A 57,671-nucleotide genomic window follows, 5' to 3' on the forward strand; every position below is an offset into this window, starting at 1 on the left:
TTCGGTAGACCAGAGTCTCGGAAGATCTTCATTAACTATGAAGAAGATACCTGGAAGGCTGTGGCTCTCTTTCGTGCCACCAGTGATCGCTACGTGCAAGAGTTTTGGTTCAAAGATCTGGTTGCAGAGCTTCAGCAGACGAGTCCAGAATTTCGGGAGTGGTGGGTAGAGCATGGTATTCGCTCGACATGTATAGGACCACTGGAATTGAATCATCCTGTGCTTGGACTGATGAACTTCTACACAAGTACCTTCCAGGTCGTTGATGCCCCCGATCTACAGATGCGTGTTTTTACCTCGGCAGAAGCAGAGACAACCAGGAAATTGGCGGAATCTGTGGAGTGGCAGGGCTTGCCAACTACTTGATCGTGCAGATCGCTCGTGTTCTTTGTCGCAAGCTGTCACAATGGTCAGATAGCAGGGTCTAACCTTTCAGGAGGTATCATGTATCTGTACCCGAACGCAAACTCTTTCTGTATGACCGAGGACACCATGCATAATCCATTTAGCGAAACGACAGCATTTGAGATATCTGATGAGGAGTTAGTCACGAAAGCCCAGAATGGGGACTGGCAATCGTTTGAAGAACTGATCCGGCGGCATCAGACCTGGATCTTTAATATTGCTGTACGAATGGTCGGGAGGCGCGAGGATGCGGAAGATATAACTCAGTCTGACCCAGTGGTATCGCAACATTTATAAGTTGTAATAATAATCTTTCTCGTTTCGTAGTGGAGCGATAAATTGCTCCACTACGAAACGAGAAAGATTACAGGATTACTTGGTCATCTTATTGCTTAAAGTAGTGCCCCTGATCGAGGTCCTCCAGAAGCGAAGATCGTACGGGATGCCACCCCAGGCGTTGTTGGGTGAGCGTACTCGATGCTGCGCAGTCCTTTGCGAAGAAGGTGCCGATCCAGCCGAAGTGTTCAACAGCTTGCTCGACAGGCAGAGAGGCGACCGGAATGCTCAGGTGACGCCCAATAATCTCTGCAATCTCGCGCACCGGCACCCCTTCGTCGGCGATCGCGTGGAATCGTGAGCCAGCTTCCGCGTTTTCCAACGCCAACCTATACACATGGGCCGCATCGAGTCGATGCACGGAAGCCCAGCGATTCGATCCATCGCCCGGGTATGCCGATACCCCCTTCGCGCGTGCGGTAGCGATGAGGGTCGGGACAAAACCATGATCATCTTCGTCATGAACTGACGGCGGCAGTCGCACTATCGACGTACGCACCCCACGCGAGGCCATCTCCCGCACCACATCTTCCATAGCAAAACGGGCCGCGACGGACGACGTAGTATCTGCATCCTCCTCCTCCGTCCTGATACCACCTGACGGCAGGCTCCCAGTGGCAGAGGTTACGACGAACGGGCGACCTGACCCAGCAAGCGTCGCACCAAACGTCTCGATGGCTTGCCGTTCTATCGCTGCAGACTTCGCAAAATCGAAAAGATCGTGATCGAAGGCGGTATCGAAAGCGGTATGAATCACACCATCCGATTCGTTTGCCCCGTTTCTCAGGCTCTCAAGATCATCGAGCGAACCGCGATGTACTTCCGCACCAACTGTGGCAAGCGAGGCTGCGGCGGTATCTGAGCGTGCCAGACCGAGAACCTGATGTCCGGCGGCTAAAAGCTCGCGAACGACGGCGGAGCCGACGAAGCCCGTCGCGCCAGTAACGAAAACTTTCATGAGAAATTCCTCCAGTAGATGTAGGATGTAGATTTCGGTGGTATGGTCAGGTTCGCCTGCATAGTTCACGCACCTCATCCGTCATTAGTGTATAATGAGGGACAGAGTTTAACGAGAGAAGCGTTTATCCTGGAACTAATACTTCTAGTTTCTGGTCAAATTGATCTCATGGAGCATGTCGTGTGTCTATAAAACAATTGGAGACCGATCGTCATCAAGAGTTAGCAGCGTTCTTGCAGAGCCGCCGCGCTCGCGTCTCGCCAGAACAGGTGGGATTACCCAGAGGGATGCGCAGGCGAACACCGGGCTTACGACGGGGAGAAGTAGCTCTGCTGGCCGGAGTCAGCCTGGAGTGGTATACCTGGCTGGAGCAGGGGCGCGATATTCACGTCTCAGTGCAATTGTTGGAAAGCCTGGCACGAGTATTGCAACTGGACGCGAACGAGCGCGCCCATTTGTTTTTGCTCGCACTCAGACAGCCACCGCCAGTCGAGACGTTTTCACCACCAACGATCAGCCCGACCTTGCAACAGTTTCTCTATCAACTTGGAAGCATCCCGGCGTCCGTCGTTGATCCTCGTTTGAACGTTGTAGCGTGGAATGAGACCTGTCGCGTCGTTTTTGGCAACTATGCCACGATGTCGTCTGAGCGAGAGCGTAATTTGATCTGGCGGTTATTCACGTTCCCAGCGGAGCAATTAAACGAGGAGTGGGAGGAGCTTGCACGCGTGTATCTGGCGCAATTTCGCGCTGGCTATGGTCGTTTCATCAACGATCCCTGGTGGGCCACACAAATTGCAGAACTCTCCCAGATCAGTCCGCAGTTTCGGGAATTATGGGCACGCCACGATGTTCTCAACGTCTCAGAAGGACGCAAAACCATGCATAATCCGCTGGTGGGAGAACTGTACTTTGATTTTCTCTGGCTCCAGGCCGCCGATTTCAGCGATCTGCGTTTGCTGATTCACTCGCCGCGCCCCAACACAGGAACAGCCGAGAAGATCGAGCAACTTCTGGCCCACGATGCTGAACAGAACACGTAAACATCTTGATGAAATTTCACAACCAGAATAGGGAATCTCTTCCGTCGTAGCGCGCGATAATTGGCGCATCCAGAGAGAGCAGCTCAACCATTGTTGCCCGGAAACATGGCTCCAGACGCGGTCCACAACGCTCGACAGTGGTAAATTCAAATCTGCAGGCGAAATCTATGTAATAGCAGACAACCTCACTGGAATGGGTCATATGCCCCATGCCTCTCTGTGTGCCTGGCAGCTATATTTCTTTTAAATGCGTCGGGAAATGGAGGTTTCTATGCAAAAACTGCTTCTCGTTTTATCTGGATGTGGCCCCCTATTAAGTTTTCTTCTCATCATAGCAGCGGCCTTTCCACTCTTGCCTCTTCTCGCACAACTCTTCATTTTCTTTGCTAAAGCAAACGAGCAGAAAGTTTCCAATAGCCATCTTTTCCAATTTTGCTTGTGCGCTCTCGCTCTGCTTACTTGTTTGATAATTGGCTGCTACTCCTTGCAAGCGTCTCAATCTGTCGTACAATTAGCGTTGCTCCTCGGAGGCATTTTCGGCCTCGTTATGGGTCTCCTCTACTGTGCTCTGATACGCCGCTGGGGAGAGAATCTAGCCTGGGGCTTGCTGTTACCTCTTCCTCTGTATCTCATGCTCTTCGTCAAAGAGTGGCCTGCATTTCGTCCGGGACGTGCAACCTGGCAAATACCACTCTGGCCCTTGTATCTCCAAGTTTCCTTGATGCTCATTTTCGCTGGATATGCCTTCCTGGTTACCTGGCAGACGCATTCTGCTCTGATTGCATTCTGGAGTACTTTGATTGCTACTCTGATTCTCCCTCTGGTGGTCTGTAACTTCCTTCTCTTGATCGATTTCGCTACACGCCTTCTCGAAGCTCGACCTTCCTCTCGCGCCAGACAGACCGTTGCTGTGCTCTCCAGGTGGACAGCATCTATATTTATACGCTCAAATCGCCTAACATCTCCGAGGTTGCTCAATTATATTGAGGATGTTCCGGGCCTCTGCCTTCTCGGTATGAGTATGCTGCCTTCTCTGCTCATTCTGGCTCTTCTTGGGGGAGGCATCGGCTCCTTCCTGCTTTGAGGTCATCAGGGAGATAACCAGGGATGCCTCTTGTGAAACCTCATTTTTTCACCGCACGACCACGTGCTCGCTGCAAGAGCGTATCAATGGCGAGCGTTTTTCCAGTCTCGTAGATGGGGGGGCGGAAGACCTCGCGCAAGAAGACGCTGGCGGCCCCACGCGCCCAGCTTTCGTTTGAAGAGGAGATCGTGACCAGCGATACCTCTGGTCGCGGCTTGCCAAAAAGATGGTGTGGGATCGTGGCCTGCGCTGGCCCCAACAGCAAATCACCGGCACGCAGACCCTCGCCAGTAATCAAGATCTGGGCCGGGTCAAAAAGGTTGATGAGGTTCGCCAGCGCGATGCCAAGCGTTGTGCCTGCATGCTGGAAGATCGCTGCAATTTCCTCTTCGCCGCGACGTGCCCTCTCGACAAGCTGCTGCATCATTGGCTCGTCTGCGTACCCAAGCTCGACGTTAAGGGCGGCATGAGCGATGGCGTAGTCGGAGATGATCGCCTCCAGACAGCCGTGCTTGCCACAGGTGCAAGGGGGCGCATCGGGTGCCTCGTCCATCGTTATATGCCCGAACTCGGCAGCGCTGCCATAGACGCCGCGAAAAAGCTCGCCATTGATGACCAGCCCCATGCCCACGCCATGACCAATGGTGATAAGCAAACAGATATGCGAGGAGCGACCCGCGCCGTAATGACTCTCAGCCAGCGCCAACATGTTGACATCGTTCTCGATAATTACTGGCACACGCGTCTTAAACTCAAGCGCTGGCCCCAACTCGACATTGCTCCAATCGAAGAAGTTGGAGTAGCGTAATATACCCTGTCCCGCATCGACCAGTCCTGAGACGCCAACGCCCATGCCCAGTACGTCCTGCTGGTTGATATGTGTTTCGCGCAAGCATTTCTCAAAGGCGGTGGCGATGGTCTCGACCGCCTGATAGGGCTGCACCGGGTTGGGCAGTTCTTCTTCGTCGCAATAGATGACGTTGCAGGCAAGATCACAGAGAACCATAATCACCTTGTATTCACGCAGCTTGACCCCGATGACGTAGCCTGCTGTAGGATTGATGCGCAACAGAATCGGCGGCCTTCCACCGCTAGATTCCTCAGAGGCAGCCTCGAATACCAGCCCGGCAGCAATAAAGTCGTTCACGATATTGGTGATGGTGGCGGCTGTCAGTCCTCCTCGCCGCGCGACCTCGACGCGCGAAATGGGGCCATGCGTGGCAATGATGTTGAGTACCAGGCTGCGATTGAGGTCGCGGATCAGCCCTTTACTTCCTGCTCTGGTGGTATTCATGAGGTGCCTTTTTTCATTGAATTTAGTAATAATTCAAGCTGTGGTTTTTCATTTTTCTACAAGAGTAACATAAGCCGCACCAATCGTCAAGGAATATTGTGTTTGAACCAGGGCTTTCCAGTTCTCCGCTCAAAGGGGTGCAGGGGTCTCCCTGCCGGGGCCTGGGGCGTCCCCAGTTTCCTTCCCTCCTTCGCGCGCCGCCTGCGACGGCGCGCAAAAGAGAAGAAAAAAGGTTTTTGTGGGGACACCCCGCACCCCGGCAAAGGGCTGCCGCCCTCTGCACTCCTGCTAGATGGGAGAATTGGAAAGCCCTGGTGTTTGAACGTAGGTGGGGCCGCTGTTTGCTGCACCCAATTATTTTGTTTTGCGGCAAGGCTTGACGGTCAGCTTGCTTTCATGGTATATTCCGACTAAATAAATTTATTAAATTAAAAAAGTCTCTGAGCCGAGTGAGAATGAATGGTGGCCGCTGCTGGTCTGCCCCAGTTGTGAACGTATACGGTTCGGAGCGTTGCCCAACGCACTGAAAAGTGGCGACTCTAGAGAAGAAGGTGTTCAATGGAGACACGCATTGCTGATAATGTACGGGCGACGGGTCAGGCTGTACGACGGACTGGCCGATGGCAAGAACGCAAATGGCATCGCCACGATGCCATTGCTGGCTATCTCTTTATCTGGCCTGCGATTCTGGGTTTTTGCCTGTTTGTTGCCTACCCTTTGATTTCCTCCGCCTACTATGCATTCACCAACTGGAATGGGCTGTCCGTGCCGCGCTGGATCGGCTTACAGAACTTCCAGTATATGTTTACCAAAGACCCGGCGTTCTGGCCCTCGTTGCGCGCGACGGCATATTTCGGGATCTTGAGCGTGCCAACGACGCTTGTACTGGGTTTGTTGCTGGCGGTTCTGCTCAATCGCGCCCTTCCTGGCATCAAGATCTTTCGCACGATCATGTATTTGCCGGTGGTGCTGCCCGGAATCGCGGTGCTAACACTGTGGAAGTACGTCTATGATCCGCTCTTCGGCCTGGCGAATGTGGCCCTCTCCGCAATTCATTTGCCGACGAGCCTGTGGTTGGGTAGCGAACAGATGGCAATGCCCGCGATTGTGATTATCGGCTTGTGGGGCGTTGGTGGCACGATGATTATCTTTCTAGCTGGTCTGCAAGCGGTCCCCCAGGAGATCTACGAAGCTGCGCGCATCGATGGCGCGGGAGCGCTGGCAACCTTCTGGAACATGACGTTGCCAATGATTTCACCGATCATCTTTCTGCAACTGGTGCTGCAACTGACCGGCGCGTTCCAGGCATTCAATCAGGCGAAGGTGCTGACCGATGGCGGCCCCAATTTCGCCACCAACCTCTTCATGTACAAGATCTATAAAGACGGTCTGCAAGGCGCGTTTCCCCAGGTTGGCTATGCAACGGCGGAAGTGTGGATATTGTTCATCATCATTCTGGCGATCACTGCTCTGACGTTCCGCACCTCTTCAACGTGGGTCTATGGTGAGAACAACATCGATTAAAAAATCCGTTGTAGTCGAGCGATTTATCGTGGCGGCTCGAACTGCACGACAGGTGTCCCGACCGCGATAAATCGCTCGACTACAACAGAGGGAGAGAAAGGAGTACGTTTCGATGTCAACCTCTACGCTTGTCAGGCCAACACAGCATAAAATCTACACCCCGAAGCAACGCTCGAACGGGCTGGTCGTGTCCCGCATCGCATGGTACGCGCTCTGTGTGCTGCTCAGCATTTTGATGATATTTCCGCTGCTCTGGATGATTACCATCGCGCTCAAAAGCACCAACACGATTCATCAGATCCCGCCGCAAATTTTCCCGCATGAGTTCCACTTTGAGAACTTCATTCTGGGGCCGGAGCAGATCCATTTCCCCCGGCTCTTTTTCAACACGGTGATTATCTCTGTTCTCAGTACGGCGGGGAACGTGCTGAGTTCGATGCTGGTTGGCTACGGCCTCTCGCGCATCCGCTTTCCAGGCCGCAAGTTCTGGTTCTATATCTTCGTCTGTAGCATCTTTGTGCCGCCGATGGTCGGGCTGATTCCGATTATGCGGCTGGTAATCAAGCTTGGGTTCTACAATACCTGGATACCGCTGATCTTACCGGCGTGGTTGGCTAATCCGGTCTTCATCTTTCTGTTCCGTCAGTACTCGATGGCGATCCCTTATTCGTATGACGAGGCGGCCAAGATGGATGGCGCGAACCACTGGACGATCTTCTGGCGCATCATGGTGCCATTGACACGGCCCGTGTGGATCACGATGGCGATCATGGCGTTCCAGGCTTCGTGGAACGATTATCTAACGCCCCTGATCTATCTGATCTCAGACGAGAAATTCCCGCTCTCGCTGGGCATGGCCTCGTTTGCCGGCATGTTTGGGGGTGTAGCTGTGACTCCCTACAACTATTTTATGGCAACAAATCTGCTGTATATGTTGCCGCCTCTCATCCTCTTCTTTGTGGCACAACGCTACTTTATGCAAGGGCTGGGCGCGCTCGGCTCTATATCAAAGTAGAAGACGAGAGAATTGTTCATTTCATTGTCATTATTCTCAATGCAAGGAGAGTAAGTATGAAACTGTGGAAGGCAAAGATTGGCCTTATCTTTCTTGTGCTGTTGACTACGGCGTTTGCGGCCTGTGGTGGCGATAGCTCGGGCGCAGCCGGTGGCAAGACCACCGTGAAGTATATGACGTGGGAAAGCACCACGACGAACGCGGCCATCGATGCGGCGATGAAGAAATTTTCAGATGCCAATATCACGATCTCGCGGGTCGAGTCGCCCAGCAGCGACTACGACCAGAAGATTTCGTCGATGATTCAATCGCAGAGCTTGCCGGATTTCTTCTGGTGTGGCAACGATCAGGAGCAGAACTGGGGTCAACAGGGCGTCCTCTTCGACTGGTCCAGTTACATCAACAAGACCGATGGTGGTTTTAACAAGAGCAATTTTGCCCCGGCCTCGTTGCAGAACTGGTACTCGGCTGATGGCTCCAAGCTTTATGGCCTGCCAACATTGATGAACACCTATGGCTATTTCTACAATGAAGATATGCTCAAGACTGCTGGTGTGCCAATTCCGACAACCGCCTGGACGTATGACGACCTGTTCTCAGCGGCGAAGGCTCTGACGAAGAAGGAGGGGAACAAGGTCACGCAATATGGCGCGTACGCTGGACCCTATACCGATCCATTCCTGCTGGGCCATTATGCACAGTCGGCGGGCGGCTCCAACTTTACTGATCGCGTGGTCTCGCCAACCAAAGTAACTGCCGATGCGAAATTTGCGGAAGGGCTGGAGAAGTTCGCAGCCGGTGTCCAGGCGGGCAATTTCACGTCGCCAACTTATACGATCAGCGACACCAACGCGGCATTCCTGGCTGGCAAGCTTCCTCTGCTCTGGGGCGGACAGTGGAACGCGGCGACCTACATGACCTCCAAGCCGTCATTCAAGATCGGTTTTGTACCGATGCCCAGCGCTGGCAAGCCGGTGCAGGTCTATGATGCGGTCGGCATCTGTTCGCCCAGCACGATCTCGAATCCTGATGCGGTCTGGAAGGTGATGATCTATCTGGAGACGCAGGGCTGGAAAGATATTCTGGCCGGTTCCCCGGTGGCTCCCGCCGCGTATCAGCCCGCCTCTTCGACCTATTATTCAACCTTGAAGGATAAGGGCATGGGTTCGGTCGCGGACACAGTGAACTATATCCTCAACACACCGACGAAGGGCGCGATTCGCTTCATGGCCCCCTGGTCCACGAAGGCAAACGATGTTGTCACCGCCAACTGGAACGATATGTTAAATGGGAAGAAGCCGATCCATCCCACGCTTGAAAATATGGTCAAGCAGATAAATGATATAATTGCTCAGAATAGTTAGCGTGCATAGATGATTGCTTGCTGATAGGGAGCAAAAGCGCCATCAGGCGAGCTTGATATCAATGCCATTTGGATAAGGCTGGTTTCTTGTCCGAATGGCATTCCCTTCTCTGGAATAGGGCGAGGACGAGCCATCGCCCCTACCATAGACGCCTGGGGAGGGTGAGGAGAGGCTATGTGGTGTGATGCGGATGTAGAGAGAGAAATGGAGCGGTGAACGTTACCCGAATATGGTAGGGGCGATGGCTTGTCCTCGCCCGGCTTGCTGGCAATGATGCTCCTCTGAGAGCTTACGATCAAACAAACGGAAACGGAACAGGAACAGATGGCGACACACCGTTACAGGACGGTATACCGGTGTATTGAAGACGTAAAGCGGCAATTGGGAGAGCAGACGCAACTGGCGACGTTGTTTGCCCAATGCTTTCCGAATACCCTGGAGACGACGACCGAGTTGCTTGAAGATGGAACCACCTTTGTCTTTACCGGCGATATTCCGGCACTCTGGTTGCGCGATTCATCAGCACAGGTCAATCCATATATCTCTCTGGCGGCGGATGATCCAGAGCTACGGCGAATGTTGCGCGGGCTGATTCAGCGTCAGGCGCGTTATCTCCAGATCGATCCCTACGCCAACTCGTTTAATCGCGAGCCGAACGGCAATGGGCATACGCAGGATCGGCCACGACAAGGACCGCACGTGTGGGAGCGAAAATATGAGCTGGATTCGCTCTGCTATCCGCTCAAGCTCTGCTATACCTACTGGCAGGCGACGCGGGACGAGACGGTCTTTACCGACGATGTGCTGGGCATGTTTCAGGCGATTATCGCGCTGATGGAGACGGAGCAGCACCACACGGAGCGGTCGGAATATCGCTTTGAACGGTTGGAGCCGTCCCCACCCTCCGATTCGCTGCCCTTTGAGGGGCAGGGGACGCGTGTAAACTTTACAGGTATGATCTGGTCCGGGTTTCGACCCAGCGATGATGCCTGTCGCTTCGGCTATCTGGTCCCGGCAAACATGCTCGCGGTCGTTGTACTGGGCTATCTGGCGACGATGGCGCGCGAGATCTACGATGATACGCTGCTTGCCGAGCGTGCCAGCAAGCTACAGGCGGAGGTTGAGCTTGGCATCCAGACCTACGGCGTCGTGGAGCATCCGCGCTTTGGCCGTATCTATGCCTATGAGACCGATGGCTTCGGCAACTACAACCTGATGGACGACGCCAACGTGCCAAGCCTGCTCGCGATTCCTTATATGCAGTATCGCCCGGCAGACGATCCAATGTATATGCGCACGCGCCGCTTTGTCTTGAGTGGAAGCAATCCCTATTATTTCCAGGGCCGTGCGGCGCGAGGCGTAGGAAGTCCCCACACGCCACAGAACTATATCTGGCCCATTGCGCTCTCGATGCAGGGGCTGACCGCAACGTCACGCGAAGAGCAGGACGAGGTGCTGGACTTGCTTGTTGGCACAACGGCAGGGACAAACTATATGCATGAAAGCTTCCACGCCGACGATCCGATGCAGTTCACCCGCCCCTGGTTCGCCTGGGCCAACAGCCTCTTCTCAGAGTTTTTATTGCATTATTTACGCGAAATATAATATTAATTATCGTACATCAACGAACGTATCCATTAAGCTCGTTTAAATGTCACAGGTAAATGCTTTACGCCGTAGACAAACGTGCTCTTGATCGGTTCCAGTTCGATCTCGCGGACGCGTCTGATATTGGTGAGCCGCTCAAGCATGATGGTGAGCGCGATCTTGGTCTCAATACGCGCGAGTGGTGCGCCGATGCAGAAGTGAATGCCGTGCCCGAAGGCGACGTGGCGGTTTGGCGTTCTGCTGATATCGAAAACGTCGGAATGGGGGAATTGTGCCTCGTCGCGGTTGGCCGAGCCGAGACAGGGCACGACAACCTCGCCCGCTTGAATAGCCTGATCGCCGATCTGTGTATCTTTGGCGACGGCACGCACTAGCAGTTGGACCGGCGAACGATAGCGCAACACCTCCTCAATCGCCAATGGGATCAGGGATTGATCAGCGCGCATCTGGTCCATGACCTCTGGCTGCTCGTCGAAACACAGAAAAGCGTTCCCGATCAGATTGGTGGTTGTCTCGTTGCCTGCCACCAGCAGCAGGATGCAAAAGCTCAATAGCTCTGGCTCAGTGAGATGTTGTCCGTCAATCTGCGAGGCAATCAGGTCGCTGATAAGATCATTTTTTGGCTGCTTGCGGCGCTGGTCGATGATTCCTTTGAAGTAGCTGCGCATCTCGCGCGACGCCTGTATCGCCTCTTCCTCGTGCGGGCTAACGATGGCATCCGACCAGCGTTTAAACTGATCGCGATCCGAAGTGGGGATGCCGAGCATTTCAGAGATGACGATGACCGGGAGTGGATAGGAGAGGTCGCTCACGACATCCATTCTGCCTTGATCTATGACGAGATCGAGCCGCTCGTTGACGATCTCCGTAATGCGTGGCGTCAGTTGTGCGATAGAGCGCGGCGTAAATGCCTGACTGATGAGGTTGCGGAGTTGCTTATGGCGAGGTGGATCGGTACTCAATAAGCTTCGTGCCGCCTCCCGCTCTTCTTCGGTCAACTGCTCATCTTGCCGACGCCTCGCGAAGACGCGCTCCGATGAAAATGTGTTGTAATCGTTGACGATGCGCAGTACGTCATCGTAGCGGAACACCACCCATAATTTCTCTTCTTCATTATAATTCACTGGATGCTCTTCACGCATCTTGCGATACCTGGGGAATGGATTGAGGACATCAGCAGGTTCGATTCGGCGACTATCCTCCACCGCTCGATGCTCCACCACCTCTTCTCGCAGCGTCTCGTCCAGATGTTTTTCAGAATGTGTACTCACGTATATGGCCTTCCTGAAGAAAATACAAAATATCTCTATAGATCCAGGAAGCACGCCCGCTCCTGGCTTGCTCAGGACATTTTGATGATGGTCCAACAACTCATATTCTGTAAGGACACGAAGCTGAGACAATGAATGTTTCATCATAGGTCATATCGGAGCAACAGGAGTTTCGCAGCACCCGGTAAATGGTCTGAAATGTGGATCTTGCATCTAGACGACCTTGCCGGAAGAAATATCCTTAGTCAACCAGCCGAAGAGATCGCACCACCATACGAGGCATACACGGTACGTGCAGCCTCATCGACCGGCAACAGTGCCGAGACCGCCGGATAGGTTTTGCTGCTGACGGAGATCTGCATATGCCGTACGCGTATGGGAAGTACCTGTCCGGTTGTCGCCATGCGAGCAAACACCAGCTTTGTCGGCGCAACCTCCTGCCACGTGGCTGCTTGCGCCTGTTCCCAGTACTCTTGAAAGTTTGGGATCTCATCACACCACTGTTTCACGAACTGCTGATACCAGGCATCATACTGGTAGAGCATGTTCTGTTGCTTGAAGCGTTGAAGGCCGTAAAGCACATGTTTTTGCCACATGGCGTGTGCCTCTGTATTTCTCATGGAGCACTCCCGAAGGTCCGGGTTGAGGAGGCAATGAACCATAGTACGCTGATGCGATGGAAGTGTATTGAGAGGTGGCAACTCCAGGAGGCGCAGGAAGAACTCGTTTGCGGCCTGGATCTGGAACGTGTGCGTGACCACGATTGCCGGGTAGGGCAAGGTCTCCATAATCTGTTGCGCCTGCTCTAACGCTTGCTGTAACGCATCGCCTTCCCATTCTGGTTGTTCAGGCAGATATTGTGCAGCCAGGAGTAAGTCGTTGCGCTCATTGAAACTACATTCCAGATAGTCGGCAATCTGCATCAGCATGGAACGGCTTGGCAAGCGGTTGGAGCGTCCGATCAGCCAGTTTTTATAGGTCAGGCAGGCTTCGTCATTGAGTTCTAGTTGCGTAAAACGTTTCAACTGAGGATGGGGTTGATCTCGATAATCCTCCTGGCGCTTCATGCGCACCTCTTCAATGACCTCGATCAGTTGATGGAGTACACGCGCATTCTCTTTTGAGGATGTATCATCCTCTTTCATTCCAGCTATTTGTCGTTGCATCATTTCCTCGCCCAATTCAGCATGATCTTCTAGAAAGGTCAAGCGTAGTTTTACTCTTGGTACAACAAATGTTCCCCCGTATAATCTTCCCAGATAGCAAAAGAGATCTTCTGTAGAAGAAAGGGAAAGAGTAAATGAGTACAATACGTGCGATAGTCATTGATCCTGATGTTCCAGGGCGGCTTGCCATCAAAGAGGTCGAAGCACCCCAGCCTGGCCCATCGGAAGCGCTTGTTCAGGTAGAGGCCATTTCTTTGAATCGCGGAGAGGTGTTGGGTGCCATGCACTTCGATGCAGGCTGGCGGCCCGGTTGGGATCTGGCTGGAACCGTCATCAAACAAGCTGCGAATGGGACAGGGCCGCAGGCTGGGAGCCGGGTGGTAGGTATGCTTAATGCCGGTTCATGGGCTGAACAGGTGGCAGTTCCTACAGACCGGCTGGCTGAGCTTCCTGACGGCGTGACGTTTGCTCAGGCGGCTAGCTTACCTGTTGCTGGATTTACTGCGCTCCGTGCGCTTGAGAAAGGAGGATTTCTCCTGGGCAAGCGTGTGTTGATTACTGGTTCTACAGGTGGGGTGGGACTCTTTACGCATCAACTCGCCAGGCTCAGCGGTGCCTATGTCGTCGGCACTGCTCGCCAGGTTCGCAACGAGGCGTTAGTGCGTGAAGCGGGAGCCGATGAGGTGATTGTAGGAGATGATCTCTCGCCAGCGCGAGCCTATGGCCCTTACGATCTGGTTCTCGAGTCGGTTGGTGGGAAAACGCTTGCCACTGCACTCTCTCTGCTGGCATCAGGAGGAACCTGCGTCACGATAGGCTGGTCAGCGGCAGCAGAGGCCACAATAGATGTCATGAATTTCGTTCGTACCAGTAGAACGACCCTCTATGGGCTGATTGTGGGTACAGAACCCGGGAGCCGTGCGAGATCTGAAGATCTGGCCTTGCTCGCGCAACTGGTGGCCAGACAGCAATTGAAGACATATATTGAGGTGGAGGCTTCCTGGCACGAAATTGGTGAGGTTGCGCAACGCTTACTGCAAAGACAATTTACTGGCAAAGCTGTTCTGCACCTATCATAAAGTAACGTTCGATCTGTCGTAGTACTTTGTCAACTTTCATCGCGTGGTTTTGGTGGGTATTCCCCCGAATATGGGAGGGGCGATGGCTTGTCCTTGCCTGCTATACCACAAATGATCGTAATATGAGATAGGGCGAGGACAAGCCGTTGCTCCTCCCATATTCGGGTGGTGCCTCCTCCTCAACACGCTGGATGCACCAATCATCGCGCAACTACGACATGAGGTTGATTATTTTCTCACACGATCAGCGCTGGCAACGTGGGCCAGCCGGGTGCGGCTGAAGTGGGGACGGCGGCGTAGACTTTTGCCTCCCAGGGAGAGAGCGGCTCGCGCCCAGCCTTCTTGGTTGGGACGGCGCGCTCTTGCGTGATCTCCTGCCAGCGCATGCCCTCCGGCAACCTGGGCCAGTTGTTGATGACATACTCGGCATCTGGATCATTGGAGGTGGCGTAATCGCTGAAGTTGGCGACGATAACCACCATGTTGCGGCTGCCGATCTCGCCACGCACCCAGGCCATGATGCGTTTGCCGTCGTTGCAATCGCTGTGGATAAAGCTGGTTTCGTTCGACCAGAGCGCCTCATTGTTAGTGCGCAGTTTGACGAGCCGGGCGATGTGATCGACGATGCGCGCTCGCCAGGGATCGTCGCGCCGCTCGAAATTGACGGCATCTAGCTGCTTCTCCGGCCCCTCCGCTGGCACATCATGCTGGTCCGCAAACTCTTCTCCGGCAAAGATCATCGGCACGCCAACGGCGGTAATCAAGCAGGCGAAGGCCAGTTTGATGCGCTGCTCCTTCTCGTAGATTCCGCTATTGTTGAGAAAATCGTAGAGCCGTTCGTTGCCGTAGCCCTCGACATCGTGTGAGGTGACGTAGTTGATCGCCTGTGAGCCATCGCCAAAACCGACGCGGCGACAATCGACCATCTTCATCACCATCTCCTCAAAGCTCTTCTCGTCTGGATGGACCCGACCGGTGATGGCGGCACGAATATAGCGCTTGAAGTATTCGTTCCACAGGCTATCCACCCGATGCTGGTGAATGAGATCAAGTGGCATGGCTAGCTCTTCGCCTGTCACCAGGAAGCGAGCGCCCGCAATCTCTGGATCATTGTACTGTTCCTGCCAGCGCGCCTGATAGATGCGGTGAGCCGTGTCCTTGAAGCTCTCGACGAAATCCCAATTGGCGATATTTACGATGCTGTCAATTCGTATGCCGTCGATGCGATAGGCGCGCATCCAGTGATCGAGGTAGGTCAACATAAACGAGCGCGCGGGGACCAGCTTCTTCGTCTCGCCGCTGAAGGGATCGTAGGCTTCGATTTCATGTGCATATTTGAAGAGATCACTGCCGAAGCCGTCGCGCCTGGCCCCATCCGAAAACTCTTCGGGATCGCCAGAGTTGGCCTGAACAAAGAAATCCGGGAAGTTGATCGAACGGTAGGGGTTGCGTGCGGCGAAGGCCATGACGACATCGGAGAAGAAGCGCACGCCGTTCTGATGGCAGGCGCGAATGAGCCTGGAAAGCTCCGTCGATGGTGCGCGCTTGCGTTCGTTGCTGTAAGACCCGAGATCGTGATCGGGCGTGAAGTAGTTAGTGGTCGCATAGCCCCAGCCTTCACTGACGAAACTATCGGCAGGTGGCAACAGTTCGATGGCCGTAACGCCCAGGTCGCGCAAATGGGCGCGTCCCTCTTGCAAGACGGCGATACCGAAAAAGCTGAAAGGAACAGACGCGGGATCGACCAGCGCCAGGACATCGCGAAAGGTGCCGCTTGCCACCTGCACGCCGCCCTGTTTGCGGGTGCGCGCCCACGCGGTCGGCAACTCATAGATGACCAGTTGCGTATTGACGGGCAGCGTCTCCAGCGGCGGATCGTTGCGCCAATCGGGGTGCTGTCCATCGGGATCACAGGAGAGCAACTTGCCATCTTTGTAGAGGACAACGCCTGCCGGGTAGCGGTCCTCGTCGCTGAAGGCCGGATCATCGGGACGGGGCGAAAGCAAGCGCCAATCGACGTTGAGCGCGAACGGATCGGTGCAGAGGATGCGCGGGTGGCTCTCTTTATAGCGGTTGCTATCGGTCACTTCAAACCAGTAATGATAGATGGTATCGTTCTTCAACTGGCAATTTCTGGCAGCAATATCCCACAAGCCTGAGCCTTTTGTCGAGGGCGACAGCGTGAATGCCTGCTGCTGAGCTAGCGTTGGTGGATTGCCCTGTTGAAATGTGCCAATAATCAACCTGGGCGCTGGCTCTGTGATGGCCGGGAGCCAGAGGGCAAAATGGGTCTTTTTATGCATCAAAAGATCGGCTGCTTGCTGGGTTGGAATACTGGTTGTTTGCATGAATGATCCTTTTTCCTTGCTCGTGCTGCTATCTATCAAATAGGAAGGCCGCTCTCTAGAAGCCTTCCCGTCGCAGGTATCGAGGCTATTTGTGCATGTGCTTGCATGCTCATCTATGTACACTCTTGAGCTTCCTTAAAAGGATACACTATGGCGCATATAGGATAGCCTGAAAGTGTTGTTGCGCGTCTGCAACCTCTGCTGTAAGAAACCTCCAACGCTGTATGAGCGTGATCTTGTATGAGTCTGGCACTATCACAGGTGCTATGGCGTGAGATGCAAGAGCTTTTGAGCGGAAGGAGCGGAGCTATGATTGTGATTATTGGTGCTGGCCTGGCAGGACTCACCTGTGCGAAACATCTGACGGAAGCTGGTCAACAAGTTTTGGTACTGGAAGCAACCAATCGTGTTGGAGGGCGTGTGCGAACGGACCTGCACCCGGACGGCTATCGGTTGGATCGAGGATTTCAGGTGCTTTTCACCGCCTATCCGGCCGCTCAGCGCGAGTTTGACTATGAGGCGTTGCATCTCTGTCGTTTTGCGCCAGAAGTTCTTCAGATCAAAGATGGCAAGCGGTATATGCTGGCCGATCCTTTGCGCCAACCGACCGCGCTGCTGGCAGACGTGAGCAATCCGCTACTCACACTGGCCGATAAAGAGCATGTGTTGCGCCTGTTGAAGACGGTGTTGAAGTTTTCGCCTGAAGGGATTCTGGCTGGCGATGGTGAGACCGATGGAGAAGATGAGACGACAGAACGCTATTTACGGCGCTGGGGTTTTGCCGAACACGGGTTTATCGAGCATTTCGCGCGCCCCTTCTTTGGCGGTATCTTTCTCGACCGCTCGTTAACGACAAGCGCACGGATGTTTCGCTTCGTGTTTCAGATGCTCGCTCGCGGGGATATAGTTGTACCGTCTGAGGGGATGCAACGCCTGCCCGATCAACTGGCATCGTCCCTCCCTGTGGATTCGATTCGCTATCAGGCATCGGTGAGCAAGTTATTGATAGAGCAAGGGAGAGTTATAGGCGTGCATCTGGCAAGCGGTGAGCAGCTTGCGGCAGAGCAGGTCATTGTTGCAACGGAGAGTCCTGTGGCGGCCAGATTGACCGGCTTGAATTTGCCAACAGAAGGGGTTGGTTGCACGTGCCTGTATTTTGTGGGCGATACACAGCTCTATCGTCAGTGCTCGATTGTGCTTTCTGCTGAGCCTGAGCCATACGTGAACTATGCTGCCCTCATGACCAATATTGCCCCAACCTATGCGCCGCCCGGCAAGCACCTGCTCTCCGTCACGACGCTTGATAGTTCCGAAAATGATGAGGAACGGATGGCCGAGCGCTGTCTACGGGACCTGGCAGGCTGGTTCCCCGAGCATAAACTCAGCAGTTGGAAATTCCTGACCGCTTATCGTATACCCTTCGCGCAAACTGCCCAGAAACCCGGCGTATTCGATCATTTGCCAGACGCGCACACGCCTATTGCGGGTCTCTATCTGGCAGGCGAATACACGCGCTCAAGCAGTATTCAGGGCGCGATGCAGAGCGGGGCCGATGCAGCTAAAGCGGTGCTCGAGAGCAATAGAGAGGTGATAATCGGAAAGGTATAGGGGGCGTTGGGTCATCCGTAGCGACAAGGGGGGATGGGCGGCGGACGTGGGGGCCTTGCGCTTGTCGCCGTTGGAAGCAATGATGGTTGCGAAAAGGAGATACCGGGGATTGGCCTGGGGAGGGCGACAAGCGCAAGGCCCCCGTAGCCACTCCACAGCACCCCTTGTCGCTACGGGCGGCGGAGCCTTCTCTCCCAGGCACATTTGTAGGATGTCAATAATTGCGTAGAATCATGCCTGTACAATTCGTGTGGATTTCCTATTTTCATGGAACCGTTCGACATATTGGCAGAAAAGTTCGAGTGTGCGCTCTGTGCCATCTTCGGTTTGCATGCGTTGTCCCAGCTCTGCGGCACGCTTGCACATGGCCTCATTTGTCACCGCCTCGCGAATCGCCTGCGCCAGCCCCTCAGCCGTGAGCTTCTTAAAGGGAATCGGTGCTGGTCCGACTCCTATAGCATGAATTCGTGCGCCCCAACTTGGTTGATCGGCGGCCATCGGGGTAACAATCGTTGGCACGCCGCTGCGCAAGCTCGCACCCGTCGTGCCAGCCCCGCCATGATGGACGATGGCAGCCATGCGCGGGAATAGCCAGCTGTGGGGTACGCTCTCCACCTTGAAGACCTGTTCCGGGAGTTGCTGCTCTTTGCCTATACCAGACCATCCGCTCGCCAGGACGCCACGTTGACCGGAAAGCTCCAGCGCACGCAGGAATAGTTGCAAGGTCTCTGCGGGATTGCGCACGGGCACGCTGCCCAGCCCGATGTAGACCGGAGGCGAACCGCTTGAAAGGAAATCGAGCAGTTCAGCGGGCGGTTGCCAGTCCGATGGCGGATCGGAGAAGTAATAGCCGGTGACATGAATGCGCTCGGGCCAATCGGCAGGGCGTGGCAAGACGAGCGGGCTGTATGCATAAAAGAGCGGCATCCCTTCGCGATTCTGGCGCTTTTCGATGCCCCAAAAAGGCAAAGGAGGCAAGTTCAGTACTTCGCTGCGCTGTTTATTGGCCCCTGAACGTTGCATTAACTGCCAGATGAATTGCTCGCTGAGCCACCAGAGCGCCCCATCGATGAGGGGACCATGATCTTTGCCATCGCCAAGCAAAAAGCAGGGAAACTCACGCGTCCTGGTCACGGGAAAGAAATGGATCTCCGCACATGGGATGCCCAGCTTTTCGGCGACGTTATACCCATAAATCGCTGTCGGCCCCTTGAACAGGATTGCATCTGATCCCTGGGCAATACGCCATGTCTCCACAACAGCGGCGTCAATCGCTTTCTTGCGCTGTTCCTGGCTATAGCGTATCAGCTTGAACAAATTGCCCGATTCCACCACTTCGTTGAGCTTTTCGTTCATAAACGATGAGAGCGGTGGACCCAACGGTGCAAAATCAATGCCATATTCGGCGGCGAGGGAGGCATAATCTGGCGAGGTTGCCAGCAGAGGAGCATGCCCCGCCTGTTTAAATTGACAACCCAACGCGATCAGTGGTTGAATATCGCCACGCGATCCAAACGAAAACATGGTAATGCGCATAGGAGTGCTTCCTTTTACGTTAATATATTTTCATCAAGACTACAGAGATTGTGTGCTGTGTCAGATCGGGCCTCATGTAGCCTCTGCTTGCTGCTGTTCTATCCTCGTGTTCATGTGTGTTTGCGCCACTTCTAGCATATGGCGAAAAGCGGCCTTTCCCGCTTCCAGATTCGCTCCTTCAGGAGGCGTGAGCATGCGATCAAGCATCTCAGCAAGCGTTGTCATCAGTTCATCGGCGGTTGGTCGGTTTGAGGATGTGGCCTCGCCGCGCACCTCTGCCACGCGAACCGAAAGTGTCTCTAGCAGGGCAGGCGTCAGCGCGTCCAGGATCACAGCCAGCGCGTTGATATTGACATCGCGACGGACGGCACCAGCATCTTGCATGATCTGAAGAAAATCGCGCGTCATATAGGAGGAATCGGGCATCTGCTCGAAGAGATTGTTCGGCTTGCGGAGATACTTGCCGAATGTCTGCTCATCGCGCGTATGAATCGCCGCCCGCAGATTGTTCTCATTGATGATCTGCAAGGTGACACGATAAAGGCTCGCAACCGTACCTCCCTGTGGATCAGCCTCCAGCGCTTTGATCCACGCTTTTCCATATCCCTGTAGCTCGCGCATGATGAGCGCCTCAACCAGTTCATCCTTCGATTTGAAATGCTGGTAGATCAGGGCGCGATTTAAGCCAACAGCATCGGCTACATCGCTCATAGTAGTTTTGTTATATCCATGCTGCAGGAGTAGCCTGGCCCCCGCGTCCAGGATTGCCTGCTTGCGTTCGTTCTCATCAATACCCATAATTATCACTTTAACAAAATTTGTAAATCTGTTATTTTTATACCTCATATTTCGCTGTCTGTCAAGTCTGCCTATTATCCGAGGTATTGTTTTTATAGAGCAATTTGATGATGGAGACAAAAAAATGTTGCTCCTATTGACATTTTGTTGTATGTATGCTACATTCTATACAGATTAGCCAACATAATAACGAAAGGAGACAAGGCTGTTCTATGCCGGAAAACGTCATTTATAACCGATTACCCGTATTGCGTGCTGAACGCGGCCTGTCTCGGCAGGAATTTGCTAAAGCTCTGAGTATCAATTACCAGACAGTTGGCTACCTGGAACGTGGCGAATATAACCCCAGTCTTGAGCTTGCCTTTCGTATCAGCGAGTTTTTTGATCTACCTATAGAAGCCATCTTTTCGCGTAAGCCATTCCGACCGTTAAGTGAAGAAATCTACCAGCAAGTAAAACCGTCTGTAAATTTCGAGGAGAAAAAGCATGAAGCTTTATAATGATACTGTTTTCGATAACTCGAATACACCGGAGAACCGTTCTCCCATGAGCCAGCAGGGACTTGCTGTTGCGCTCATCGCTCTGCCCTGCCTCATCATCATCTTTGGATTGGTTATAGATAGGCTTATTGATTCGTTCGCTACCAATGGCACTTTATCCTACATGACAGTGGTCGTGCTCATTCCAGCAGTGCTGATTTTCTTAAGTCGCTCTTTATTCAAACGCAATGCTTCTCCCCTCAGAATGGCTTCAAGGTGGACGCTGAAATCGTATGAGGAAAGTATTGTCGGGCTTGACGAGCGCGAGAGGCAGGTTATAGATCAGGCCTACCGGATGTCCTACAGAATCGTTGCGCTGATTTGCTGGCTGGCAATTGCCGCTGTTTTCGCTAACATTTCTTTCTGGCACCTGACCTACTATCCCGGGCTAGTTGGGGTTGTCTGTATCATGATGGGTGTCATTGATCTGCTGTCCTACTTGCCAACAGCCATCGTTGTCTGGAAAGAACAGGGCTAACCAGCGTTTCACGTTTCTTTAGCTGGCTGGGAAAAACCGCTCACAGCCAGCCCTTCTGTTCGGCGAGGCGCGCTGCTTCCATCCGATTCTGCGCGCCCAGCTTTTGCATCGCTACCGAGAGATGATTGCGCACGGTTCCCTCCGACAGCGAGAGTTGAGCGGCTATGGCGGCAAGGCTGGCCCCGAAAAGCGATGCAGAGAGTACCTCGCGTTCTCGGCTGGTCAGCGGATTGTTGCCCTCACTGAGCGAGGCCACCGCCAGATCCGGGTCCACCACGCGCTCCCCGGCCATCACCCGGCGTAGCGCCACCGCAAGCGCTTTCGCTGGTTCATCTTTGAGCAAAAAGCCGACAGCTCCGCTCTCCATCGCCCGACGCAGATAGCCACTGCGCCCAAAAGTGGTCAGAATCACGACGCGACACGAGGGCAAGGCTGTGCGCAACGCCTGCGCTGCCATGAGTCCACCACCGCCGGGCATTTCAATATCGAGCAGCGCCACATCTGGTTGAGCTACGAGGGCCGTTTCGATGACAGTATCGCCTCGCGCCACCTCCGCGACCACCTCAATATCTGCCTCGCGACTCAGCAGCGCCGCCAGTGCCCCTCGCACCATTGCCTGATCTTCTGCCAGCAGTACACGAATCATTGTCCATCCTCCTGCAAAACAGTAGGTTGCGTTGGCAGTTCCACACGTAAGCGAAAATGCTGCTTGCCTGATAAGGTGAGTGGACCAGCTTCCATGCTGCCTCCTAGATTACTTACCCGTTCTTGCAAACCTGCCAGCCCATTGCCCCGGTCGGTGTATTGCTCTGCTATGTCTTCTGCTCGCTGCCTGTCGTTAAATATCTCTATGCTAATTCTCTCTCGCTCCCGCACAAAGTTCAGCAGACAGCGGCGCGCTCGACCGTGACGAATCACGTTGGTAATTCCTTCCCGTACTGTCCACGCCAGAACCGCATCGAGCGGCTGGGGAAGCTCTTCGTGAAGTTCCTCGATGGAGTGCTCAATTCCTGCTGCTTCCAACAGTTGTCGCGCACTGTCCAGCTCGCTCGAAAGTTGCGGTTGCCGATAGCCTGCAACGGTCTTGCGGACTTCGCGCAGCGTCGTACGCCCGACCTGTTCAATTTCAGCGAGTTCTCGGGCGCAGCGTGCTGGATCTTCGGTAATCAGATTGCGGGCAAGTTCGCTCTTGAGGGTAATCACTGAGAGAGTTTGCCCTAGCAGGTCATGCAAATCGCGCGCCAGACGCAGGCGCTCTTCCTCCACTTTCATACGAGCGAGTGTCTGACGTGCTGTATGCAGCTCTCGAATAGCGCTGCCCATGCGCGAGACGCCGATCATATCCAGGCCCAATCCTCGCACCAGCAACATCAGCGCGATGAGCCACCACCAATCGATCCCCTCTATACCTCTGTGGGTGAAGATGGTGATGAAGAGCGGAAGAGCCGTTAAGCTCACAACGACAATTCCGGCGCGGCGCATAGGGAGTAGCACCCCGGCCATAGCGCTCACCCCAAGAAAGGGCCAGAGCCACGCAGGATCATCAAGGAGGCTGAACGTGCTAACCAGGAGGCCGAGAGCTGCCAGCAGGAGCAACGACGCAAGGGATCGTCCACGTGTGCGCGCTCCCTGGCTTGCGGGATGCGGCCACATGATCCAGGTATAGCTTACTGCGAAAAAGAGCAGGGTCATGCTACCTACAGCGAGACGAAGCTGTGCATCTGGTTTGCTCATCAGAGAAGCCAGAGGAAAGAACAGACAGATAAGCAGCCAGAAGTGCTGGTAGAGCCGCCAGAGGGTGAGGGTGACGCCACTCTCTCTCATAACTTCATCATTCGTCTCGACTCCCTCCCGGCTTGCGTTTCCCTTTGCACGCCATAGGGGATCGTCTCGTGTTCGCATTGCTGTGTCCCTTCATTCTGGTGCCGTGAATGATGCCGCCGCGTTTATTGTATCATTCTTCCTCGATTCTGTTTCCCGGGTAGGGAGGATGACTCCGAGGGTACGGGCTGGTGGTCGCAGTGCCCACGAAGCAAGTGTGAGGGCGGCGAGAGCGAGGGGAGCGATGAGGTCTCCCATGTCACCACCGCGTGCCGCCGCCGATGCTGCCGCGCCCGTCAGTTCGATGAAGATGCCCGCATACGTCCATTCCTTGAGCCGGGGAAAACGCGGCACCAACAATGCGGTTGCCCCCAGTAGCTTCCACACTCCTAGAATTGTGAGCAGGTACACCGGGTAGCCAAGCCGCGCCAGAACGAGGACGACAGAATCGCCAGCAAAGAGCAGTGTTGGCCCATGAATCAGATCCGCCACTCCTCCTGCCAGCAACTCAAGTACGATGAGGATAGTTGCCACCCAATAGCTGATCCCTTTCAGTTTCATCAGCGCGTCTTCTTTCGAGAGGTGAGTTGGCATCGCGCGTGCTCCTTTCTCGTTATGAGATTTTAATCAAATAACTCTGTAACGTCCCTATGTGTCGTAGGGGCGACGGGCGCAATGATTGGTGCATCTGGCAAATGTTCCGGGGAGAGAAAGCTCTCCCCATCCGTAGCGACAAGGGGTGGTGTGAGGGGTTGCGGGGGCCTTGCGCTTGTCGCCCTCGCCACATCATTTGTCTGTTTCCCGGTTCCAGTACCCCAACAGCGACAAGCGCAAGGCCCCCGCGTCCTCTCCCCGCCTCCCCTTGTCGCTACGGGTGAACCCACCATCCTCTCTGCCCAGGGCTATTCCCCTTTCAATTGCCGGATGCACCAATGATGCACGTTAACTTTGATCAGGAATTATAGGAGCGGAGAAAGCATCAGGGAAGTGAAATTTCTCGTGATTCGGGCGTGACAAATGTCATATGTACACACTATTTCATATGGAATTGAGATCGAGAAGGCACGTCGCCAGTTGATCGGGAGCAGAAAGAAACGGCGAGTGGCTGGTTGATAGGGTATAGACCTTTTGACAGGGCAGCGCCGTATACATCTTTTGCTGAAGCGACGGCCCAAGCGCTCTGTCCTGCAAACAGGAGATGTAGACTCTGGGCAGAGAGATTTCAGGGGTATCAACGGGTGTAGGCGCTACTTCTGGTGCCTTCATTCTGAGCGGTTCCGGGACCAGCAAACTCGTAGCCCAGTCCGCCTCTTCATCCGTACAATCTGCATAGAATACCTCTCTGGCTGCTTCAGGCTTCACCGTCACGACCTGGCGCTCTTGATCCACTAGCAGCGCGAAGGGCAGAAGAGACTCTGTATCCTGTCTGGCAAGGGAGCGAGGCCAGATGCCGGGAGGCAGCAAAAACGCCGAAAGATACACCAGCAGCTTGATTTTCTCAGGCCGCCGTTCCGCAAGCAGCGTGAGCAGGATGCCCCCGGAGCTATGCCCGACCAGAATAACCGGCTCATTCTGAACATCAAGCAACTCTAGAAGAAAGTTGAGGCTGCTCTGTGGCGTGAGAGTGGTCAATGGCGTGTGATTCTGTCCATGTCCCGGCAGATCAGGAGCCAGCACGTGATGGCCCGCTTGCCTCAAGAGAGGAGCGAGCCTGTTCCAGCACCATCCACCGTGCCAATCCCCATGTATCAGCAGGTAAGTACTCATCGATAAACCTTTCTTTTCAACAAGTGTGACGTTCTTAAGAACAACTAGGGATGCTCACAATCCATAACGGTATGTTCCTCCGTCTGGTTGTCTTTAAATATGTGTGTAGCATACATATATTATAGCTGTTGAGGGGAAGATTGTCGAGTGGTACAATAGGTGCCATGAAACAGTTCGATGGTATGGAATCAGCGGAGACGCAAGGTGAGGCGATGTCTTCGTCCGAGTCAACTCAGGCGGGTCAGGCTTTATTTCATCTTGGTCGGATGCTCAGCCGTCACTCGATGCGAGAACAGTTGTCGCGCTCAACCGGCAAAACACCAGATCTCTCTCAAGTTCTGGTGACGGAGGCCGTTGCAACGACTAGAGCGGAACAGCCCGATCAGGAGATCACTGTTGGCGTGGTGGCCGAGCGCCTGACAATTGATCCTTCAACAGCAAGCAGGCTGGTTGCCGAAACCATCTCCGCTGGCTACCTCACGCGCACGCCTTCACAAACCGATAGCCGCCGCATCTGCCTGGAACTCACTCATGCTGGAGAGGTGTTGGTAGAGCAGGCCCACCGCTATCAACAGAGCGTTTTTGGACAGATTACACATCAGTGGCCGGAGCAGGAACGCCAGGAGTTTGCTCGCCTGCTGGTCAAGTTTGTGGCCTCGCTCGCCGAGACTCATTTCGATGAATGAGGGTTCGTAATCTTTTACCTGTCTCTTTGATCGATCTCCACCATTTTGCTCATCGTATTGAAATTGCGCATGGTAGCGGAAATATTGAGCTTCTTTTCCAGATAGTTATTGCTCAGCTTACCTCTGCCATAAGCGCCAGGAATGTACATATAGGCCGCATCTCCCACAATCGCCAGCCGCTCCTCGCCGAAGTTCTGGGCGAGGAGTGCCTCGATTTTTTCGGCGGCGGGTCGTTGCGCAAACAGGGCAAAGAAGACCCGCGAGGGATCGATGCTTTCACGAAATGGATTGTTGCTGAGGATGGCGCGCACCTCTTCGCCAGTGCGTGCCACCACAACGAGATCGGCCCCGATCTGCTCTTGAATGAGGGTGTGAATGAGGCTCTCAGTTTCGGGTGCCGATAACTCGCTATCAACAAACGCGTTGCCGCTCTGAATGTAGGTGCGAACGTTCCCGAAACCAGCCTGCGTCAGTACATCACGCAGCTGTGCCATCGGTACTTTGTTCTTGCCAGTCGGCATCACGCCACGCAGGAAAATCATGTAGGTTGTTTTCATCTCTTCAGTATAGCTCATTTTTCAAGAGCTTGATGCGTGTTGCGCTTTCATTATCTGTGCGTCAAGCGTGATGCTCCACCAGATGATCCAGACCAACCAGTTGCGCGCTGACATCCCAGATCCGTTGCTGCAACTCCTTGTCGTAGGAAATGGGGACGGAGCGTTCCGGTTTGCTTTTGATGAAGTATTGGCCGGTGATACCTTCTACCTCGGGCGAGGTCGCCAGATAGAGCGCTGTGCTCGCCCCCTTTTTGGGCGATTGCATAAAGAGTTTGAAGATGCCTATGATGGGACGCATGGGCGGTGGGGCAACGTCGTTGATGATTTTGGTTGCGGTAATGCCCGGGTGTAACGCATTGACGGTAATGCCTGTTCCGGTGAGCTTGCGGGCGAGGACGTAGCCACACATGAGTTGCATGAGCTTGGCTTTCCCATACACCTCAAAGGGGACAAATGCCTGCTCGCTTTGCAGATCCTCCAGACTGTTAACACGCGTCATTGCGTCGGACAGCACGTTGACGACACGCACAGGCGTGCTCTTGCGCATGGTGTCGAGCAGCAAGTTGGTGAGTAAAAACGATGCCAGATGGTTGATTGCGAGGTTCATCTCGATCCCATCTATGCTCATCTGGCGCTGTTGCACATGCGCTCCCGCGTTATTCACCAGGATGTGCAATTGTGAATACCGTTGCTGAAACTGCTCGGCGATGTCACGAACGGCCTGTTGCGAGGAGAGGTCCGCGACCAGTAGATCGAGCGAAGAATTGCCAGTGGTGGCGGCAATCTCGCGCATCGCTTCCTCGCCGCGATGACGATCGCGAGAGACGAGAACAACGGTTGCTCCCTTGTGAGCGAGTTCGGTGGTTATGACTTTGCCTATTCCAGTGTTTGCGCCAGTGACAAGTGCGATTTTATTCTGCATCATGATAGAGTCCTTTCTGTTGTTTCAGGCAGTCAGCGCGAGTGCTTTGTGTATTGTTTTCTAAATTTTCGCAGTGATTTATTATCAAATTGATAATAAAAACGATCAAAAAAAGAGAGCATTGGCCTCGTAATTGATGTAGCCTGTTCATGAGCGAGGAAAACCGGGATGAGTTCATTATCGGCCATATCAATTATATGATACGTGCTATGGGTTCTGTGATTGGTGCCAGGTTGTCTGAATTTTAGTAAACAATTCGATCAGGATGATTCGTTCGATGGGTGTCAGGGTGTGCAGCATACCGCGCGCGAGCGTTTCAAGCTCGTTGCTAAAGGTCGCAAGGAGTTGGGTGCCGCGTTCAGTTGGCGTGATCACAAAGCTGCGATGGTCTGTGGGATTGAGCGAACGGGTGGCGTAGCCATGCTTTTCCAGGCTATTGAGGACGCGTGTGAGTTTGCTCATGTCCATGCCGGGCATAGCTTGCGCGATCTCCTTGACCCTCAGTGGCCCACGACGGGATAGTAGCGAGAGAATATTGGCCTCTTCAGGCGAACACGAAGTTTGATCTTCAAACCCGTGAGAGATGCGGCTAAGGGTTTCGTTCTGGAAGAACATAAAGTCCAATACTGCCTGCACCTGCGCGTTCTCTCGATCCTGTTCCATCTCTAGCAACCTTTATGTAGAGGGGCGCTTCGGTGTCTTCTATACAAAGCCGTTCAAGAATTGCCCCACTCAAATTATTATCAATTTGATTGTATATTAACGTGTGAATACAGAATTGTCAAGGCTATTTCTTTTAGAGGGGGCCATCCTGGTGGGAGCAATTGCCGTGCTTGTCTTTGTGTCGTATTCATTTCTCTTCCATTTGCTGTGTTTTCATACCGGGGGGAGCCTGTGATGGTTGTTGGTTTCCTGTTGGGATTGGTGAGACAGCTTGGATGCGTTGAACAAACGCGTCGAGAGATCGTGCAAGCGTTATTGGTTCTTTGAAGGGAAGGAGGTGAGTGCTGTCCACCCACTGGAGAGAAAGTGCCGGATACAGGCGCTTGAGTTGTTCACCTCCAGCCTGCCACAGCGCATTGTTTCGCTCAGCATGTGCTCCCTTTTCCCCAGCAGATTTCGTTGCCAGGACTAGCTCGACAGGACAATCAAGCTGGTCGTAGGCCGAAAGGAGCTGTTCACGGCGCGAATTCAGTTCAATGGTCAAGGCTGCAAACTCGGAAGGAGTGAGTCGATACCCCATGCCAATCAGAGATAGGAGGAGTTGCCCAAACTTCATCGCGTGCGTATCGAGGCGGCGCTTGACATCCTCAGGATCAGCCACAAGATTGACCGGGACAGCACCATCTATGAGAAACAGCCCTGCCACTCTTCTTGGATGAGCTGCTGCATACCAGATAGCCAGGTCGGCTCCCAGGGACCAGCCAACCACAAGCGGTCGATCGCCAGCAACCTGGTCCATGATGACCTCGGCATCGCTCAAGAAGCCTTTGAGAGAGACATCAGACGAGTGCGTTGTTTTGCCATGATTGCGAAAATCGAAGGTGACAAACCGATACGGTTTACGAAGTTCGTGGATGAGCCGCTTCCAACTCACTTGTGTTGCTCCCCCTCCGTTGAAGAACAGAAGCGTTTGCCCCTGCCCTGTCTCGCTGACCGCGAGTTGTATCTCTCCGTTTGCTATCTTGTAGTGTTTTTCCCTTGTACTCATGATATCGTATGGACCTTTCTTTTACCCAAAGAGACCCTGAAACAGCGCCTGTAATCCAAAGTCAAACTCCTGATCAGCGTTCCATTGTGCAACCTCTGGCAACAACATGTGGAGCCTGGGGTATTGCTCTGCCGGAAAGTGTTGCCAGACCATCGGGCCGTTTGGCCCTGGTTCCAGCCCTGCGACTGCTTGCGTTCCTGTGCCGAGCAACGTATGCCCAACAATAAAGCCGACCAGACACTGGAGCGCATAGATAGACTGAACGCCGGTAATCTGTGCCTGATGAAGTGTTTCAATAAGACGATCTAACATCGCAAGAGAGGCTGATGTGCGCAGCGGGCTGGTTGCGATGAGCGGAAGCACACGTGGATGAGCGCGCAGAACGTCCCGAAAGGCGTGAGCAATGGTCCATAATTCCTCACGTGGTGAGACGTTAGGATGCACAGGCAATGGAGCCTGAGCGATGAGCAGTTCGATCACCCCATCAAAGACGGCTCGTTTACTCTCAACATGGTTGTAGAGTGACATCGCCTCAACCCCGAGCGACGCGCCGAGCTTGCGCATACTAAAGCCTTCCAGACCCTCTTGGTCAATCAAATGCAGGGCTGCTTCCAGCACTCGTTGCCGTGTGAGTGGCTCACCAGATTTCGCCATGATCTTCGTTCCTATACTTACATCGTAAACTTACGATGTAAGTATAAAGCAGAGAAGGGAAAATATCAAGCGCTTCTTTCTGCTACCGCTGTTACATAAGAAAACCTTCTTCTATTCTTTTATATGTCCAAACTGGTAAAGAGTGATCCTGGAATCGCGATGATCTAACCCCAACCAAAAGCGCAGATTGCAGCCTGTGCATCTCTAAGCGCCGATCTGCGCCCCGTTCCACAAGCCAATCGCCAAGATTTTTCTCCTATAAAACCCTCTTATTGCCTATTCTCTACGACAAAAATACCTGGCCTGTCAGGGCTTTCCAATTCTCCCATCTAGCAGGAGTGCAGAGGGCGGCAGCCCTTTGCCGGGGTGCGGGGTGTCCCCACAAAAACCTTTTTTCTTCTCTTTTGCGCGCCGCCGCAGGCGGCGCGCGAAGGAGGGAAGGAAACTGGGGACGCCCCAGGCCCCGGCAGGGAGACCCCTGCACCCCTTTGAGCGGAGAACTGGAAAGCCCTGCCTGGCCTGTGCAAATGATTGTATAAACGGGTCTGCCATGCTATACTGAGGTGGTAGTTGTCGAAAAGAGGGAGCGCCTGATTGCAGGCTTGAAACTCATAGATGCGTCGTTGGCAATCAAAAGGGGAATGGTGAGGAGACAGAGCATATTGGGGTTTTCCCGTAGCGACAAGGGGAGAAGCCTATCACCTCAACATATTGGTTGGATGGATAACCCGTGTATCCGCGCATGCCAGGGAGAGGCCTATTTCCTTGGGGTACATTGGTTGGATGTATAATCCGTGTGTCCACACGTACCAGGGGAAAAACGGGAGAACCCTCTCTCCCTTCCGCATTTGTTGATGCGTCGTGGTGGCTCGAAGCGCATCGTAGGCTTCCCCCGCGATAAATCGCTCGACTACAACATCCATATGTATTTGTGAAATTGCACCAATGGTGTATCCGGCAAATAGAGCGGTCAACGTGACCCGGATATGGCAGGGGCGATGGCTTGTCCTCCCCCCACTCTGAATGCAATATATGCATGATGGGTATTACGGGCGAAGACAAGCCATCGCCCCTGCCATATCCGGGTCGATCTTTGAGGATTTCATGGATGTACCAATCAACCGGGGAGATGAGGGAGGCTTACTCATATTCCAGCAAGACCTCCTTTGCGAAGTGGCGACTGAGCCGTTCCGCTTCGGTGGCAATTCCTTTTTGGATCGAGGCGGTGGATGAGGTGAACAGGCTCACTTTGACGACGGCGTGCGAGCGCCGGATGGTAGAGTGCCAGATTCCTTGAATGGAACCGTTGACCAGAATGACCGCAAAGGTCCACCCCTGGAGGTTGAAGACCTGCCGCTTGTAGGCTCGCGCGAGCAGGGGTTCGCAATCGCGCGGCACTCCAATTGTATAGGCATCGAATAGGGGCAGCAGGTGAATCCGCTCTGCTGGCTCAACGCTCTGGATGAGTGGAAGGGTTGTACACAGGGCAAATGCTCGCCATCCTTCTACCTCGACTTCTTCCAACTCTCCTGCTAGCGACTGGAAGAGGTTCTTTGCGAGAGTTTTCGTACACCCCCACCAGAAAGCAAAATCGTCTGTGGTCGCCGGACCGTATGCCCGCAGATACCGCCGGGCTATTTCCTGAAGCGCCAGCATTGGCTCGATAGGTTGCCATTCCCTGATCCATCTTCTAGGGTTCGTGAAGGTAGCTGTCTTCCCCTGGCCCGGCCCGAAACAGAGATCCCCGCGATAGGCGGATGGTTTCAAGGGAGTTCCCCAGCTTGAAGATATGATCAAGTCGCGTAATTGAACTATCCCCGTGTGTTTGGCTACCGCATCAGCCAGTTGCAGACGCGTCAGCGGTTCCAGCTCCTGCTCTAACACATATGGGATAGCCAGGAGAAAGGCGTCCTGTTGCGCTGTTGAGAGGCCGCACTCGGCGAAATACTTTGACCATCTCTCGTGAAGCTGCCAGTCCTGCGCCGCGACATACAGAGGAAGTTCGTTTGCCGCAAGTAAGTGTAAGGTGCCACGCATGGCCCAGGTCTTTACCAGGGTGTGGTCCTGGAAGAGGGCGGATTGGACATCGCGTGGAGAGAGTCCCTCCACGCGGGTACACATCGCCAGTTCTGCCGCCGACATCACCTGGGCCTGAATCCCAGCAGTGCGCGTCACTGCCAGGGCGAAATCCTGCGAGGAGAAACGCGGGGCGAGGCCATGTTGCGACAAACGCCAGGCATGCACCTGCTGCCATTTCAATGTTCTCATCTTCGCTCCTTTCAATGCAATCAACACTTTTCCACGATTTTCAATCCCAGTGTACAGGTTCATGCGGTCAGAATGCGACCTTATTGCGATGATTTTGCTTATCCTGAAGACATTTAATAAAGGCTCCGGGTATCCGACCGAAACGCTGATCTGCTCGATGAAATCCAGATTCACCTTGACCCACTCATTAAGACGAAAATACTTGCTTTGCGTGTATGATTGCATGAGCGGACCGGCCAGTAATGAGGCTTTGTCAAAAAGAGGAGCTGCCTAGTGGCACGAAATCCCACCTACCGAGTATCTTCTCCTTGAGGGTGTCTCTTCATCAAGAGAGGCTTTTCGACCATACATAGCATTCTCCATCTGGATTGAAACGCCACGCCATGATCTGCTGCGGCGCGGCCTTGAACGCGATGGGGAATCTGCTCGTTCACTATGGGAGGAATGGATGGCGCAAGAGGATGAATATATTGAGCGTGAACATCTAGAACAAAAAGCCGATCTAGTGATCGATGGCACACAACCTTACAATCTGTCAGAGTTTTTTAACGGCTAAATACACTACTGACAGGTTCCTAATGTGCGAGATGTATAACGTGACTTTCCCTCTCTCCCCCTTGAATTAGGGACTATTTTGATAGGTGATAGGTTGCTTGTTGCCTCAAACGCTAGAAGATACTTTCGCATCGAGCAACCTGCGAACCTTTGCCGCTGTTCCGCCTTCCTCCAGAGGCGTGTACACCACAACTTTCAAGTCTGGCTCGTCGTAGACCTGGAACATCAGATGCTCAAAAGCTAGAAAGCCTGCCTGCGGGTGGTTGAGCGTTTTGATGCCCTCCGGTCCGCGTAAGACCTCGTGATCGGGCCACCATTGGCGAAATTCGGGGCTGGCAGCGAGCAGATCGTGAATCAGGGCAGTCATGTAGGGATCGCCGGGGAAGCGGCCATAGCTTGTGCGAAACTGGGCAAGGATGCGGCGCGCGTGTTGCTCCCAATCAACCACGAGCTGGCGATGTTCGGCGGACGTGAAAATGCGCCAGACGATGTTGCGTTCGCGCTCGCTGACGTGGGGAAAATCGTAGAGAATCAGCCGCGCGGCCTCGTTCCAGGCCACGATATCCCAGCGTGATCCGATGGCAGCGGCTGGACTGAGTTTGAACTGGTCAAGAAAGTGGCGCAGGGCGGCGCTGACCGTTTCGCGCGGCTGCGTGGTCTCAGGAGGCGGCTGCTGACGGGCCAGGAAGAAGAGATGTTCGCGCTCGTTGGTGTTCAGTTGTAGCGCCTGCACAAGGCTCTCTAACACCTGCATGGAAACGCTGATCGGGCGCCCCTGCTCCAGCCATGTATACCAGTCCACGCTCACTCCCGCCAGTTGTGCTACCTCCGCGCGCCTCAAACCGGGCGTTCTGCGCCTCCCTCCGCGTGGCAATCCGACCTGTTCAGGTGCGATTCGCCCTCTTCTTGTGCGTAAAAAGTCCCCCAATTCCTGTACGCGGAATTGCTCCAGTTGCCTGTCCATGCCTGTTGCCTTTCGCTGTTATGGTAGGATTCTTTCTCCCATGATAAGTCCTCGTCTGGTTAGAGCATACCTTCTATTATACACTTCTATGAGTACTCTCTCTGTGGTTGAGATAAAACATTTCCTACACAAAACAACTTGCAAGGAGAATAATCTTATGGATATTGTAGGACAGACCATTATCGTTGTTGGCGGCAGCTCTGGCATGGGCCTGGAGGTTGCACGCGCGGCACTGGCAAAGGGGGCCGAAGTCGTTATCGTTGGCCGCTCTCAACAACGGCTGGCGCAAGCGGTCGAAGAACTGAGTGGCAAGCATGTGCGCACTATCGCCGCCGATGTTACCAGCGAGGAAGAGGTGAGCCGTATATTTGAGAGCGTCGGGCGTTTCGATCATCTCTTTGTTTCGGCAGCCTCGAACCTGACCTATCAGCCGATTCGCGAACTGGACATGGAGGCAGCGCGCAAGACGATCGATGCCAAGCTCGTTGCCGCGCTGTTGCTCGCGAAGTATGCTGCACGCACGATCAATGCGCATGGTTCCATCACCTTTATCAGTGGAATTGCTGCTGAGCGTCCAATGCCAGCCGGCTATCTTGTTGGCGCGGTCAATGGCGCGCTTTTCTCGCTTGTATACGGCCTGACGGTGGCGCTCGCTCCTGTGCGCGTCAATGCCGTCTCGCCGGGCTGGATCGATACGCCAATCTGGGATGCGAACTCAGCTCTGGCCGCCAACAAGTCAGCCACGTTCGCGCAGATGGCACAACGTCTGCCCGCTGGCCGTATCGGTCAACCCGCTGATATCGCTCATGCTGCCCTGTTTCTGATGGAGAACGAATTTACGACTGGCACCGTCTTGCCGGTTGATGGTGGCCATCGCCTGATCTGATCTCAGGAACTTCTACCACAGACACAGGACGCAGGCCGCCCGAAGAGGTTGACAGGAAACGACAAAATAGTTTATACTTAAACGAGTAAAACCCGGGGAGTGAGATATGCGTCATCAAATACAGATAGGTGTGAGATCATGGTTGTATCTCCGTCGCATCATGTATAAAATCGAGCGGCATCTCTTGCTCCATCTGGAGAAATACGACCTGACGCCCGCTCAGTTTGGGGTGTTAGCCAATCTTCAGGCGGCTCCTGAAATCTCGCAACAGGCGCTCGCAAACCGCTTGTTTGTGACGAAAGGCAATATCGTTGGTTTATTGAACCGCCTGGAGTGTCGCGGCCTGGTGCAGCGGCGACCTGACCCGGAGGATGGTCGTACCCATATCGTCTCCTTGACGGAACAGGGCGCGACACTTGCCGCGCAGGTCGTACCGGCGCATGAGAGGCTGGTCACTGAGTATATGGGCCTTATCTCAGATGAGGATCAACTCGCGCTCCACAATTTGTTACGGACGCTTAATCGATCCCTGGGACCAGATTAAATTTTTTTGTCGAGTTAGTTTACATATAAACTAACCTGATGAACAAGGCATAGGGTGAACTCGCTCTGTCGTAGTCGCGCGATTTATCGCGCATGTTGTGCCATTCGAGTAATGCGCGATAAATCGCGCGACTACGAAAGGGCTGTTTCATTTCCATCAGAAGACATACTCAAGTATAGACATCCACGCGTGCGTACGAACAGATGTGTTGTATAGGCATACTTCTATTAGAAGGAGAAAAACATGAGCAATCATGAAATGCAGATTGGTATTGGATTACCGGCCAATATTCCTGGAGTTGCGGGCGATCAGATTATCGAGTGGGCAAAGAAAGCGGATGCTGGTCCATTCTCAAGTCTGGGCCTCATTGATCGCCTGGTCTACGACAACTACGACCCACTGATTGCCTTTGCTGCGGCGGCAGGAGCGACGCAACGCATTCGCTTTACGACATCCATTCTGCTGGCCCCTCTGCATCGTGCCGCTTTGTTGGCAAAGCAGGCCGCCAGCCTGGATGCGATTTCGGGAGGACGCTTGACGCTGGGTTTGGGTGTGGGCGTGCGCGAAGATGACTTTCAGGCGGCATCCGTTCCCTATCATTCGAGAGGCAAGATCTTTGATGCACAGTTGGCAACCATGCAGCGTATCTGGTCGGGTCAGGCACTCAGCGATGAAGTGGGCGCGATTGGTCCGGCTCCTGTGCGAACTGGTGGACCTGAAATCCTCATTGGTGCAGGAGCACCAGCTGCGCTGCGGCGTTTGGGACAATGGGGGAATGGTTATATTGCTGGTGGGGGAGGAGCACAGATGGCGGCACAGGGATTTCGAGCAGCTGAGAAGGTGTGGAGTGAGGCTGGAAGAGCGGGAAAGCCACGTCTGGTAGGCTGTGTCTACTATGCTCTGGGTCCAGACGCACAAAAACGAGGAGGAGAATACATCAATCACTACTACGGGCCTCAGTTTGGGTCAATGGTCGTTCAGGGGTTGATAGCGACCCCTGAAGCAGTCAAAGAAGCGCGCAAAGCCTTTGCCGACATCGGGACTGATGAGTTGATTTTCTGGCCCTGTATTGCAGAACTTAATCAGATGGGTCGTTTAGAAGACGCACTCAGATAAATTGAAGAAATTCATGCATCAGTGGTAAAAGAGCAATGCTCAATACCATTGATGCAGACCTTTCTGTATTTTCACGAAGCATTGCAAAAATATAGAAAATCAGATCTGCCGCTGATTGGAAAGAGCGAAAATCAGGAACAATCCTGACCTCATGAGCTGGTATGCTGCCTACAAAACGTTTTATCTGGAGGAAAGAACTATGTCTGGAGCAAATGATTTCGCTTTTTTGATTGGCAGTTGGAACATTCACAACAAGCGCAAGACGGGGAGATCTTTTTGGGCAGATCACGAACCTGAAGAAGAGGCCACATGGGAAGAATTCTCCGCAATTGATCTGGTTGAAAAACGTCTTGATGGTCGGGCCGTCGTCGAGCATTACGAGGCAACGCTTCCTTCTGGGGAGATTGTGAAAGCACTGAGTGTAAAAGCCTTTGATCCAACCACACATCGCTGGTCTATTACCTGGATCGATACCCGAGAGGGACCAGACGACTTTCGACCTCTCAGCGGAACCTTTCAGGATGGGGTTGGTATCTTCTCTCAGGTGATTGAAACGCCGGATGGCAAGCCCTTGCATGTTCGCTATATCTGGGATCACATTACTGCGGATGCGGCTCGTTGGCAGCAAGCTTTCTCCTTTGATGGAGGCACTACCTGGAATACCAATTTTCTTATGCAATTCACCAGAAGGAAATAACTCATCATATCACGAAACCGAGAGGAGGAGCTTTTCTCGAAAGCCTCCTCCTCCTGGGGCAACCAGACCCCTGGAATGCCAGGACACCTCTTCTCTGTCTACCTCAATCTTTACCGAGACAGACAGAGAAGAGGCGCCCTAAGAAACCGCACCTTTAATAGATGTCGCTGCTAGTCACAACTGGGCGAAGTCGCTGTTTTTGGTTTGTGAGCAGTGATGGCGTTCAGGTGAGCAAACAGTGCTCCAACGCTCTGAAGCCAGTTTTGCTTGTGGACGTCTTGCTCTTCTGACGAAAAGCGGTTGCGGTTCTGTGCTTCCTCGATTATCTGCTCATGTATAATTTTTAATCCCATATAGTGAGAATATGGCTGCATGCTCAAATCCCTTCTTGATAAGAACTCAGATGATTTCATACAATGTATTCAATATACTTGTTCATCGCACGAGCCTGATTGCTCATTGCTGATGTCATAAGCATAAGCCACAGGTGGTGGTAGTGAGATCTACCAAAAGTGGTAATCGATGGTGGTATTTTTTGCGGACGGGTAATGCAGTCGGGGGTAAAGTGGGATTAGAGCAGCTTGAATCTGGCAGCCTGTGCCAATGCCTGGGTGCGACTCCCGACGCCCAGCTTACCGTAGATATTGCGTGTGTGGACCTTGACTGTGCCGACGCTCAGCACGAGGCGGCGGGCGATTTCACGATTGGAAAGCCCTTGCGCGATCAGGTCGAGAACTTCAAGCTCTCGCTCGCTCAGCGGTTCGAGTAGCGCCTGCTCTATGTGCTTGCGGGGTGCCTCTGTCGCTTCACCCAGGATAGAGCGAATCGAGGTTTCCAGATCCAGCGCGGCCCCCGTTTTCGGGCGCTCTGGTACGCCTCCTCGCCCAGCCGTTCGCTCAGGTTAGTACACAATTGCGGCACTTTTGCCCAGCGCTCTAGCCAGCCACTCACCTGCACGAGTTGCTCAAATGCCAGCCCCAGCAGTTCGGCGGCTCTCTCCGGCGCGTCCTCATCGGCACAAGCAATTGCTTCCAGCGCCAGGCACAACGTTGCCGGGGCGGGATCGTCGTAGCTTCCCTGAAAAAGCGCCGCATATCCCGCTCGGGCGGCTGCATACTGCCCCAACCCGCAGTGAGCCAGAGCCAGCCCCCAGTGTTTTCCCAGATTGTATTGACTGCTGAAGAACATTTCTGGCGAGAGAGACCAGTTTGTTCGTAGCAGTTCTGCGCTATCCGCGTAGGATTCATGTAGCACACAGCGCAAAAACACCTGCAGATCCGCCGATAGCCTGGCTCCGTCGAGATAGCTGGTCTCGTGCGCCTGTTTGCTCATCTGTTCCGCCAGTGCTAGCGCCTCTTCCACTTCGCCTTTCCAGAAGGTAGCCTGGGCCAGATTGAACAGCGCTTGTACGATCCCTTTGACGCTCCTGATTTCGTGCATCGCTGCGAGCGCCTCCCGTGTCGAGCGCTCATAGGTGAGATAATCCTGTTGGGCGAGCGTGGTACAGGTCAGGTTGAAGATGCTCCAGGCGATGCCGTTGCGGTCGCCAATGGCCCGGCGCAGGTCGAGGCTTTGTTTGAACAGTTCTTGTTCCGAATGTTGCTGAGTGCCGTTTGTTAGTGGCACCTCTCCAGCCAGCCACGAGAGCGCCTCTGCCTGATAGAAAGGGTCGCCAAGCCGCTCAAAGATGGCGGCGCTTTCTTCAAAGTCGGTCGCAGCCCTGGAGGGAAGAGGAGCCTTGCCTCCTGCATCCCAGATGGCGAGAATGCCTGAAACGAGCAAACAGAACCCGATCTCTGCCTGATCCTCTTGCGTGCGTGCCGCATCCAGACAATGATCGATCTGGGTGTGCAAATCCTGCTCTATGCGCAAACTACCTAACAAGATCAAACGCAGCAATCGTGCCTGTATGCGGTTAAGTATGAGCTGCTGCTCTGGTGTGGGGGACGTGGAAAACTGCTCAACTGCGAACTGGAGCATGGCGACAATTTCGTGATAGTGCCCCCGCATGTCGGCAAACCAGTGCAACGTTTCCACCGCACTTGAGAGTCCTGTTACTTGCCGTTGGTGGACGGCCAGATGCCATGCATGGCGGACGTTCTCAAAGTCGGTTGCTATGGTGTCTAACGCGGCGATCTGGTTGTGCGCTTTGATATCACGCTCAAGTCGGCGTAACAGGCCAAGATAGTAGTTGATATATGCCTGCTCCACCGCCTCTGTCTGGCCTATTGCCGCCAGCTGTTCCGCACCATACTGTCGCAGCAGCTCATGAATTTCGTAGTGTCCCGTTGCTGACCGGCGGAGCAGCGATTGGTCGATCAGCCGTGCGAGCGCTGGCAGCGAGGCTCCGGCCACGACTTCCGCTGCCTCGCGTGTAAATCCGCCGCGAAAGACTGAGAGCTTCTGAAAGACCACGCGGTCCTGTTCGCTCATCAACTGCCAGGAGTGGTCGAACACGGAGCGCATGCTGCGGTGTCGTTCTGGGAGGTTACGCGCACGAGTTGCCAGGAGGTCCAGATTGTGTTTGATCTCGTGGGCAATGTCGGAAGGTTGGAGCGTCTTGAGCCAGCCCGCCGCCAGCTCGATTGCCAGCGGCATCCCTTCCACCAGTTGGCAGATCTCTATCACGCCCTGCTCGTCTTCGGCCAGATCGAAATCGCCGCGTATCCGACGTGCGCGCTCCAAAAACAACTGTACCGCGCTGTAATCGGTGGCGGCCTTGCCATCTTCCAGGTCAGGATAGCTCAGCCCTGTGATTGGCCTGACCCATTCCTCTTGAAGATTGAGCGCCTCCCGAGAGGTGGCGAGGATTTTTAAGCCGGAGGTGGCCTCCAGGATATCAGCGATAAGATCGGTCCCATCCAGCAGATGTTCCAGATTGTCCAGTACGAGTAACACCCGCTGCTCCTGCTTATCATGTAGATACGCAAAAAACTGTTCACGTGGACTGCGCTGATTCTGCTGAAAGCGAAACGGCATGGCTTCGGCGATGGTGGGCAGCAGATCGTTGGTCCAGGAGAGTTGAGCGAGCGATGCACGGAAGACGCCATCGGGGAACAACGCGCGATGGTGCGAGGCGACCTCCATTGCGAGCCGGGTTTTGCCGATGCCTCCAGGCCCGACGAGCGTCAACAGGCGGCAGGATGGATCAGAGAGCAGCATGCCAATCTCAGCTATTTCCTGGGATCGACCGAGAAAAAGCGTGGGAGATGGTGTCAATTGCTGTATGTCTGCTCTTTCCATAGGTCTTGCGCCTCTCATGCTAGTCTATTCTTCCCACAAGGATCAGTATAACAGACAGCACAACGGCCGGCAAGTTTGCGCTCGCGGGTTGGATGGAGGGAAACTCTTTGCTGATTTTTGCGTGTCACAAGTGCAATGCTTTGAGATGGGAGCACCGTTCTCCCTCAGCAAGAGAACGAAAAGAAGGAAGGGATGCATGGATTTGGGCTTTCAGGCAAGGCAGGGGGCGGATTGGTACGCTGCCTCCTTGTTGACGCAACGCATGTCAAACGCTATAATGCGTGCTATGCAGGATATCCATACAAGAGGTAGCTCTAAGATAAGTCTTATTTTAGGAAATAGAGTACCTTTGTTCTAATTTGCCTCTTCTCACTGCTTCTCTGATGTTTTGACAAGGATTCGGAGCCTCTATTGACCTGAATCCTTGTCTTCTGATTGTTCCTATCCAGATGAATTTACACTATCTGGCGCAGATTAGTCTCTCTGAGCATCTTCAACCGGCTAACTCTCCGTACTTCCTCTTGCCAGCAATCGATCAATCTCGGTCAATTGCCGCTGACTGAGGGGCCCGAAGTGCATCGCGGCTGCATTCTCTTCTACCTGTGCACTCGTCTTGATACCAGGAATGGGGAATGTGCATTCACTGCGAGACCAGATCCAACTGAGTACCCCTTGTGCCAGGGAGCGTCCGTCGCTGGTCAAGATTTCACGGACCTTGTTCAGTTGTTCTAGATGCACTGGCATCCGTTCGCTGTTGAAAGGATTCCAGGAAAGCTGTGATTTTCGGATGTCTTCCTGCTCGATCTGCTCTCTTGATGTATACTTTCCAGTCAGCAGGCCCATTGACAAGGGGCCGCGATTGATGCTTGCGAGATTATATTCCTTGCATACAGCAAGCATAGCTGGATTATCTTCAAGGATATTGAGTGTGTGCTGGATAGCAGTACAGTGCTTGCCCTGGGCGAACAGGCGTGCTCGCTCTGGATCATCGGTGCTCCAGCCATAATAACGGATTTTGCCCTCAGTCACCAATTGTTCCAATACCTCACGAACCTCTATTGCCTTGTTAAGTTCGTAATCTCCGAAATGCAGTTGATAGAGATCTATGTAGTCTGTTTGGAGGCGACGTAAGCTCCCCTCACAGGCTTGGCGAATATATGTCTGGGGATCTAATTGAAGTTCATCCAAACCACCCGTAATTTTGCGCGTTTCTTCATCGAACTGCTTGCCAACTTTTGTCGCGATGAAAACATGTTGACGCTGTTTGCCGAGCGCTTGCCCAAGAATACGTTCACTATGTCCACAGCCATAGACGCCAGCCGTATCAAAAAGAGTCACACCCACTTCCACGGCACGTTGAATAGCTCGTAGAGACTCTGCATCGTCTACTTGTCCATAACCACGAGGCGAATCTCCTTCCCAAAACGGTCCTCCAATTGCCCAGCAGCCTATTCCCAGGGCGCCTATCTTTATGTCACTTCTTCCAAATGTTCGGATCATCGTAGCCTGCATCAGGTCTCTCCTTTGATAAAAATACAAGAAAACGGTTTTCCAGTTCTTAGGGATGCGTCCGCATCTTACATCTCTATTGCTTCCCTCCACATCCTCCAAAAGATGCATGCCCCAGAATGATCGTCCCCCTCATTTTCTACCAAACTTACCAAACTCAAAAAGAATCATTCCTACCAACAGCCTCGACAATCTCCAGGTCATCACCTCCGCCATCCCCTAAAACCCCTTAACCTTGCACATAAAAGCGAAGCCTGGCAACGCCTCAACCTCTCGCAAAACATTCCAGATGTATGATCTTTTGGAGCATGGCTCACGTATAACAAATGTGGTTGTGCCGGGTGGAAAGTGCTGTCTTTCAATGAGATCTTTGTGAGGGAAATCCTGATAAAGAGGATATATATTATATTAAGGAATGGAAAGGAAAGGAATCTATGCAAGAGAATAGAGTGGTGATCGGTGTCTTTCATGATCGAGCGCAGGCTGAGCAGGCGTTGCAGGAGCTTCGGCAGACAGGGTTTCGCGAGGATCAGCTCGGATTTCTCATGCGCGAGGGCAACACACGCGTCGAAGATGTTCCCGCCGAACAGCCCGAAGGCAACTCGACAGCGGGAGCGATTGCTGGCGGAGTAGTCGGCGGAGTAGCTGGCGCGGCCGCTGCATCGCTCATCCCTGGCGTTGGCTCCGCTATTGCGGGAGGCATCCTGCTCTCTGCCGGTGGAGCTGTCCTGGGAGCGGCAACCGGTAGATTTATTACCACGTTGATGCATCTTGGAGTGCCAGAGGAGCAGGCACGCGCCTACGATCAAGAGGTCCAGGTGGGCCGCAGCATCGTCATTGTCCAGGCCGATGAGCGACCGCTAGAGGCATTCCAGATTCTCAAACGCAATAGCGCCTACGATCCCGGTGCGCCCGTTGATATCGTGCAAGCACACGATCCCGAAGCAACCGCGAAACTGGAGGAGCCGTAACGGTTTGCCCATTCAATAGCACCTGGCCCCATAGTGGAACGTCGTTTTATTGGAGAATATCAATAGAACCATGTTCCACTGTATCTTCGTTGCTTCTCCAACCTTGTTTCTTCCGCACTTCGATCAGCGTCAGTGGCACCATCACTCGGATGCTATACTGCCTCGCTGGTGTTGCAGTACATAGGAGTCTTTTGTGACGATCAGGCCGTTGCGAATAGTCAACAGATCAATCGCGTCGAAGCTGAGATCAGCGCCTGCAAGGGTCGATCCTGTAATGATAGTCTCGAAGACAATATGCGTATCCCCACAATGCAAGCTACGGATATCGAAAGATAATATCTGGTAGGTGGCTAATTGCGACGCAAAGATGTCATGTACTGCCTTCCAGCCCCTATGCGGGCCGCCAAAGCCGTGTAAGTGATACACAGTATCCTGGGCATGCATGCTCATGATTGCGTCGAGGTCGTGACCGTTCCATGCCTCGCCGTAACGTGTTGCCAGCCGCTGCAACTGAGAGATATTTTCGATAGTCATATGGATAGGCCTTTACTTTCAAGAAAAAAGTGTGTCTGGATGAACAGATGTTTCGTAGGAGAAGTCCCACCCCTGGAGCGTATTAAGAAATGAGGCTGGCTCGAATGCCTCGCTCGGAGCGAGCGCCCCCGCTCGACTAAAGCCATGCGCGATCAGACGCAATGCTGCCTCAACAGCGATTGGAGCCGTGATCCCAAAGATATCCACGCCACGAGCGAAACCGTATCGTTTCTGCTGGCCCGCGACCGCGTGTACCGCAATGGTGAAACTGGACTGGGCACGCTCTTGTGATGTGGCTGCTTTAGGTTGCGTGGTGATCGCATCGATAGTTGAGGTAGCCATCAACGCGTTGATTTGTCGTGTGGGAAGGTGTCGTGGAAGCGTAACCGTTTCGCCTAATGGATATCCTTCCATGACTGGTATAGTGCCGATGGGGGCCGGAAACGAAAACGAAGAGAACTGTGAAGGGCCAGTGCGAGGTATCACAGAACCGTCCCTGTAGACCAACCGTTCTTTCCCTATCCGCTCCAGAGTGCGCCATCCGCTGGGATTGAATAACCACCCGTCAACAGCATATGCAATCGTCAGGTCGTCAAGTGGAGCAAGTGAACTCCCCACCAGGTGAGCAAGCATATCTCCCAACGCCCCGTAGAACCCCATTGTCGGTAGAACCACCACGCCCGCCTGGCGCGCCGAAGCATCGAAGCGTTCGAGCAACGTCTGGATCGTTCGTTGTTCGGCGGCGGAAATGTCGATATAGTGAACTCCAGCAGTGATTGCTGCGGCCACCAGTGGTTCAGCGGTGAGGCCAAATGGTCCAGCACAATTGATGATCGCAGCACTGTCTGCGACAAGTGCGTATAGTGATTGGGGGTGATCAACCTGTGCCACACGTACCAATGCCTCTTTCCCGATTTCTGCCGCCATGGTCACCAGGGCGCGTTCATCACGCCCGGCAAGGATTGGCGTGTAGCCTCGCCGCCGCAATTCCTGCACAACTTGCCGACCGGTATAACCTGTGGCACCATACACCACAATCTGTTCCATAGATTTCATCTCTTCCTCGCTTTCAAGTTATGGTCTTATCACCTGTTCAGGGAACCCCTCTGTGATCCGCTCTCGTTTCCTAAGCTTTGCACATAGCAGCTCAGATGTTCGACTGCCTGGTCCATGTAAATGAGATCGCCATAGAGTTTGCTGAGCATAATAGCTCCTTCCAGCGTCGCGATAAGGACAGTAGCAACCATATCAGGTTTCGTTTCTGGTTGGAGTTGCTGTTCCTCAATGCCCTGTTTCACTGTCTGGGTAATGAATGTTCGCCACTGCGAACTCGCTTGTTGCGCTCGTTCCCGCAAAGCAGGATTGGTGTCGTCAGCTTCCGTAGCTGTATTGAGTACAGGACAGCCTCCCTGAAGGAGTGGATCATAGATGATACTGCGAAATACCAATACAACAGCCATTAAGCGATCAATGGGGTGGTGTCGATCCTGAATGATCTCGTTGAAGCGCTCCTGGATCAGTTGCCGTGCAAAATCGAACGCCTCAAGAGCAAGAGCTTCTTTACTGCCAAAATGATTATAGATTCCACCTTTTGTCAGCCCGGTGGCGCGAGTCAGGGCATCCATTGAGGTACCAGCATACCCAGAGATGCTAAACACCTGTGCAGCTTCGCCAAGAATTGCCTGACGGGTCTGTTCTCCTTTGGACATATTCTTCCTCCTTTTATAATAATACCGACCGGTCGGTATTATTATAAAACAGAAATGAGGCTACGTCAAGAAGAGAGCATAGGAGGGCGCTATCTCTTCATTTATCTCTCTCTACGAGATTACTTTGCTGCGAAGCAGGAGAGCGGTGGTCACGCCGCTACTGGTTAGCCGGCTCTCCATCATTTGCCTTTTTTGTCTACAATACTCCTTAAATGTCACCAACCTGCACCAAAGTAGTTCCTTTAGCATGCCCCAATGGTCCCTCTTTTCAACCTTTATTGCCCTCTTGCGTATAGTAAACTAAGGAATAAGTGCAGTCAAACATTGCTTCCAATGAATAAGTTGCTGGAAATTTCCAGAAAGGATTCTACTATGAAAATAACTATTGGCCCTCTCTCTTTCGATATATTGCTGCTTCTCCGTCTCTGGTTGCCGCCAATTGTGTTTATTGTTGTGTGTACGGTTCTATTCTTCGTGCCTTTTCACATGCTTTTGCTTTTCCTCGATGATGTCGCTCCTAATCTCATTGGTACGGCGTGGTTGTCACTTCTCATCTTCTACATCATTGCTGGCATCACCTTTACCTCCTTCTACGCCCGCTTTCTTCGTACTTCCTTTATGTCAGAAGATGGGCGTGTCCAAAGAGGCACGGCGGTCTTGAGCGGCTTGCCTTTTTATGCCCTCTGCTTCCTTTTCTTGCTGGATATGTTGTATTGTCTGTTTTCTCCTGATGATGTGCCTGGCCTGGCTGCGTTCGTCAGTGTGGTTGGCTTTGTGGGTTTCGCTCTTGTCTCGGCTGCTTACTTGCTGCTGTTACGTTTCCTTTTACGCCGCTCAACTGTGATTGCCCATCAGTAGTATGAAACTATGTGTGGTTAGCTGAGAAAGCCGCGCAGTAAATTGGCGGTTGCCATAACATGCTCTTCCATCTCTGCACGGGCGCACTTGCAATTGCCCGTTGCAATTGCCCTCACGATTTTCTCGTGCTGCTGATTTGAGTGACGCAACGAGGCATCCAGCAGGGGAAACGCCGTTAATAGGTCGTTGAGTTGCATGTGGATATCGGTTACAGCGGCAATCAGCGAGCGAGACCCTGTCAGTTCGGCGATGGCAAGGTGGAAACGTGAATCAAGGCGGCGGTATTCGGATCGAGGAAGGGACTGGATTTCTTCCTGTAAAGAGCACAACCATTGCGCGTCGGCAGGTTTCGCTCGTTGGGCTGCGAGTTCGGCTGTGGCGGGTTCGATGACCCAGCGGAAATCGAGAATGTCCGGCAAGTAGTCTCCCATTTCCTCTATCAAGCGGCGTGCGTCCGCTTCTGAGGCTTCGGAGGTATGGTAGACCACAAAGGTTCCCCCGGCACGACCGCGCCTGGCGCGCAAATAGCCTGCAAGCTCAAGGGCGCGAATAGCTTCACGCAGCGTCGCACGGCTGATTTGAAACTGGGCGACCATCTCCCGCTCTGGTGGCAGCTTCGAGCCGGGTGGTACCACGCCTAATTTGATCGCTTGTGCCAATCGCTCGATAGTTTCTTCAAATGCATTCACAGAGCGGACGGGACGGAAAATCACATCATAAGGAGTAGATTCTCGTGCATGCCCCGCAGGTCGTTCTGCGGGAACTGATTCCGCTTGTTTCACCAGACTTCCTCCTCTAGCTGCTGCCCTGATAAGCGACCAGATGTTCATTCATCCAATCGGTTCGCACTTCCAGAAGTATTTCCCCTCTATCCTCTTACCAGGGCTTTCCAATTCTCCCATCTAGCGGGAGTGCAGAGGGCGGCAGCCCTTTGCCGGGGTGCGGGGTGTCCCCGCAAAAAACTTTTTTCTTCTCTTTTGCGCGCCGCCGCAGGCGGCGCGCGAAGGAGGGAAGGAAACTGGGGACGCCCCAGGCCCCGGCAGGGAGACCCCTGCACCCCTTTGAGCGGAGAACTGGAAAGCCCTGATCCTCTTACCACGTCTCTTGACAGAAAGCACCAAACTATTTATACTTCCTTTAAAGGACTGACCTTTATACCTTTATCAGTATACTTCCCTTGCAGGGAGGTTGCAAGTGCTTCCCCGTGCCCGACATCTCGACAAAAGGAGGTGACTGGTCCCCGCTCAGCATTTTCTATACTGGCATCTTTTTGCTTTTTATTGACCTCGTAGGCATCCCAACCGCTCTATTCTCCTTTCTCCATCCCATAGTATCCACAGGAGGTGTCCAGTGCCTTCAACAAACCGTACGACCAGAGAAGAGTTACTCACCCAGGACATCAAGCGCCTTCACAGTCTGGGATATGCGCAGGAACTATTTCGGACAATGGGGGGCTTCTCCAATTTCGCTATTTCCTTCACGATTATTTCCGTTCTAAGTGGCTGTCTGACCTTATTTTATACCGGGATTACCACCTCCGGGTTCGCAGCTGGCTCGATAGGCTGGCCGCTGGTGACGATCTTTGTCGTCATCGTCGCCCTGGGTATGGCCGAACTCGCCTCCGCCTATCCTACCGCTGGCGGCCTCTATTTCTGGGCATCCAAGCTTGGCGGGCCTGCCTGGGGCTGGTTCACCGGTTGGTTCAATCTGATCGGCCAGGTCGCTGTGACGGCTGGCATCGATTATGGTCTGGCGGTCAGCATCGATGTGTTGCTCAATGCCTGGTTCCCCTCGTTTCCCGCGACGCTTGGCTCCGTCCTCGCTATTGATCCCGCGACCCAGTGGACAACGCTGGCCATTTACGCGATTGTCCTGATCCTGCATGCCATCCTGAATATCTTTGGTGTCCGCATCGTTGCTATCTTGAACGATGTCAGTGTATGGTGGCATATTGTCGGCGTCCTCTGCATTGGCGGTGGCGTTGTTGTTGCCACGCTGATCGGACAACAATTTGATGGTGCAGGTTTCGCCGCGCATGTTGCCTCACAACCATTGAACTCTGCCGGTACGCTCTTCTCGCTCGATCCCAAATATAATGCGACGGGCTTCCCCATCTGGTATGCCTTCCTGTTGGGATTACTGCTGGCGCAATACACGTACACTGGCTATGATGCCTCGGCCCACATGACGGAAGAGACGGTTGGAGCTGAGACCAGAGCGCCCTGGGGTGTGGTAATGTCGGTTGTCGTCTCGGCCTTTGCAGGTTATATCTTGCTCATGAGTCTGCTTGCCGCCGCTCCTGATCTCACCAAAGCTGCCGGATACATCAATCCCGTGCTCTACATTCTGGAAAGTCGCCTGGGCCATATTATCGGTACTCTCTTCTTTGCTCTCGCGGTTGGGGCGCAATTTTTCTGTGGCATGTCTTCAATCACTACCAACTCGCGCATGATTTATGCCTTCTCGCGCGATGGGGCGATGCCTTTTTCCAATACCTGGCACCACCTCGATAGAAGCCGTACCCCGCGCAATGCCATTATTCTGGCGGCCTCCTGTGCGTTTATTCTGGCTATTCCAACGGTCTTCAATTTTGCAGCTTATGTTGCTATCACCTCGATTGCGACGATTGGCCTCTATCTTGCCTACGCCTCGCCCATCTTGCTGCGTATTTTTGCCAAAGATTTTCAGCCCGGCCCCTGGCATCTCGGCAAATGGAGCAAGCCGATTGGCGCGATTGCCGTAATCTGGGTGATCTGCATCGCGCTTCTCTTTATGCTGCCAACCGCCAACCCGATCACGCCAGTCAATTTCAACTATACTCCTATAGTAGTATTGGGAACGTCGATAATCCTGGTAATCTGGTGGTTCGTTAGCGTGCGCCACTGGTTCAAGGGTCCACACATTCAGGGGTCCGCCGCCGAACTCAGCGAGATAGAGCGGCAGGTCGGTGAAGCGCTCCACGTGGATACTTCTATAGAGCAAGGTCTTGCGGGCGGCCAATAAAATAAGTAGCATTTGGTCAAGATAGGAAATGATCGTAAGGGGAGAGAGGATGTTGGGTCACACGTAGCGACAAGGGGTGGTTGGGGGTCTTGGCGGGGGCCTTGCGCTTGTCGCCCCCGCCAAGACCCCCAACCACCCCTTGTCGCTACGGATGAGCGAGAGTCTTCTCTCTTTCCTGGATGTGCCAATCAATAAGAAGTGGAGTAAATAAATGAGATTAGCGAACAAAGTTGCCATTATTACAGGATCGGCGGGTGGCATGGGACAGGTTGCTGCTGAACTATTTGCGCAAGAGGGGGCCAGTGTGGTTGTGACAGATCTCAATGTGCAGGCGGGCGAAGAGACCGTCCAGCATATTAGGCAAGCAGGCGGTACCGCGATCTTTATTCAGGCAAATGTTGCAAAAGAAGATGAGGTCAAAACGCTGGCGCAGAGCGCGATTGACGCCTATGGTCACGTCGATATCCTGTACAATAATGCGGGGATCATGCCTACCGAGGATACGAGCGTGATTGAAACCAGCGAGGTGACCTGGGATAAGGTGCTCGATGTCAACCTCAAAAGCGCCTTTCTCTGCTCAAAATATGTCATCCCTCACATGATCGAACAGAAGCAAGGCTCGATCATCAACGTCGCCTCGTTTGTGGCCTTCATGGGTTGCACCGTGCCCCAGGATGCATATACAGCCTCGAAAGGCGGCATGCTCTCGTTAACCAAGTCGCTTGCCGTGCAATATGGACAATACAATATCCGCTGCAACGCGATTTGCCCCGGCCCCATTGAAACACCGTTGTTGCGAACGCTCTGGACCAGTGAAGATGCACGCAACTTGCGCTTAAATCGTATTCCTCTGGGGCGCTTTGGCGAGGCAAAGGATGTTGTCTATATGGCCCTCTATCTTGCCTCCGACGAGTCCTCCTGGACGACGGGAGCCTGGCTCACGGTTGATGGTGGCATTACCTCCAATTATTTTTAATCTTATTTCTCACTCGATTCTCTACCACTGGCCCCTTTTGATTCAAAAGAAGGGAAAGAGACATGGATATTACGACCATCAAGCAACTCATTGAGGACGGGAAGATTGAGTATATCAAGATTGGCGCGTCCGATATAGAAGGCGTCTTTCGAGGAAAACGGGTGGCTGCGCGCTTCTTCCTGGATTCCTTATCCGATGGTTTCGCGCAGTGCGATGTGCTGTTTGGATGGGATATCGCAGAAAATGTGTTGACGGACCTCAAATTTAGCAACTGGGAGCGCGGTTTTGCCGATATTGTGATGAAACCGGACCTCGCCACGTTCGCGCCTGTGCCCTGGGAAGAACAGATTGCTTCTTGCGTCTGCGACCTCTGGACAGAACATGGTGATCCCGTCGCGATTTCCCCGCGCTTCGTCCTGCAAAACGTCATCAAGCGAGCGCAGGCAATGGGCTATGAGCCGATGGCCGCTGCCGAATTGGAGTTCCGTTTCTTCCGCGAGAACCAGATGTCGCTGCGCGAAAAGGACTTCGGCCCCAACCTGACCCCGCTCAATCCAGGCACAAATTGCTATTCGATCAGTCAGGCCAGCGCGGACGATCACCTGCTCGGACGCATTGCCCGGATGATGCGCGATCACGGTATTGAGATTGAAGGATACAATCGAGAACACGGGCCGGGGATGTATGAGATGAATATCCGTTACGCTGATGCGCTGACCGCCGCCGACCGCACGATGCTCTTTAAAACCGGCGTCAAGGAAATCTGTCATCAGATGGGCCTGACGGCAACGTTTATGGCTAAATGGAGCGATCAGGAGGATGGCAGTAGCGGACATTCCCATATGAGCCTGTGGGATCGTGGCCTGGAGCGCAACCTGTTCTGGGATGAGGCCGCCGAAGGCCATATGTCTCCTACTATGCGCAGTTTCCTTGCCGGTGTACTGCATGCATTACCAGACTTCATGGTCCTCTACGCCCCGGTAATCAATTCGTATAAGCGCTATATCGAGGGCACGTGGGCACCGCTCAACACGACCTGGGGCATGGATAATCGCACCTGCGCCGTCCGCGTCATCAATAATGGGCGTCGTGCTGTGCGCCTCGAAAATCGCGTGCCGGGCGCAGATGCCAATTTCTATCTCGTCTTTTCGGCGATCCTGGCGAGCGGCCTCTATGGAATCGAGCAGCAACTCACCCTTCCAGAGCGCCTTGCGGGCAACGCTTACGATCCCGCAACCATTGCTCAGGCCATCGCCGATGGACGTATTCGACCGCTGCCCCGCAATCTTGCCGAGGCCACAAGCCTGTTTGAGAGCAGCGAGGTGGCGCGAGAGTTCCTGGGTATAGATTTTGTTGAGCATTTTGTTACCACGCGCCGCTGGGAGGTGAAAGAATACGAGAAAGCCGTCACAAACTGGGATCGCCGCCGCTATCTCGAACTGATATAATATACTAGTAAAAGATGTAATTAGAATTGTACGGACCTGATTATGAATTGTAACAATTTACAAGAGGGATGTTCCTGGATTATTTGGTTAATCTTCATAATTGATGCATCCGGGAAAGGTGGGGAGGCAGAGGATGTTGGGTCTCTCGTAGCGGCAAGGGGGGGTTGGGGGTTCTTGGTGGGGGCCTTGCGCTTGTCGCCCTCCCCAGGCGCTTCATCGCTGCTGGCACGTCGCGAGAGGGAGAGGACCACTCGGGGGCGAGAGCGACAAGCGCAAGGCCCCGCAGCCCCTCCACACCGCCCCTTGTCGCTACGGGTAATCTAACATCCTCTGTTTCCTCACCTTTCCCCTTTCAATTGCCGGATGCACCAATGATCAGGTCCGTGCAAATTATGCGATTCAAACGATTCGGGAGTTATGCCCGCAACTCCCACACATCCAACCCGTGCAGCCTGGTTGTTCCCTCATTGGAAAAGATGCTCATGCCAAGTTGTTGAGGTGCGGAATGATAGAAACGTTCGGTTATGCATTGCCGATTATCGATGAAAATCTCCAGCACCGAGCCATCTATAAATATGTGCAGCGTATGACGCCCCGGTTCTAATGCACACTGCTCAGTTGATTGATGATTGCCTGCTGTTTGTTCGATGCTGACGCCTGTTTCCTGCAAATTGATCTGAAGGCGCTCGTCAGGATAGCTCTTATCTTCAATGCGTACCTCACAGTGGCCGCTGTACTCGATCTCCAGGAGTATTTCGAGAGCGTTGGAGGAGAATTGTTCGCTGATGAGTTGCTGACACTCAATGAGTTGTGGCGCAATCTGGTGGTGGCGATGACGTAAACTTGTGAGTTCCGCAGCAGGTTCCATTGATAACGCGCCGTCTCGTAGCGAGAGGATGCGTGGCAACGACATCACCCCGGCCCAGCCCGCAGCTTGCAATGCCGCATCGTCCCGACCCTCGCGCAGCCAGCCAAAGAGGATGCGCCGCCCCTGCTCATCTCGAAACGATTGAGGCGCATAGAAATGCATGCTGGCATCCAGGACGCCTTGCTGTTCCGCCGTGAAGGTGAAGTTCTGATAGCTGCCTATGAAATAATATACCAGACCATGCGGAATCGATGAGATGGTCAGAACATGCTTATCGCCCAGCGGAAAAAAGTCGGGGCACTCCCACATCGTCCCGGTTTCATCCTTATTGCCAATACATAGGGGATGAAGATATTCCCAGTTGATGAGATCAGGCGAGCGATAGAGCAGGGCCGTTCCACCAACCCCTTGTATGCCCGAACCAATCAATTGATACCACTGATCCCCTTCTCGCCAGACGCAATGATCTCGATACTCCACAATATCCAGATCTGGCGGCCAGCCTGCAATGACCGGGTTGCCAGCGTATTTCTGCCAGGTCCGTAGATCATCGTCGCTGCTGGTAGCAATGCAAGGAAGTTGGCGACCATGTGCATTCCCGCTATAGATGAGCGTGGGCGTTCCCTGGTTATCGACAAAGCAGCCTGACCAGCAACCTTCCTCATCAGGTCCACCTCTGGTAGGTGCCAGCGCAATTGGCAGATCGGTCCAGTGAATCAGGTCCGAACTCATCGCATGGCCCCAATGCATGTTGCCATGCAGAGGACTATCAGGATTATGTTGATAGAACAGGTGATAGTTGCCTTTCCATTGGACGAGACCGTTCGGATCGTTCATCCAATAAGCGGGAGGTTGGTAATGATAAGTGGTACGCTGGTGATCCTTGTTTTGCATGGTATTCCTTATGCTTTTTTCGTGGATCTCCCCCGTTTCGTAGTTTCCCGATTTATCGGGAGGTGCGCTACTTCCGTCCAGGCTGGTGATGCCCTCCCGATAAATCGGGAAACTACGAAACGGGGAAGGATTTCTGTTCCAGTTATTTGCGATGCGCAACGTACAGAAGTGCAAGATGTCCTTTCGTGATTCGTCCACCATAGTTTGTGTTGATTAAATCAGCGATATCGTGATAGAGGCGGTCGCGTCTCTGCTGCTCCAATATCCGATGGTTGGAATAGGTGTCCAGCAGGCGCAGATAACTGGCGGCATCGTAGGTCACATCCCAACGGTAGCGACGTACCGTGACCTTGCTAAAGAGACCGGTCTGCTCAATCTCTGTTTTGGTTGGTTCTGTGACCTCATGGGACCACAATAACGGGCCGTATTTCTCCGGCTGTTCGGGCACCTGTTGCATATAGATCTGCTGCACCTCTTCAAAGAAGCCCTGGGATGCCTCGCTCTGTACATGCACGTGCCAGAACAGCGCGATGGCTCCAGATGGCTTGAGCGCCTGTGCTGTTTTCTGATAGGAGATGGCGGGATCGATCCAGTGGAAAGCCGTTGCAGAAAGTGCAAGGTCAAATGCTTCCTCTTCCAACTGCCAGTCCTCAAACGCTTCTGTCTGGATATTGACCAGAGGATACGCTGCCAGCTTCTGGCGAGCAAGAGCGGCCATATTTGCGCCAAGCTCGATACAGAGCATGTGATAGCCTCGCCGTGCCAGAGGAAGCGTTGCCTGCCCGGTTCCGCATCCAATTTCAAGGAGACGCCCGGCTGCTGGAAGCACTGAGAGCGTCACGATATCGTCAAACAGCGCCTCCGGGTATCCTGGACGTGCCTGATCGTAGAGCAGCGCATCCTGATTAAATGTGGTTCGTAGTAGCATTTTATCTTGTGTCATCTCGCCTCCTCGCGAAACTCGTATAGCTATCAAATGCTGTGATATCTGATGTGGGCATAGAGGAGCCTATCTCATTGTACGCATCTGCTTGCGCGCTGTTCAAGGCTTATCCGTTCTTTTCTCCTGTAGGGAAGCGGAGGGGGATGGCGGCATGGTGAAACAGAAAGGTCTCATTGCTCGTGATTATGAACGATCCGGTTCGCGCTGAAAGGAGCAGCGGTAGGCTTGCGGCGAGGTCGAGAGGAAGCGGTGAAAATGCAGGCGAAACGTGGCCGCAGAACGAAATCCACACCGTATCGCCACCCGCTCGACAGATTCGTTGGTGGTCTCTAAGAGGCGTTGAGCCAGGAGAATGCGCTGCTGGAGTACCCATTGATAGGGAGTAGTTCCCAGGGTTGCCTGGAAGCGGCGCGCAAAGGTTCGTGGACTCATCACGGCCCGATCCGCCATGTGCTCCACACTGATATCTTCATCCAGATGAGCCATGATCCAGTTAAGCGTCGCGCTGAACAACTCGCCCTCATCTGAGACGGAGGGCAGAGGCGTCTCTATATATTGTGCCTGCCCGCCCTCGCGATGCGGAGGAACCACCATACGCCTCGCTATGGCCGTCGCGATTTCAGCCCCATAGTCCTGACGCACCACATGGAGCGAGAGATCAATCGCCGCAGCCGTGCCAGCCGAGGTAAGAATCTGTCCATCATCGATATAGAGCCGCTGGGGATCGACCTGTACCCGGGGATAGTGCGTTGCCAGTGTTGTTGCCCAGGCCCAATGGGTAGTAACGCAGCGACCATCTACCAGCCCGGCGGCTGCCAGCAGGAATGTTCCTGTGCAGAATGAGACAATGCGTGCGCCTCGTTGATAAGATTGGCAGAGAGCCTCAAGCAGCGCTTCTGAAACGGGTGCGAGGCCCGGACGCGGCCCTGGAATAATGATGGTGTCTGCTTCCCTGACATGTTCAAGAGAATAGGGCGTTGTGAGCAGGAGGCCGACAGAACTGCGAATAGGCCGCTTGGCATCGGCACAGATCAGGAAACGATACCAGGGGACTCCAAGTTCGGGATGTTCAAAGCCGAAGACATCCGTAGCGACCCCCAGCTCAAAGGGATTCACGGAGTCGTAGATGAGAACCGCAACGGTATGCATGACGTTTCTTGCTGCTCCTTGTCTTCGTTGTCATTGGCAGAAGCGTTCCCATGATGGCAGCATCATAACATATGTACAGGTTCCTGCCAAATCAACCTGAGCAAAGTCAAAAAGAAAACCTGATCTTTCTCCTGAAACGTTTCTTCGGGCAAGATTCCCTCTATCGCGTATCCCGAGAAAAGGGAGGTAAAAATGTGCTGTGGTATACTATATATACTTGATAGATGAAAAGGAGAAAGAACAGATGCTATTTTCGCAAGACGAAAGTGAGAAGCCAGCATCACAATCCTCAGACTATGATCACCGAAGCCCTCCCCCTGTCGCGCAGGATCTCTTTGCGGCACCGAGACGAACAGTACTTGTCGTCGATCTGAATCCCATTATGAAAGATTTGATCCAGGAAATTCTACAATCAGAACACTTCCATGTTCTTTTTGCACGTGATACTGAAAGTGGACTTGTAAGTATTGCAGCTCATCATCCGCAACTGATCCTGCTCTCCAACCATTTTAGGCGTGTGGATGGATATCGTCTCTGTCGGATGATACGCCAGACGCGGCACCTTGCCAGGCTTCCTGTGATTCTATTTGGGAAGCAAGAGAATACCCCCATTTCTGCTATGAGAGGCCGTCTCGCCGGATCAACTGATTTTTTGAGCATGCCATTTGCTTCGCAGGAGCTTGTGCAAATGATCAAGAAGTATCTTCCTAAATAAGGGGCTGCTAATAGTGGGAACCACACCCCGGAAGAGGTCACTAAACGAGCCTGTACACCGCGATTTCTAGGGATGTTTTTGTGGTGGCGCACAGGACGCCCGTTCGATGAGAGGAGTAGCAAGCTCGACGCGAAGCGTCTCGACCGATTCGCCATCGAGCAGGCGCAGCAACATTTTGGTTGCGACCCGTCCCATTTCGAGTAGTGGTTGGCGTATGGTGGTCAGGGCAGGCGTAACCCACTCAGCATAGGGCATATTGTCGAATCCAATCACGCTCATTGCATCTGGTACAGCTATTCCTCTCTCATGCAAGGCTCTATACACCCCGAGGCATTGCTCATCATTGCCCACAAAAACAGCCGTTGGCGGTTCTGGTAGCGCCAGCAGGTGCAGCATCTCTTGATGGGCTCGCTCTCCATGAAAATCGGCAAAGCGTATCAGAGCAGGATCAACCGCGACACTCGCTTCCTGTAAGGCGAGGCGATAACCAGCAAGCCGGTCTTGCGTACAGGGATGTGAAGGTTCCCCCATGATTACGGCAATACGGCGATGGCCGAGAGAGAGGAGATACCGGGTAGCCAGCCTACCGCCCGCCCAGTTGGTCGCGCTGACTGAAAGATCGTCTGGCCCCAGTTCACCAAAAGGATCGACGACTACAAATGGAATGTGGCGACGGTTTAGCTCTTGCAGGTAGAGAGAGTGCTTATCGGCGAGAACCAGGATCGCACCATCTGTTGCACCATCAGAGAGCTGTTGCCTCCATAGTTGCTCGCGCTCTCTATTAGCATGGGTGGAAGCAAGCACAACACGTACCTCAGTGGAGAGGAGAGCCTCTTCGACTCCACGCAAAATTTCAAAGGCATAGTAGCTGTTGAGTTCGGGACCGACGAGAAAATCGATCTGTCCACTCCTGCCTTTTCTAAGGGACCGCGCTGCTCGATTGAGGACGTATCCTTGTTCGGCCATTGCTCGTTCCACGCGTTCACGCGTCGCCTGAGCAACGTCTGCGCGCTGGTTGATCACTTTTGAGACTGTCGCAACAGAAACTCCCGCAACCGCTGCAAGTTGGGCCATAGTCAGCGGTGCCTTCGGTGAAGGATTCATCATCGCTTTCTTTCTCTTTTTCGATAACCATTTCTCTCTCTTTGCACCAGTATAACGAGCTATCTATCATTTTGTCAAATAATAATTGGCCTGGTTGAGAGTATATTTTTCTTGACACCGTTGGTTTCCCCATGTTATGCTCAAAACAACATGTTAATTATCGAAATGGATTTCGTAAAGTGTTTGCGACGGCGAACATTGCCCTTTCCTAGAAGAGGAGGAACGCATCGATCATGAATACGACTAATCCCTTATTGCAGCAAAAGCGCCGCTTGCATGGCTTCGTACTTTTTTGCGTGCTGGCAGCTCTGCTCTGTACCCTCTTTCTAGAGGCGCTGGACAATACGATTGTTGGTCCAGCTCTGCCGCATATCGTTCAACAGTTTCAGGGGACTGACCGTTATAGCTGGGTTGCGACTGCATACCTCCTTACTTCTACGATCGCGATCCCCATTGTGGGGAAATTTTCCGATCAGTTTGGACGGAAGTGGTTTTTGCTCAGTGGGGCGAGCGTGTTTCTTCTGGGTTCGCTTCTGTGTGGCCTTGCGCAAAATATGGATCAACTGATTGTTTTTCGCGGACTTCAAGGTTGGGGAGCTGGTGTTGGTATGACATTGGTGGCAACGACTATCGGCGACATTTTTCCGCCAGATGAGCGTGCCCAATGGCAAATGAGCGTTAATATCGTATATGCTCTCGCCAACCTTTTTGGTCCAGGTCTTGGTGGATGGTTCACCGATTCTGGTCCGTTGCTTGCTCCAATGGTTACAGTGGCCACGCGTTGGCGCTGGATCTTCTACCTGAATCTGCCTCTCGGTATCATCGCATTGGCAACTTTGCTTATATATTTGCCTGCCACACTCTCTGAACGTAGCTCCTCTCTGACTGGATGGGAGGCGCTCCGCCGCATAGATCTCACTGGCACACTTTTATGTGCGGGAGCGACAACATGTCTGTTGCTTGGGCTGACCTGGGGAAGTAGCCAGACCTATGCGTGGGCGTCATTGCAGGTAGACGGCATATTGGGGGCCTCAGCCGTGCTCTTGTTCTTTTTCTTCCTGGCAGAACGTCGTGCTCGCGAGCCGATCTTGCCATTGCACCTTTTTCGTAACCAGATCTTTGCGGCTGATGCGCTTCTTGCCTTG

The 57,671-nt window shown here is 53.4% G+C and carries 54 protein-coding genes (2 of these 54 running past the window's edge); 24 read left to right on the forward strand and 30 right to left on the reverse strand.

The genetic code is table 11. The annotated features are described in order from the left end of the window. Together K3T83_RS46040 and K3T83_RS46045 are read left to right on the forward strand one after the other, a co-directional pair. A protein-coding gene (locus tag K3T83_RS46040) for a helix-turn-helix transcriptional regulator (RefSeq protein ID WP_220209875.1) crosses the window boundary here: on the forward strand, positions 1–366 show its end. Its footprint begins 477 nt before the window's first position; only the last 366 of its 843 coding nucleotides appear in the window; its start codon lies beyond the left edge, outside the window; the stop codon is at positions 364–366. Between the two features lie 78 nt (positions 367–444). After that, positions 445–702, forward strand: a complete 258-nt coding sequence (locus tag K3T83_RS46045; RefSeq protein ID WP_220209876.1) for an RNA polymerase sigma factor — start codon at positions 445–447, stop codon at positions 700–702. Between the two features lie 88 nt (positions 703–790). Here K3T83_RS46045 and K3T83_RS46050 read toward each other — a convergent pair whose 3' ends face one another. Then, positions 791–1,699, reverse strand: coding sequence for an SDR family oxidoreductase (locus tag K3T83_RS46050; protein WP_220209877.1), 909 nt, complete (start codon positions 1,697–1,699; stop codon positions 791–793). Positions 1,700–1,881: 182 nt separating this feature from the next. Here K3T83_RS46050 and K3T83_RS46055 point away from each other — a divergent pair, with 182 nt between their 5' ends. Then, positions 1,882–2,742 carry a helix-turn-helix transcriptional regulator gene (locus tag K3T83_RS46055; RefSeq protein ID WP_236065218.1) on the forward strand — a complete coding sequence of 287 codons (861 nt, stop codon included), beginning with the start codon at positions 1,882–1,884 and terminating at the stop codon, positions 2,740–2,742. 271 nt (positions 2,743–3,013) lie between these two features. Further along, positions 3,014–3,826: a hypothetical protein gene (locus K3T83_RS46060; RefSeq protein WP_220209878.1), complete on the forward strand. Its 813-nt coding sequence runs from the start codon at positions 3,014–3,016 to the stop codon at positions 3,824–3,826. 40 nt (positions 3,827–3,866) lie between these two features. Here K3T83_RS46060 and K3T83_RS46065 read toward each other — a convergent pair whose 3' ends face one another. After that, positions 3,867–5,120, reverse strand: a complete 1,254-nt coding sequence (locus K3T83_RS46065; protein WP_220209879.1) for an ROK family transcriptional regulator — start codon at positions 5,118–5,120, stop codon at positions 3,867–3,869. Between the two features lie 558 nt (positions 5,121–5,678). Between K3T83_RS46065 and K3T83_RS46070 the strand changes: the two genes are divergently transcribed. The 4 genes from K3T83_RS46070 (at position 5,679) to K3T83_RS46085 (ending at position 10,628) form a co-directional block, all read left to right on the forward strand. Next, on the forward strand, positions 5,679–6,644 hold the full coding sequence (locus K3T83_RS46070; RefSeq protein WP_220209880.1) for a carbohydrate ABC transporter permease: 966 nt from the start codon (positions 5,679–5,681) through the stop codon (positions 6,642–6,644). A gap of 112 nt (positions 6,645–6,756) precedes the next feature. Further along, positions 6,757–7,659, forward strand: a complete 903-nt coding sequence (locus K3T83_RS46075; RefSeq protein ID WP_220209881.1) for a carbohydrate ABC transporter permease — start codon at positions 6,757–6,759, stop codon at positions 7,657–7,659. A 56-nt stretch (positions 7,660–7,715) separates the two neighbouring features. Further along, entirely contained in the window at positions 7,716–9,023 is a 1,308-nt protein-coding gene (locus K3T83_RS46080) for an ABC transporter substrate-binding protein (RefSeq protein WP_220209882.1), read from the forward strand. A gap of 324 nt (positions 9,024–9,347) precedes the next feature. Then, entirely contained in the window at positions 9,348–10,628 is a 1,281-nt protein-coding gene (locus tag K3T83_RS46085) for a glycoside hydrolase family 125 protein (protein WP_220209883.1), read from the forward strand. 32 nt (positions 10,629–10,660) lie between these two features. Here the strand turns inward: K3T83_RS46085 and K3T83_RS46090 are convergent, their stop codons facing one another. Both K3T83_RS46090 and K3T83_RS46095 read right to left on the reverse strand, forming a co-directional pair. Further along, the gene (locus K3T83_RS46090; protein WP_236065219.1) at positions 10,661–11,902 is read right to left on the reverse strand and encodes a cytochrome P450; all 1,242 of its coding nucleotides are present in this window, start codon (positions 11,900–11,902) and stop codon (positions 10,661–10,663) included. A 245-nt stretch (positions 11,903–12,147) separates the two neighbouring features. After that, entirely contained in the window at positions 12,148–13,110 is a 963-nt protein-coding gene (locus K3T83_RS46095; RefSeq protein WP_220209884.1) for an MmyB family transcriptional regulator, read from the reverse strand. A gap of 92 nt (positions 13,111–13,202) precedes the next feature. Between K3T83_RS46095 and K3T83_RS46100 the strand changes: the two genes are divergently transcribed. Further along, a complete protein-coding gene (locus tag K3T83_RS46100) occupies positions 13,203–14,147 on the forward strand; it encodes a zinc-binding dehydrogenase (protein ID WP_220209885.1) in 945 nt (314 codons plus the stop codon). A gap of 236 nt (positions 14,148–14,383) precedes the next feature. Here the strand turns inward: K3T83_RS46100 and K3T83_RS46105 are convergent, their stop codons facing one another. Next, complete coding sequence (locus K3T83_RS46105; protein ID WP_220209886.1) at positions 14,384–16,495, reverse strand: alpha-amylase family glycosyl hydrolase; 2,112 nt, start codon at positions 16,493–16,495, stop codon at positions 14,384–14,386. 309 nt (positions 16,496–16,804) lie between these two features. On the opposite strand from K3T83_RS46105, the gene K3T83_RS46110 reads away from it, so the two are divergent. Next, positions 16,805–18,103, forward strand: coding sequence for an NAD(P)/FAD-dependent oxidoreductase (locus tag K3T83_RS46110; RefSeq protein ID WP_220209887.1), 1,299 nt, complete (start codon positions 16,805–16,807; stop codon positions 18,101–18,103). 231 nt (positions 18,104–18,334) lie between these two features. On the opposite strand, the gene K3T83_RS46115 is transcribed toward K3T83_RS46110, so the two are convergent. Continuing rightward, on the reverse strand, positions 18,335–19,639 hold the full coding sequence (locus K3T83_RS46115; RefSeq protein WP_220209888.1) for a glycosyltransferase: 1,305 nt from the start codon (positions 19,637–19,639) through the stop codon (positions 18,335–18,337). A 72-nt stretch (positions 19,640–19,711) separates the two neighbouring features. Further along, positions 19,712–20,437, reverse strand: coding sequence for a TetR/AcrR family transcriptional regulator (locus K3T83_RS46120; RefSeq protein ID WP_220209889.1), 726 nt, complete (start codon positions 20,435–20,437; stop codon positions 19,712–19,714). Between the two features lie 212 nt (positions 20,438–20,649). Between K3T83_RS46120 and K3T83_RS46125 the strand changes: the two genes are divergently transcribed. Together K3T83_RS46125 and K3T83_RS46130 are read left to right on the forward strand one after the other, a co-directional pair. Then, positions 20,650–20,937 carry a helix-turn-helix transcriptional regulator gene (locus K3T83_RS46125; RefSeq protein ID WP_236065220.1) on the forward strand — a complete coding sequence of 96 codons (288 nt, stop codon included), beginning with the start codon at positions 20,650–20,652 and terminating at the stop codon, positions 20,935–20,937. Continuing rightward, on the forward strand, positions 20,924–21,454 hold the full coding sequence (locus tag K3T83_RS46130; RefSeq protein ID WP_220209890.1) for a hypothetical protein: 531 nt from the start codon (positions 20,924–20,926) through the stop codon (positions 21,452–21,454). Before K3T83_RS46125 ends, K3T83_RS46130 begins: the two co-directional genes overlap by 14 nt. A gap of 40 nt (positions 21,455–21,494) precedes the next feature. Here the strand turns inward: K3T83_RS46130 and K3T83_RS46135 are convergent, their stop codons facing one another. From K3T83_RS46135 to K3T83_RS46150, 4 genes are all read right to left on the reverse strand, one after another. Then, positions 21,495–22,100, reverse strand: a complete 606-nt coding sequence (locus tag K3T83_RS46135; RefSeq protein ID WP_220209891.1) for a response regulator transcription factor — start codon at positions 22,098–22,100, stop codon at positions 21,495–21,497. Further along, positions 22,097–23,356 carry a sensor histidine kinase gene (locus tag K3T83_RS46140; RefSeq protein WP_220209892.1) on the reverse strand — a complete coding sequence of 420 codons (1,260 nt, stop codon included), beginning with the start codon at positions 23,354–23,356 and terminating at the stop codon, positions 22,097–22,099. The genes K3T83_RS46135 and K3T83_RS46140 overlap by 4 nt, the downstream gene beginning before the upstream one ends. A gap of 12 nt (positions 23,357–23,368) precedes the next feature. After that, on the reverse strand, positions 23,369–23,869 hold the full coding sequence (locus K3T83_RS46145; protein ID WP_220209893.1) for a DoxX family protein: 501 nt from the start codon (positions 23,867–23,869) through the stop codon (positions 23,369–23,371). Positions 23,870–24,313: 444 nt separating this feature from the next. Then, positions 24,314–25,042: an alpha/beta fold hydrolase gene (locus tag K3T83_RS46150; protein WP_220209894.1), complete on the reverse strand. Its 729-nt coding sequence runs from the start codon at positions 25,040–25,042 to the stop codon at positions 24,314–24,316. Between the two features lie 182 nt (positions 25,043–25,224). On the opposite strand from K3T83_RS46150, the gene K3T83_RS46155 reads away from it, so the two are divergent. After that, positions 25,225–25,728, forward strand: a complete 504-nt coding sequence (locus K3T83_RS46155; RefSeq protein WP_220209895.1) for a MarR family winged helix-turn-helix transcriptional regulator — start codon at positions 25,225–25,227, stop codon at positions 25,726–25,728. 14 nt (positions 25,729–25,742) lie between these two features. Here K3T83_RS46155 and K3T83_RS46160 read toward each other — a convergent pair whose 3' ends face one another. The 7 genes from K3T83_RS46160 to K3T83_RS46190 all read right to left on the reverse strand — a co-directional run bounded on the left by K3T83_RS46160 (position 25,743) and on the right by K3T83_RS46190 (position 33,359). Further along, positions 25,743–26,285, reverse strand: a complete 543-nt coding sequence (locus K3T83_RS46160; protein WP_220209896.1) for a DUF1697 domain-containing protein — start codon at positions 26,283–26,285, stop codon at positions 25,743–25,745. A 61-nt stretch (positions 26,286–26,346) separates the two neighbouring features. After that, complete coding sequence (locus tag K3T83_RS46165) at positions 26,347–27,210, reverse strand: SDR family oxidoreductase (RefSeq protein ID WP_220209897.1); 864 nt, start codon at positions 27,208–27,210, stop codon at positions 26,347–26,349. A 204-nt stretch (positions 27,211–27,414) separates the two neighbouring features. Continuing rightward, positions 27,415–27,870 (reverse strand): MarR family winged helix-turn-helix transcriptional regulator, encoded by a 456-nt coding sequence (locus K3T83_RS46170; protein ID WP_220209898.1) that lies wholly within the window; start codon positions 27,868–27,870, stop codon positions 27,415–27,417. 187 nt (positions 27,871–28,057) lie between these two features. Beyond that, positions 28,058–28,918 (reverse strand): alpha/beta fold hydrolase, encoded by an 861-nt coding sequence (locus K3T83_RS46175; protein WP_220209899.1) that lies wholly within the window; start codon positions 28,916–28,918, stop codon positions 28,058–28,060. A 21-nt stretch (positions 28,919–28,939) separates the two neighbouring features. Then, entirely contained in the window at positions 28,940–29,572 is a 633-nt protein-coding gene (locus tag K3T83_RS46180; protein ID WP_220209900.1) for a TetR/AcrR family transcriptional regulator, read from the reverse strand. A gap of 1,140 nt (positions 29,573–30,712) precedes the next feature. Continuing rightward, positions 30,713–31,840 (reverse strand): winged helix DNA-binding domain-containing protein, encoded by a 1,128-nt coding sequence (locus tag K3T83_RS46185; RefSeq protein WP_220209901.1) that lies wholly within the window; start codon positions 31,838–31,840, stop codon positions 30,713–30,715. 661 nt (positions 31,841–32,501) lie between these two features. After that, positions 32,502–33,359: a helix-turn-helix transcriptional regulator gene (locus K3T83_RS46190; RefSeq protein ID WP_220209902.1), complete on the reverse strand. Its 858-nt coding sequence runs from the start codon at positions 33,357–33,359 to the stop codon at positions 32,502–32,504. Positions 33,360–33,516: 157 nt separating this feature from the next. On the opposite strand from K3T83_RS46190, the gene K3T83_RS46195 reads away from it, so the two are divergent. From K3T83_RS46195 to K3T83_RS46210, 4 genes are all read left to right on the forward strand, one after another. Next, the gene (locus K3T83_RS46195; RefSeq protein ID WP_220209903.1) at positions 33,517–34,245 is read left to right on the forward strand and encodes an SDR family oxidoreductase; all 729 of its coding nucleotides are present in this window, start codon (positions 33,517–33,519) and stop codon (positions 34,243–34,245) included. Positions 34,246–34,351: 106 nt separating this feature from the next. Continuing rightward, positions 34,352–34,789 (forward strand): MarR family winged helix-turn-helix transcriptional regulator, encoded by a 438-nt coding sequence (locus K3T83_RS46200; RefSeq protein WP_220209904.1) that lies wholly within the window; start codon positions 34,352–34,354, stop codon positions 34,787–34,789. 243 nt (positions 34,790–35,032) lie between these two features. Further along, positions 35,033–35,905, forward strand: a complete 873-nt coding sequence (locus K3T83_RS46205) for an LLM class flavin-dependent oxidoreductase (RefSeq protein ID WP_220209905.1) — start codon at positions 35,033–35,035, stop codon at positions 35,903–35,905. Between the two features lie 199 nt (positions 35,906–36,104). After that, positions 36,105–36,602, forward strand: coding sequence for a DUF1579 domain-containing protein (locus K3T83_RS46210; RefSeq protein ID WP_220209906.1), 498 nt, complete (start codon positions 36,105–36,107; stop codon positions 36,600–36,602). Between the two features lie 170 nt (positions 36,603–36,772). On the opposite strand, the gene K3T83_RS46215 is transcribed toward K3T83_RS46210, so the two are convergent. The 4 genes from K3T83_RS46215 to K3T83_RS46230 all read right to left on the reverse strand — a co-directional run bounded on the left by K3T83_RS46215 (position 36,773) and on the right by K3T83_RS46230 (position 41,357). Next, a complete protein-coding gene (locus K3T83_RS46215) occupies positions 36,773–36,976 on the reverse strand; it encodes a hypothetical protein (protein ID WP_220209907.1) in 204 nt (67 codons plus the stop codon). A gap of 197 nt (positions 36,977–37,173) precedes the next feature. Then, positions 37,174–37,446 carry a response regulator transcription factor gene (locus K3T83_RS46220; RefSeq protein ID WP_220211099.1) on the reverse strand — a complete coding sequence of 91 codons (273 nt, stop codon included), beginning with the start codon at positions 37,444–37,446 and terminating at the stop codon, positions 37,174–37,176. Further along, positions 37,380–39,845, reverse strand: a complete 2,466-nt coding sequence (locus tag K3T83_RS46225; RefSeq protein WP_220209908.1) for an ATP-binding protein — start codon at positions 39,843–39,845, stop codon at positions 37,380–37,382. Before K3T83_RS46225 ends, K3T83_RS46220 begins: the two co-directional genes overlap by 67 nt. A gap of 501 nt (positions 39,846–40,346) precedes the next feature. Continuing rightward, entirely contained in the window at positions 40,347–41,357 is a 1,011-nt protein-coding gene (locus tag K3T83_RS46230; RefSeq protein WP_220209909.1) for an aldo/keto reductase, read from the reverse strand. Between the two features lie 431 nt (positions 41,358–41,788). On the opposite strand from K3T83_RS46230, the gene K3T83_RS46235 reads away from it, so the two are divergent. After that, complete coding sequence (locus K3T83_RS46235) at positions 41,789–42,325, forward strand: general stress protein (RefSeq protein ID WP_220209910.1); 537 nt, start codon at positions 41,789–41,791, stop codon at positions 42,323–42,325. Positions 42,326–42,466: 141 nt separating this feature from the next. Here K3T83_RS46235 and K3T83_RS46240 read toward each other — a convergent pair whose 3' ends face one another. From K3T83_RS46240 to K3T83_RS46250, 3 genes are read right to left on the reverse strand one after another with little or no spacing between them, the layout of a single operon-like run. Then, positions 42,467–42,859: a nuclear transport factor 2 family protein gene (locus K3T83_RS46240; RefSeq protein ID WP_220209911.1), complete on the reverse strand. Its 393-nt coding sequence runs from the start codon at positions 42,857–42,859 to the stop codon at positions 42,467–42,469. An 18-nt stretch (positions 42,860–42,877) separates the two neighbouring features. Then, positions 42,878–43,906: a saccharopine dehydrogenase family protein gene (locus K3T83_RS46245; protein ID WP_220209912.1), complete on the reverse strand. Its 1,029-nt coding sequence runs from the start codon at positions 43,904–43,906 to the stop codon at positions 42,878–42,880. A 38-nt stretch (positions 43,907–43,944) separates the two neighbouring features. Then, positions 43,945–44,568 carry a TetR/AcrR family transcriptional regulator gene (locus K3T83_RS46250; protein WP_220209913.1) on the reverse strand — a complete coding sequence of 208 codons (624 nt, stop codon included), beginning with the start codon at positions 44,566–44,568 and terminating at the stop codon, positions 43,945–43,947. Between the two features lie 372 nt (positions 44,569–44,940). Here K3T83_RS46250 and K3T83_RS46255 point away from each other — a divergent pair, with 372 nt between their 5' ends. Continuing rightward, positions 44,941–45,426, forward strand: coding sequence for a hypothetical protein (locus K3T83_RS46255; RefSeq protein ID WP_220209914.1), 486 nt, complete (start codon positions 44,941–44,943; stop codon positions 45,424–45,426). Between the two features lie 17 nt (positions 45,427–45,443). On the opposite strand, the gene K3T83_RS46260 is transcribed toward K3T83_RS46255, so the two are convergent. Further along, entirely contained in the window at positions 45,444–46,208 is a 765-nt protein-coding gene (locus K3T83_RS46260; protein WP_220209915.1) for a FadR/GntR family transcriptional regulator, read from the reverse strand. Between the two features lie 664 nt (positions 46,209–46,872). Between K3T83_RS46260 and K3T83_RS46265 the strand changes: the two genes are divergently transcribed. The 3 genes from K3T83_RS46265 (at position 46,873) to K3T83_RS46275 (ending at position 50,853) form a co-directional block, all read left to right on the forward strand. After that, positions 46,873–48,429 carry an amino acid permease gene (locus tag K3T83_RS46265; protein ID WP_373324750.1) on the forward strand — a complete coding sequence of 519 codons (1,557 nt, stop codon included), beginning with the start codon at positions 46,873–46,875 and terminating at the stop codon, positions 48,427–48,429. Positions 48,430–48,640: 211 nt separating this feature from the next. Then, positions 48,641–49,405, forward strand: coding sequence for an SDR family NAD(P)-dependent oxidoreductase (locus tag K3T83_RS46270; protein ID WP_220209917.1), 765 nt, complete (start codon positions 48,641–48,643; stop codon positions 49,403–49,405). Between the two features lie 62 nt (positions 49,406–49,467). Then, a complete protein-coding gene (locus K3T83_RS46275) occupies positions 49,468–50,853 on the forward strand; it encodes a glutamine synthetase family protein (protein ID WP_220209918.1) in 1,386 nt (461 codons plus the stop codon). 415 nt (positions 50,854–51,268) lie between these two features. Here the strand turns inward: K3T83_RS46275 and K3T83_RS46280 are convergent, their stop codons facing one another. The 3 genes from K3T83_RS46280 to K3T83_RS46290 form a co-directional block, all read right to left on the reverse strand. Continuing rightward, a complete protein-coding gene (locus K3T83_RS46280; protein WP_220209919.1) occupies positions 51,269–52,615 on the reverse strand; it encodes a glycoside hydrolase family 32 protein in 1,347 nt (448 codons plus the stop codon). A gap of 142 nt (positions 52,616–52,757) precedes the next feature. After that, a complete protein-coding gene (locus tag K3T83_RS46285; protein ID WP_220209920.1) occupies positions 52,758–53,558 on the reverse strand; it encodes a class I SAM-dependent methyltransferase in 801 nt (266 codons plus the stop codon). Positions 53,559–53,741: 183 nt separating this feature from the next. After that, entirely contained in the window at positions 53,742–54,707 is a 966-nt protein-coding gene (locus K3T83_RS46290; RefSeq protein ID WP_220209921.1) for a helix-turn-helix domain-containing protein, read from the reverse strand. Positions 54,708–54,951: 244 nt separating this feature from the next. On the opposite strand from K3T83_RS46290, the gene K3T83_RS46295 reads away from it, so the two are divergent. After that, on the forward strand, positions 54,952–55,422 hold the full coding sequence (locus K3T83_RS46295) for a response regulator (protein WP_220209922.1): 471 nt from the start codon (positions 54,952–54,954) through the stop codon (positions 55,420–55,422). A 66-nt stretch (positions 55,423–55,488) separates the two neighbouring features. Here K3T83_RS46295 and K3T83_RS46300 read toward each other — a convergent pair whose 3' ends face one another. Continuing rightward, positions 55,489–56,529 (reverse strand): LacI family DNA-binding transcriptional regulator, encoded by a 1,041-nt coding sequence (locus K3T83_RS46300; RefSeq protein WP_220209923.1) that lies wholly within the window; start codon positions 56,527–56,529, stop codon positions 55,489–55,491. Between the two features lie 230 nt (positions 56,530–56,759). Here K3T83_RS46300 and K3T83_RS46305 point away from each other — a divergent pair, with 230 nt between their 5' ends. Further along, positions 56,760–57,671 carry the 5' portion of an MDR family MFS transporter gene (locus K3T83_RS46305; RefSeq protein ID WP_220209924.1) on the forward strand. It continues 606 nt past the right edge of the window, so only the first 912 of its 1,518 coding nucleotides appear in the window; its start codon is at positions 56,760–56,762; the stop codon falls past the right edge of the window.

The sequence above is a fragment of the Reticulibacter mediterranei genome, assembly GCF_016587455.1.

Coding starts and splice junctions, on each gene's coding strand:
- K3T83_RS46165 (WP_220209897.1), bottom strand. CDS start 27,210: ATGATGCAGAATAAAATCGCACTTGTCACTGGCGCAAACACTGGAATA.
- K3T83_RS46175 (WP_220209899.1), bottom strand. CDS start 28,918: ATGAGTACAAGGGAAAAACACTACAAGATAGCAAACGGAGAGATACAA.
- K3T83_RS46125 (WP_236065220.1), top strand. CDS start 20,650: ATGCCGGAAAACGTCATTTATAACCGATTACCCGTATTGCGTGCTGAA.
- K3T83_RS46050 (WP_220209877.1), bottom strand. CDS start 1,699: ATGAAAGTTTTCGTTACTGGCGCGACGGGCTTCGTCGGCTCCGCCGTC.
- K3T83_RS46245 (WP_220209912.1), bottom strand. CDS start 43,906: ATGGAACAGATTGTGGTGTATGGTGCCACAGGTTATACCGGTCGGCAA.
- K3T83_RS46205 (WP_220209905.1), top strand. CDS start 35,033: ATGAGCAATCATGAAATGCAGATTGGTATTGGATTACCGGCCAATATT.
- K3T83_RS46295 (WP_220209922.1), top strand. CDS start 54,952: ATGCTATTTTCGCAAGACGAAAGTGAGAAGCCAGCATCACAATCCTCA.
- K3T83_RS46200 (WP_220209904.1), top strand. CDS start 34,352: ATGCGTCATCAAATACAGATAGGTGTGAGATCATGGTTGTATCTCCGT.
- K3T83_RS46070 (WP_220209880.1), top strand. CDS start 5,679: ATGGAGACACGCATTGCTGATAATGTACGGGCGACGGGTCAGGCTGTA.
- K3T83_RS46085 (WP_220209883.1), top strand. CDS start 9,348: ATGGCGACACACCGTTACAGGACGGTATACCGGTGTATTGAAGACGTA.
- K3T83_RS46170 (WP_220209898.1), bottom strand. CDS start 27,870: ATGGAACAGGATCGAGAGAACGCGCAGGTGCAGGCAGTATTGGACTTT.
- K3T83_RS46290 (WP_220209921.1), bottom strand. CDS start 54,707: ATGCATACCGTTGCGGTTCTCATCTACGACTCCGTGAATCCCTTTGAG.
- K3T83_RS46270 (WP_220209917.1), top strand. CDS start 48,641: ATGAGATTAGCGAACAAAGTTGCCATTATTACAGGATCGGCGGGTGGC.
- K3T83_RS46115 (WP_220209888.1), bottom strand. CDS start 19,639: ATGCGCATTACCATGTTTTCGTTTGGATCGCGTGGCGATATTCAACCA.
- K3T83_RS46190 (WP_220209902.1), bottom strand. CDS start 33,359: ATGGACAGGCAACTGGAGCAATTCCGCGTACAGGAATTGGGGGACTTT.
- K3T83_RS46065 (WP_220209879.1), bottom strand. CDS start 5,120: ATGAATACCACCAGAGCAGGAAGTAAAGGGCTGATCCGCGACCTCAAT.
- K3T83_RS46250 (WP_220209913.1), bottom strand. CDS start 44,568: ATGTCCAAAGGAGAACAGACCCGTCAGGCAATTCTTGGCGAAGCTGCA.
- K3T83_RS46075 (WP_220209881.1), top strand. CDS start 6,757: ATGTCAACCTCTACGCTTGTCAGGCCAACACAGCATAAAATCTACACC.
- K3T83_RS46210 (WP_220209906.1), top strand. CDS start 36,105: ATGTCTGGAGCAAATGATTTCGCTTTTTTGATTGGCAGTTGGAACATT.
- K3T83_RS46150 (WP_220209894.1), bottom strand. CDS start 25,042: ATGAGTACTTACCTGCTGATACATGGGGATTGGCACGGTGGATGGTGC.
- K3T83_RS46060 (WP_220209878.1), top strand. CDS start 3,014: ATGCAAAAACTGCTTCTCGTTTTATCTGGATGTGGCCCCCTATTAAGT.
- K3T83_RS46130 (WP_220209890.1), top strand. CDS start 20,924: ATGAAGCTTTATAATGATACTGTTTTCGATAACTCGAATACACCGGAG.
- K3T83_RS46155 (WP_220209895.1), top strand. CDS start 25,225: ATGGAATCAGCGGAGACGCAAGGTGAGGCGATGTCTTCGTCCGAGTCA.
- K3T83_RS46280 (WP_220209919.1), bottom strand. CDS start 52,615: ATGCAAAACAAGGATCACCAGCGTACCACTTATCATTACCAACCTCCC.
- K3T83_RS46215 (WP_220209907.1), bottom strand. CDS start 36,976: ATGCAGCCATATTCTCACTATATGGGATTAAAAATTATACATGAGCAG.
- K3T83_RS46185 (WP_220209901.1), bottom strand. CDS start 31,840: ATGAGAACATTGAAATGGCAGCAGGTGCATGCCTGGCGTTTGTCGCAA.
- K3T83_RS46300 (WP_220209923.1), bottom strand. CDS start 56,529: ATGATGAATCCTTCACCGAAGGCACCGCTGACTATGGCCCAACTTGCA.
- K3T83_RS46140 (WP_220209892.1), bottom strand. CDS start 23,356: ATGCGAACACGAGACGATCCCCTATGGCGTGCAAAGGGAAACGCAAGC.
- K3T83_RS46080 (WP_220209882.1), top strand. CDS start 7,716: ATGAAACTGTGGAAGGCAAAGATTGGCCTTATCTTTCTTGTGCTGTTG.
- K3T83_RS46275 (WP_220209918.1), top strand. CDS start 49,468: ATGGATATTACGACCATCAAGCAACTCATTGAGGACGGGAAGATTGAG.
- K3T83_RS46285 (WP_220209920.1), bottom strand. CDS start 53,558: ATGACACAAGATAAAATGCTACTACGAACCACATTTAATCAGGATGCG.
- K3T83_RS46265 (WP_373324750.1), top strand. CDS start 46,873: ATGGGGGGCTTCTCCAATTTCGCTATTTCCTTCACGATTATTTCCGTT.
- K3T83_RS46230 (WP_220209909.1), bottom strand. CDS start 41,357: ATGCAGGCTACGATGATCCGAACATTTGGAAGAAGTGACATAAAGATA.
- K3T83_RS46180 (WP_220209900.1), bottom strand. CDS start 29,572: ATGGCGAAATCTGGTGAGCCACTCACACGGCAACGAGTGCTGGAAGCA.
- K3T83_RS46195 (WP_220209903.1), top strand. CDS start 33,517: ATGGATATTGTAGGACAGACCATTATCGTTGTTGGCGGCAGCTCTGGC.
- K3T83_RS46255 (WP_220209914.1), top strand. CDS start 44,941: ATGAAAATAACTATTGGCCCTCTCTCTTTCGATATATTGCTGCTTCTC.
- K3T83_RS46135 (WP_220209891.1), bottom strand. CDS start 22,100: ATGATTCGTGTACTGCTGGCAGAAGATCAGGCAATGGTGCGAGGGGCA.
- K3T83_RS46235 (WP_220209910.1), top strand. CDS start 41,789: ATGCAAGAGAATAGAGTGGTGATCGGTGTCTTTCATGATCGAGCGCAG.
- K3T83_RS46145 (WP_220209893.1), bottom strand. CDS start 23,869: ATGCCAACTCACCTCTCGAAAGAAGACGCGCTGATGAAACTGAAAGGG.
- K3T83_RS46225 (WP_220209908.1), bottom strand. CDS start 39,845: ATGGAAAGAGCAGACATACAGCAATTGACACCATCTCCCACGCTTTTT.
- K3T83_RS46105 (WP_220209886.1), bottom strand. CDS start 16,495: ATGCAAACAACCAGTATTCCAACCCAGCAAGCAGCCGATCTTTTGATG.
- K3T83_RS46100 (WP_220209885.1), top strand. CDS start 13,203: ATGAGTACAATACGTGCGATAGTCATTGATCCTGATGTTCCAGGGCGG.
- K3T83_RS46120 (WP_220209889.1), bottom strand. CDS start 20,437: ATGGGTATTGATGAGAACGAACGCAAGCAGGCAATCCTGGACGCGGGG.
- K3T83_RS46240 (WP_220209911.1), bottom strand. CDS start 42,859: ATGACTATCGAAAATATCTCTCAGTTGCAGCGGCTGGCAACACGTTAC.
- K3T83_RS46110 (WP_220209887.1), top strand. CDS start 16,805: ATGATTGTGATTATTGGTGCTGGCCTGGCAGGACTCACCTGTGCGAAA.
- K3T83_RS46045 (WP_220209876.1), top strand. CDS start 445: ATGTATCTGTACCCGAACGCAAACTCTTTCTGTATGACCGAGGACACC.
- K3T83_RS46160 (WP_220209896.1), bottom strand. CDS start 26,285: ATGAAAACAACCTACATGATTTTCCTGCGTGGCGTGATGCCGACTGGC.